The organism is Thermoactinomyces vulgaris, from assembly GCF_005886755.1.
GTDB lineage: Bacteria > Bacillota > Bacilli > Thermoactinomycetales > Thermoactinomycetaceae > Thermoactinomyces > Thermoactinomyces vulgaris.
The window spans coordinates 912,231-969,107 of record NZ_CP039710.1; the positions used below are offsets into that span (position 1 = coordinate 912,231).

Below are 56,877 nucleotides of genomic sequence, written 5' to 3' on the forward strand. Positions count from 1 at the left end.
GAAATGAAGCCATCCTTCCTCACGGGGACACCGTGCTGGAAGTCGGGGATCGCCTCATTATCAGCGGTAGCCCCGATCACATTCACCGGTTGCGGGAAATGCTCCAATAAAAAAAGAGCGGGTATGTTCCCGCTCTTTTTTTTTTTATTGATGATCCCGGAGATAGGTGTCTTCAGGGACTTCTTTTATAAACGGACTCATTTTGCCGAGGCAGTAAAGGTGCAAAGCATGCATGGCGCGGGTGCAGGCGGTGTACAATAATTTCCGCTCGTTTTCCCGGTGATATTGATCCCCGGAAGCGTCATAAAGAATCACGGCATCAAATTCAATGCCTTTGGCGAGATAAACCGGAATGACCAGGATGCCCGGGTGAAATTCGACGGATTCTTTCGTGATCAGTTGAACCGGTTCGGCAGTTGCTTTGTTCAATGCATCAAAAACCTTTTGGCTTTCCGCGGCTGTTTTGCATATGACGGCAATCGTTTCATGCCCGTCTTTTAGCAATGTTTCGATGCGGTGGAGAATCCGGTTGTGAAGTTCCTTTCGGTTTTGCACTTCGGTCACGGTCGGCTTGCTCCCCGGACGTTCAAAGGGCTCGATGGCTTCTTTGTTTTCCGCCAGGTGACGGGTGAATTCGATGATCGGATAGGTGGACCGGTAACTTCGTTTCAATTCAACCAATTCGGTTTGCTCTTTTCCATACAGAGAGGATAACTCAGCCATATTGTGATGAACCGGGGTATGAGAAAAGACGGCCTGGTTGAAATCGCCGAGGATTGTCATCTTGCTGCGCGGAAACAAACGCTTTAAAAAGAAAAACTGAAAAGGCGAGTAATCCTGCGCTTCATCGATAAAAATATGGCGGATGGACCGGTTGGTTTCCAATCCTTCAAGCCGGGTTTTCAAATAGAGCAAAGGAGTGGCGTCTTCGTAAAAAAGCTCCTTTTGCTCCAGTTTGGCAACCGTTTGCCGGCAGATGTCCGGCCAGGTTTCCGGCAGATCCGTGAGCCCGAGGGCATCTTTGGCCAGGGTTGGATCGGCAAACAGTTGCCGGTAGATGGCCGGAATGTCCAGAAATCCGAGTTTTTTGACCATGCGGACAGCCGGTTTGATGTGTTTTTGGACCACTTTTTTGGCCAGCCAGTGCCGTTCCCTTTGTAGATCGTCAAAGGTATCGGAAGTGAAATGTTTGTCTTTTTGCAGCGCTTGGTCAGCGCGGATGTAATTGGCCGGATTCAACCACTGGATTTCTTCATCCACCCAGTCTTTTTTGACTTCTTCCCGGGCCCGCTTTTTCAGTTCTGCCATCAGCCGGTCTTTGACCAGGGAGATCCGGTGGGTGAGCGGAAGGGACGAATCCAGGGAAGCAAAATGGGCTTTGATTTCCCCGGCCGGAATGATCGTGCCGCCACGGAACGGAATGTCCCGGAAGACTAACGCGCCATGTTGCCCGAGATAAGACAGGTAAAGGTCCAGCAACCGGATGTATGCCCGGGAGGCTTTGTAGCGGATGCCGTCAATCCTTGCCTCATACCCGTCTTCCTGATGGTTTGTCAAGGTATATTCAATTTGTGAAAACGGATCTTCCACTTTCAATAGATTTTTCAATTGATGTTCCAACAGCTCCTGAAAAGTGGTTTGTTGCATGTTTTCCTCCCCCAGTTCGGGAAGAACCGTGGAGACATACCGGTTAAACATCGGATTGGGGGAAAACAAAAGGATATTTTCGGCTTTCAATGAATTCCGGTACCGGTAAAGGAGATAGGCGACCCGTTGCAACGCGGCCGAAGTTTTTCCGCTCCCGGCCGCCCCTTGAACGATGACCAGCCGGCTTTTTTCATTACGGATGATGCGGTTTTGTTCTTGTTGAATGGTGACCACGATGCTTTTCATTTGGGAGTCGGATCTTTTTCCGAGCACTTCCTGCAACAGTTGATCGCCAATGGTGATCCCGGTGTCAAACAAGCTTTCAATGATTCCGTTTTTTATCAGGAATTGGCGCTTCAGACCGATGAATCCTTCGACCGTTCCGCCCGGCGTTTCATACCGTGCAGGCCCCGGCGGGTAATCATAATACAGGCTGCAGACGGGGGCGCGCCAGTCATAAATGAGAAACTCATTCGTTTGCTCATCGACCAGCGAGGCGATTCCCAGATAAATCGATTCTTTTTCTTCCCCGTGTTCGGTAAAATCAATCCGTCCGAAGTAGGGGGAGGATTTCATTTTCTTTAAGAGTTGCACTTGTTTTTGCGAGGTTCGGTGGCGGCGCTCTCTTTCCGCCAAAACTTCGGCTTGTTGCTTGATGCTGACCACGGTTTCGGTTGTTTCGATCTCGTCGGCAAAATTGATCCGCACATCTTCCCAAAAGTTTTTGCGTATATCCACAATGTCTGATTTGACTTGGTTTGCTTGCTGTTCGAGCGAAGAAAGGCGTCTGTCGATTTCATCGATCACCCGGTCGACACGTTCTTGCTCTTCCTGCCAGATCCGTTTGGAATTTTCCATGCTTCCGCTCCTTTCAAAAAAAGATTGACAAGGGGGTGGATTATGTTTTATAATTATTATGGAGTAATTATGTTCTTTCGAATATAATGTGCATGAAGGTAACATTCATTTTACCGGGTTCTTTTTTGGATTGCAAATGGAAAATATTGGTGATAACGGCCGGCTGATGGCAAAAAGCCGGCCTTTTGGCATGTTTTTTTAATTTGAACAGAGAAAAAAGATTTATCTTGTGAATTAAACATTTTTGTGACATAATGATGTAAACGGTTACACATCAAAAAAGAAAAATGGTGGGAGTAATGGCGACGATCAAAGATGTGGCGAAAGAAGCGGGGGTGTCGGTGGCGACCGTTTCCCGGGTGATCAACCGGAACGGGTATGTTCAGGAGGAGACCAGAAAATTGGTGGAAGCCGCCATTTCGAAATTGAATTATTTGCCGAATGAAGTGGCCCGTTCTTTATATTTCCAAAAGTCGAAGCTGATCGGGTTGATCATTCCGGATATCACCAACCCCTTTTTTCCGGAAATTGCCCGGGGAGTCGAAGATGTTCTGCAACAAAACGGATACCGCTTGATTATCGGAAACAGTGATGAGGATGCAGAAAAGGAAGTCCGTTACATTGAAACGTTCACCCAACATAATGTGCTTGGCGTGATCAGCACCAGCAGTGAAGAAGTATCGCAATGGGAAAAATTAAATATTCCCGTTGTCTTGCTGGACCGGATTCATCATGACTTTCCGTTTGTATGTTCCGATCAAAAGGAAGGAGGGCGGCTGGCTGCGCAAATCCTGCTGGACCGGGGCAGCCGCAATATCACGTTGCTTCGGGGCCCGAAACATGTGCGGACCGCGTATGAAAGATTTTTTGCGGCGCTGGAAGTTCTCGGGAAATCCCAAGTGCAGTTTCAGGTGTTAAACACTTCTTTTTCTTTTGACGGGGCTTTGGAAACCGCCGGGAAACTGTTTGAATTGTATCCGGACACGGACGGGGTGATCGCCGTCAATGACATTGTGGCCTCGGCCGTGTTGCGGGAGGCGTTGCGACGGGGCAGGAAGATCCCGGAGGAGATGCAAATCATCGGTTTTGACGACATTCCGATGAGCAAATTTCTGTTTCCCGCTTTATCCACCATTCAACAGCCCGCCTATGAAATGGGAAAGGAAGCGGCCAAACTGTTGTTGGAGAGAATCCGTCAAGCGGATATCAAGAAAAAGCAAATCATATTGCCTGTATCTTTTGTGGAAAGAGAGACAACCAGAAAGGCAGGGGATGGAACGTGGCAAAAATAGCAGTGATCGGCAGTTCGTCCATTGACTTGGTGGTGAGTGCGGACAAGCGTCCGCAAGCCGGCGAAACGGTATTGGGAAATTCGTTTGAAACCGTTCCCGGCGGAAAGGGAGCCAACCAGGCGGTGGCCGCGGCACGGCTCGGAGCCGATGTGACCATGATCGGGCGGGTCGGGGACGACGACTTCGGCGAGATCATCTTGGAGAATTTGAAAACCAACGGGGTCAATACGAAATATATGGAACCGGTTACACATACCCGGTCGGGAACCGCACATATCACCTTGGCGGAAGGGGATAACAGCATTGTTGTCGTCAAAGGCGCGAATGACCATACCACACCGGAATATGTGAAAAAAGCCGAATCTGTGATTCGTGAAGCGGATGTCGTGCTGGTTCAGTTGGAAATTCCGATGGAGACGGTGGAATTTGCGGCTGAGCTTTGCGACAAGCTGGGGGTTCCGCTTTTGCTCAATCCCGCACCGGCACGGCCCGTCAGCCGGGAATTGATCGCGAAGGCTTCATTCATCACTCCCAATGAACATGAATTCAAGCTTTTGTTTGACGGGGAAGACCGTTCCGAAGTGCTAAAAAGATATCCGAACAAATTGATCATCACGGAAGGGAAAGAAGGGGCACGCTTTTTTGACGGGGAGAAAGAATGGCTGGTTCCGGGAATCAGCGTGCCGGTGGTGGATACAACCGGTGCCGGGGATACCTTTAATGCCGCATTTGCGGTTCAAATTGCCGGGGGAAAATCCGTTTATGAAGCCCTTGAATTCGCCAACCATGCCGCCGCATTGTCTGTGACGAAATTTGGTGCACAGGGTGGGATGCCAACGGCAGAAGAAGTGAAAAGGAGTCGGGAAGGATGAAGAAAACCGGAATCATCAACAGCGCCATTTCCAAGGTTCTGTCCGATTTGGGGCATACGGACCGGATTGTGATTGCCGATGCGGGACTGCCGGTGCCCGCCGGCGTTCCCAAAATCGATCTGGCCGTCACGGTGGGAAATCCGTCGTTTGAAGCCGTCGTGAAAGCGGTTCACGGGGACATGGTGGTGGAGAAAGTGTTCGCCGCAGAAGAAATCGTGGCCGAAAATGCCAAGCAACATGCGTTTTTGACCAGCGAATTTCCGGATCAAATCAGTTATGTCCCGCATGAAGAATTCAAGCAGATGACAAGGCAGGCCAAAGCCGTCATCCGGACAGGGGAAGCCACGCCTTATTCCAATTGCATTTTGCAGGCAGGGGTCTTTTTCTGACAAGGGGGGATGCATGATGCAAATTGAAATGCTAGATATTTATAAATCCTTTGGCGCGAACAAAGTCCTGGAAGGAGTCCGTTTCACTCTCCTTCCGGGAGAAGTGCATGCCTTGATGGGGGAAAACGGTGCCGGCAAATCGACCCTGATGAATATTTTAACGGGACTTCACAAGCAAGATAGGGGCCGCATTCTGATCAACGGCGAGGAAAAACAGTTCCAAAATCCCAAAGAAGCCGAAGATGACGGGATTGCTTTTATTCATCAGGAATTAAATATCTGGCCGGACATGACCGTTTTGGAAAATTTGTTCATCGGCAGGGAAATCACCAACAAGCTGGGGATTTTGAAAACGGAAGAAATGAAAGCGCTGGCAAAAAAGGTGTTTGACCGTTTGGGAATCTCGCTTCCTTTTCACCAAGAGGCCGGAAAGTGTTCGGTCGGGGAGCAACAAATGATTGAAATCGCCAAAGCTTTGCTGACGGATGCCGAGGTCATCATCATGGATGAGCCGACATCGGCATTGACGGACCGGGAAATCGAGTCCTTGTTTCAGGTGATGCGGTCGTTGAAAGATGACGGAGTTTCCATTGTTTATATCTCTCACCGGATGGAAGAGATTTTCACCATCTGCGACCGGATCACGGTGATGAGGGACGGGAAAACGGTCGATACCAAGCCGGTTCAAGAGACTGACTCGCAGGAAGTCGTGAGAAAAATGGTGGGCCGGGAATTGGATGAATGGTTTCCGGAAAGAAAGGCCCAACCGGGGAAAGTCGTTCTGGAAGTGCGCCATCTCACGCGATCGGACGTGTTCGGGGACATCAGCTTTTCGGTGCGTTCCGGCGAAATCCTGGGGATTGCCGGTTTGATGGGATCGGGAAGGACGGAGATCATGAGAGCGATTTTCGGGATTGACGCGTATGATGAAGGCGAAATTTTGATCGACGGCCAAAAGGTCCGCATCAAGCATCCCGGTGACGCCGTTTCCCATGGCATCGGTTTTATTACGGAAAACCGCAAGGATGAGGGGTTGCTGTTGGACTTTTCGATCAAGGAAAACATGAGCTTGGCCAATCTGAAAAGCTTTGCGCCCCACGGATGGATGAAAACCAAAGATGAAGAGACGTTTGTCCAAATGATGGTGGAGCGATTGAAAGTGAAAACCACGTCGTTGGATGAACTTGCCGGAAACCTGTCCGGGGGAAATCAGCAGAAAGTGGTTCTTGCCAAATGGATCGGGACGGCTCCGAAAGTTCTCATCTTGGATGAACCGACACGCGGAATCGATGTCGGGGCGAAAAAAGAGATTTACCATCTCATGAATGAACTGACGGAAAGAGGAATGGCCATCGTGATGATCTCTTCCGAGTTGCCGGAGGTTTTGGGAATGAGCGACCGGATTCTGGTCATCCACGAGGGCAGACTGGCCGGGGAATTGAAACGGGAAGAAGCCACACAGGAAAAAATCATGGTTTTGGCAACAGGGGGGGATCAACATGGAACAGATCAGTAAAAAAAGTGCCGGCCTCATACAAAAATTGGGACCTTTTTTGGCGTTTGTTTTGTTGTTTGCGGTGGTGGCCGTTTTAAACCCGTCATTTATCGAACCGCTGAACTTATTGAATTTGCTCAGACAAATTTCGATTAATGCACTCATTGCTTTTGGTATGACGTTTGTCATTTTAACCGGCGGCATTGATTTATCGGTCGGTTCCATCCTGGCTTTGTCCAGTGCGTTGATGGCGGGCATGATCGTATCCGGCGTGGATCCGATCCTGTCCATATGCATCACTGCGCTTCTCGGGGCCTTGATGGGGGCGGTCAACGGGCTTTTGATCACCAAAGGAAAAGTGGCGCCTTTTATTGCCACGCTGGCCACCATGACCATTTACCGGGGATTGACGCTGGTTTATACCGACGGAAATCCGATCACCGGTCTGGGGGATCATTACAGTTTTCAATTGTTCGGCCGCGGATATTTCTTCGGTATTCCGGTTCCGGCCGTCACCATGCTGATCACGTTTTTCATTCTGTGGTTTATCCTTCACAAAACGTCATTCGGAAGAAAAACATATGCCATCGGCGGGAATGAAACGGCGGCGTTTGTTTCCGGCATTAAAGTAGACCAGGTGAAATGCTTGATTTACAGCTTGGCCGGAATGATGGCGGCGATATCCGGAGCCATCCTGACTTCCCGCTTGAATTCCGCCCAACCGACGGCCGGTACGGCTTACGAGATGGATGCCATTGCCGCGGTGGTTTTGGGCGGAACCAGTCTGGCCGGCGGGAAAGGAAGAATTTTCGGGACGTTGGTGGGTGCCCTCATTATCGGGACTTTGAACAACGGCCTCAATTTGCTCGGGGTTTCTTCCTTCTACCAACAGGTGGTCAAAGGAATTGTCATCCTGATCGCCGTTTTGATTGACCGGAAAAAATCATGAGGAGGGTGTCGGTGATGAAGAAGCTGGTTCATCTTCTGTTGATGTGTTCTCTCATTTTCATTTTATCGGCTTGTTCCTTGGAACCGCCGGAATGGGCCAAACCTGCCAAAAAGAAAGATCTGGCCGACGTGAAAATCGGCTTGAGCGTTTCCACGTTGGACAACCCGTTTTTTGTTTCGCTGAAAGAGGGGGTCTTAAAGGAAGCGAAAAGCAAAAACATGGAAGTGATCACCGTTGATGCGCAAGATGACACTGCCAAACAAATCAATGACATTGAGGATTTAATCCAACAAGGCGTGGATATTCTCTTGATCAACCCGACGGATTCTTCCGCTGTATCGACGGCGGTGCAAAATGCCAACCACATTGGCATTCCGGTCATCACGCTGGACCGGACGGCTGATCAGGGAGAGGTGGCTTCCTTTATCGCTTCTGACAATATCGAAGGAGGAAAAATGGCGGCGGAATTTATCATTGGTCAATTGGGCAAAGATGCCAAAGTTGTCGAATTGCAAGGAACACCGGGGGCTTCGGCAGCGCGTGAACGGGGACAAGGATTCCGTTCCGTCGCAGACCGGGATTTGAATGTAATCGCCCGGCAAACGGCCAATTTCGACCGGACCCAGGGGTTGAATGTCATGGAAAACCTGCTGCAGGGCCATAAAGAGATTGATGCCGTGTTCGCCCAAAACGACGAAATGGCGCTGGGAGCCATTGAAGCCATCAACAGTTCGGGAAGAGACATTTTGGTGGTTGGTTTTGACGGAAATGATGATGCCATCAAAGCCGTCCAAGATGGAAGGCTCGGCGCCACCATTGCCCAACAGCCTGAATTGATCGGAAAAGAAGCGGTGGTGGCGGCTTCAAAAATATTGAAAGGGGAAAAGGTGGACAAGAAAATTTCCGTTCCTTTGAAATTGGTCCAATAGAAACGTTGGAAAAGCCGCCTCGCCGGATGCGTCCGGAAAGCGGTGAACCGATTGAACCGCCTCGTGGGAGGCGGTTCTTTTTTGTCCGGGACAAAGCGGAAATGTTCTTCATTTTCTCTTTACTTCCGGCGGAGGGTATGCTATATTAAACTTGATTAATCAAATCGGAATTGTGAGTGTATATCAGGGTTTCCATTGCCGATCCAGTCAACTGAAGGCACCTTTGCTTGCGAGGGTACACGCAGGCGGGGTGCCCTTTTTTATTCCATGCCACAGAGAGGAGATGCTTTATGCCCAATGTGTTGATTCTCTCCGGAAGTCCGTCGCGCACGTCAAGGCTGAACGGGATGGTTGATTATGCCCAAACCCATTTGCAGGAAAAAGGACTGAAAGTCGGGGTGATCCGCGTTTCGGATCTGCCGGCGGAGGCACTCATTACGGCTGATTTCGAACATCCCGCCATTCAAGAGGCCAACCGCCGGGTGGAAAACGCGGATGCCGTCATCATTGCGAGTCCGGTTTATAAAGCTTCCTATACCGGTATTCTCAAGACCTATCTTGATTTGTTGCCGCAAAAAGGGCTTGCTGAAAAAGTCATTCTTCCCGTTTTTATCGGCGGAACCATCAATCATTTATTGGCCATCGATTATGCTCTGAAACCGGTGTTGTCCGTATTGGGAGCGCGGCACATTTTGGCCGGCGTTTACGTCATCGATTCCCAAGTGCAACGGGACAGCCAGGGGCAATTGGTGTTGGACGGGGAAGTGAAACGGCGGTTTAATGATGCTCTCCGGGAATTGATCGAAGAGGTTTTGTGGCATTCAGGCAAAAACAAGAAAAACCGCCTTTTGTCCGGAGTGAACAGGGGGGTCGCGGGAAATTGAAAATACAATCTGCCAAAATCCCCCCGGCGCCGGCCAGGACGCATCTCGTGCATCAACCGGATTACCGGTTTGCCGCCTGGTGCCGCCGGCAATACGGCATCAACCGGGGGATTTACAACACGATTGATGATGCGCTGTACCGGTTTGGTTTGAAAGACATCGTGACCCGCCGCAACACCATCGTCTCGTTTTTGGACGAGGTTTATCAGTCCGGAAAATGCCGGGAGAAGGACCGGGTCAAATTCGGAAAAGGCATGCTGATGGCCACACTCCATCAATATCTTCGCGATTCGTTTCCAATTTGTTGAAATGAGGTGAAGAAGCGATGGCATTAAAGTTTGCTTATTGGGTTCCCAATGTAAGCGGCGGATTGGTGATTTCAGACATCCCGCAAAAAACGGATTGGTCTTTTGAAGCCAATTTGCGGTATGCCCGGATTGCCGAACAGGCCGGATTTGATTACGCCTTGTTGCAAACCCGTTTTGTGGGCAGTTATGGTGCGGAGAATCAATTGGAAGCGATCACGTTGGCGGCGGCATTGGCGGCCGTCACCCAAAAGATTCGTCTCATTCCGGCCATTCTGCCGGGCTTGTGGCACCCGGGCGTGGTGGCGAAAATGATCGCCACCTTGGATCAGATCAGCAACGGGCGGGCCGCGGTGAACATTGTAAGCGGTTGGTTTAAAGATGAATTCCACAAATACGGGCAACCCTGGCTGGACCATGATGAGCGGTATCGCCGGTCCGAAGAGTTCATCAGGGTGCTCCGAAGCATGTGGACGCAGGAAGAAACCACCTTCACGGGAGCTTTTTACCGCATCTGGCAAGCGCCGCTCAAACCCAAGCCCGCCACTTTGCCGCCCGTTTTTCAAGGGGGGAATTCCAAAGCGGCCAAGCAAATGGCGGCGCGGGTTTCCGATTGGTATTTCATGAACGGGAACACCTTGGAGGGGATCCGGAAACAGATTGATGAAGTGAAGGAATTAGCCGCCTTGGAAGGGAGGAAGGTTCAATTTGGCGTGAACGGGTTTGTCATCGTCCGGGACACCGAAGAAGAAGCAAAGCAAGTGCTGCGTGAGATCGTGACCCATGCCGATCCGAAGGTGGTGGAAGGGTTCCGGGATCAGGTCCGTTTCGCCGGCAAAGCGTCTCCGGAAAGAGAAGGGATGTGGGCCAATTCCGGTTTTGAGGATCTGGTTCAGTATAATGAAGGGTTTAAGACGGGATTGATCGGAACGCCCGAGCAGGTGGCCGACCGGATCATTGCGTTGAAAAAAGCCGGGGTGGACCTGATCTTGACCGGGTTTCTGCATTATGAGGAAGATTTGGCGTTATTCGGCGAAAAAGTGATTCCGCTGGTGCGCGAAAAAGAACGGCTTTTGGAACAACCGGTGACAGACTGACCACCAAAAGGGGGAGAATGAAACATGAGCAAGGCGGCCGATGAAAAAAGATACCGGGACGAAGTGCGGGAGATCGTGGAAACCGTGGTGAGACCGCGGGCGGAACAAATTGACCGGGAAGGTGTGTTTCCAAGGGAGAATTTGCAAGCGTTGGCCAAACACGGGTGGAACGGAGTGCTCATCCCTGAAAAATGGGGTGGATTGGGCCTGAACCATGTGGCCTTTTCCATCGCCGCCGCGGAAATTGCCAAAGGGTGCGCTTCCACCGCCTTGGTTTACGTGATGCATGTGGGCGCTGCACAAACGATTCATCTGTATGGAAATGACGATCAAAAGCGCCGCTGGCTCGAACCGGTTCAACACGGATTGATCGGAACTTATTCCACGAGCGAAAAAGCCACCGGCGGTCATTGGTGGTTTAACTTGAGCGAGGCCGGACGGGACGGCGACGAATATATTTTGAATGCGGAAAAATCGTTTACGACCAGTGCCGGACAAGCCGATTTTTATGTTTTTCAAACCAGGTCCCCCGGCGCCCGCAAACCGACGGACATCAGTTTTTTCATCATCGACGGGAAAAAGCCGGGGATCCGACCGGGGCATTGGGACGCATTGGGAGTCAGGGGAAACCACAGCGGTCCCATTCGGTATGAAAACGTAAGAGTGCATGCCCGGGACCGCTTGGGGGAAGAAGGCCAAGGAAAAGAAATCGTTGAAAACGGTGTGTCTCCTGTCTACCTGATCGGTTTGGGATCGGCCTGGGTCGGGGTGGCGGAAGCAGCACTCGAAGAAGCCGTTCAGTATGCCAAAGGGACCATCCATCGGGATTTTAATAAGCGGTTGGCCGATTATCAGGTGATCCGGCAGGAATTGGCGAAAGTGAAAATCTTGCTTGAAAGCCTCAAACATTGGCAAAATTATTTGGCCTGTGAGCTGGATGCCCTTCAGGCGGAAGGACGGCCGCAAGCAGAGCTTTTGATCCCGCTGGTGGAGTTTAAAGTCCATGCGGCGGAAGTTGCAAGCAGAGCCACACAAGCGGCGATGAATGTGAGCGGAGGTTACGGGTATAAAAAAGGGGTAATTGAGCGGTTGTTCCGGGACGCCCGCGCTGGCATTGTCATGGGCCCGTCCAATCATATTGCCCGCGAATGGATCGGAAAATCCCTGCTTGGTTTGCCCTTGGAGTTGTGGTATGAAGGAGGAGAATAAAGCCGTGAAACGGTCAGACCATGAAGGTACTTTTTTCGCGACAGCCATTGGGGGAAGCAAATATTATCACGGGGCGAAAAATTGATGCCGACAGCCGGATCTGGCTGTTCAAATCGGCTTGGGACTTGATCGGCAGTCCGTTGGGTTCAAGACAAGAGCTTTATGAACGTTTCCACCGGGGATCCCGTGCGGATGTATGACCGGCGATACTTGGAATAAAATAAAAACGCTTGATCGATCCGGTGTGGCAATTGGCAGCAATCAAAAGGAGTGGCGGGCCGTAAGTCCGGTCAAATCAGGCGGTTTGAAAAAAACAGGGGATTTTTGTCTCCTGTTTTTTTCGGTTTTTTCCTCTTCCTGCTTAACCAAGCCCATGCTGCATATATATAAAAGGGATGGATTGAAAAATAAAATTCACCCCCGGCCCCGGTCGGGCATATGGTGAAGATGAATGGGCTTTTGACCAGTGGGATGGAGGTGTCGCAGATTGCCCGGTATGTTGACGGCGATGGCTTTTATGGTGAAAGAGCTCATTGCGTTTGTCTCGTACATTAAAAACAATGCCTTTCCCCATCCGCTTTCATCGGAAGAAGAGGAAAAAGCATTAAAAGCGATGGCCCGGGGAGACACCAAAGCGCGCAATAAGCTGATTGAGCATAACCTGCGTCTGGTTGCACATATTGTGAAAAAGTTTGAAAATACGGGAGAAGACAATGAAGATTTGATCTCGATCGGCACGATCGGTTTGATTAAAGCGATTGAATCGTACCAGATGGGAAAAGGGACAAAATTGGCGACGTATGCGGCACGGTGTGTGGAAAATGAAATCCTGATGTATTTGCGTTCATTAAAAAAATCCCGGAAAGATGTTTCCCTGCATGACCCCATAGGCACAGACAAAGAAGGAAATGAAATCACCTTGATCGACATTCTCGGAACGAGAGCGGATGACGTGGTCAAACAAGTGGAGATGCAGATTGAGCGGCGCAATATTTATCAGCACATCCATATATTGGATGACCGGGAACAAGAGGTGATCCGGGCGCGATTCGGGCTCGGGGGAGAAAGAGAGAAGACGCAGCGGGAAATTGCAAAGGAGCTGGGGATTTCCCGTTCTTATGTTTCCCGGATTGAAAAAAGGGCGTTGATCAAGCTGTTTCATGAGTTTTACCGCAATGACCGGAAGGTGGAATCAAGATAAAAAGATGGAAGAAAAAGCAGATCTTGCCCGTTGTGGTTTCGGGAAAGATCTGCCGGCAGTTCAAGCCCTTAATTTTTCGGTGGATTGGAGAGTCCGTGAATCAAATAGTTTCCCCATTCACGCATCGCGATGACTTCTCCGGATTCGGCCGCTTTTTGCAGCCAGATTTCTCCTTCTTCGATATTTTGCTCCAGTCCTTGTCCATTCAACAAACGGTAACCCAAAACCCTCATAGCCACGGATTCCCCGGCTTCTGCGGCTCTTCTCAGCCACATTTCCCCTTCCTCGGGGTTTTTCTCCAATCCGTCTCCTTCAAGCAAACGGTAACCCAAGATTCTCATGGCCACCGGATAATTGGCTTCCGCTGACTTTCTGAGCCACATTTCTCCTTCTTCGGCATCTTTGGCCAGCCCTTCACCGACCAACAAACGGTAACCCAATTCCATCATGGCCCACCGGTCGCCGGCATCCGCTGCTTTTCTCAGCCATCTTTCGCCTTCTTCCAAATCTTGTGCCACTTTTGTGCCGGTCAACATAAGATAAGCCAACTCGGTCATCGACCAAATGTCTCCGGAGTGAGCCGCCCGGCGCAACCATTTGATGCCTTCGTCGACGCCGAACTGCTCTCTTTTTTTGCTCAGGTCAATCACTTGCGCGTTTTTTTCGTTGGGTTGTTGATTGTTTTCATGTTCACTCATCGTTTCTCACTCCCCCTGTGATGGATCAAGGATCCGTTTTGAAAAAAGATTTTGCTTTGCCTATGTATTTACAGTGAGTCCCTTGGCTGTTGTGTTTTTGTCCGGGAAAGCAAAATCATAAGAAAAGTATAAACTGAAAAAATGAAATTGAGGAGAGGGCGATTAAAACAGGGGATATTAAAAAGAGTTTTGTGTTTCTTCTATGGACGGCCGGGCCGAAAGAATAAAACCAAAAGAGTGAGGGTTCTGCTATTACATTATCTTTGCATTCACTTGGTAAAAGATTACCAAAAGATTACCAAGTTATATGAGACACCTGTGATGGGATTTGACTGGAGTCTTGCAAGTTGGATTCATGGAGGAATTTTTGAAAGAAGAATGAAAAAAGATTGAGGAAGATTCTCAATCTTTAAAACAATTTAATTCATGTTTTAAAAAAATATTAGTGACAAAACAATCAAAAACAAAATCAAAATGACAGGTATCACAATGATCGAAGCAAATCCTTTCCATGAACCAATGCCGTGAATTTCTCCAATGATTTTTGAGTAAACCATGAAATAATAAATGGTCATTATTAATCCGATCAATACAGCAATAAAAAACAACAGTATCAAGAAAAATGAGGAATCAATATCCGGTGTCTCTGTTGTAAAGTTTTCTTCTCTGAAAATGAGGAGCATGGGAATGAACAAAGCAAGTTTTGTTGAATACGGAACAGTTGCCCAAGCGGTTGCTTTATATGTTTCTTTAAAAGTTGCCGTTCCTTTAAACAAGCGAGTGCCTGCATAAGTCAAAAGACTGTATAAAAACCAGGAGATAATACCGATGATTGGTCCCAAAATTACTGATAAGACCAAAATGGTCGGGACGGCCATCGTATCGCCTGCATTCCGGTTCATTGCTTGTTCCAAAAACAAGGTGATTCCATATAATATAGCCAAAATAAAAAATATTCCACTTGAGCAATTGGCGATGGCTTGGCGAATGACTGACTTAGGCTGCTTGATCATTGGAATCCAAAATTCCTTTAATGTAACCAACATTTTTATCACCTTTCTATTGGATTACGACACCGATGATGTCGTCTTTTTTGATTGCTCCGTAATATCGGCTGTCTTGGCTTGCGGAACGGACATCGCCGAGAACAAAATACTGGCCGGTCGGGACATGTACCGGTTTGAAATGGTCACTTTTGTTTTTATGTAAGAGATAAGGTTCTTCGAATTTTTCGCCGTTGATATAAAGTTGGCCTTCCTTGATTTCCACCATTTCGTTTCCAAAAGCAACCACTCGTTTCGTATGTATCTGATTCAGACCAGGGGCTTTGAAGACGATGATATCTCCTCTTTGTATGTAGTCAGGGTTTTTTTTAACAATATAAACTTCTCCTTCGGCCATGGCGGGCTCCATACTCTTTCCTGTCCCTTGATAAAATCCAAAAAAGGTGTTCCAAATGATAAAAATAATGAGAAGAAGTACGGCGAGAATGACTATAATCCCTTTACGGGTTTTTAACCAAGCCACATAATTTCCTCCTTTCAGACTGTGGCTTCAACAATAATTATATTTTCTATTCAGATTATAACGAATACTTTGCCTTTAATCCATAAAAAAGACCAGTGAAACACTGGTCTTTACATACTGTCAATATTTTCAGCCGGGTGATATAAAGCGTTAATAAACTCTGTAAAGGAAGAGCCGAATATCTGAACACGATTGTTTAATTTATTTTTATCAAAAATAGCTTCCAATGCATCGTTTTTATCTTTCCAAAGAATCAAGGGATTCAGGTTTCCGGGACGGTAGTAAAAACAGTAATGGTTTAATGACCCGTCAAAGGCGAATGGCACGAGAAGCCCGAATTCTTTAAACTCTTCTTCCCCAAAATAGAGGGCTTCAAATTCTTCAATAATGGAATCTGGTGGGTAAAACGCATCAAAATGATAATGTTTCCCATCGACGAGGAGATACGTATTACCATCTTCCGGGGCAGCATATTGTTGCACCCAATGAATATAGTCTTTGGGAAGTTTCACACCAATTTCTTCCTCAATTTCGGCAAATTGCTCGTCGGGGATTTTTTCTTCTTGCTCAGCCCAAGAAATCAATATTTAAATCTCCTTTCTTTAATAAGCAGGCCGATAAAAAATCGATAAATTATTTTTTTCATACTAAATACAACGATGCTACCTCCTTTTTGATATTGAATAATAATGAAATGCTTCATCTATTAAATAAACTCAACTTTCAAATAATAAATAGGATGAAAATTATTTTGAAATGATTGGAGAGAGTTGAATGAAATATAAGGATTTGTTCATTTTGAGAGGTGAGGAGTTATATTGATTAAAAAAATTCTTGAGAAGAACAAAGTCTGTGGCATATCAGATGAGGTTTTAGATAGGCTGACTTGCAAGCCGCAAAAGCCCCGCACTGAAAATCTCTTTTTTATCCAGGTTTGGGGCTTATCGCAGATTGCCTTGCGTCTTGCAAATTTATGGATCCGGATGGTTTCCCGCCATTCGGATCCAATGAACGATTGGCTAGGATGGCACCATGGGATTGGTTTTTGAAAAAATGTTGATCTCTTCCTCAACGGATGCCAGATTCAATTCGTTACTGATCAATTGTGTCAAATGAAAACTGAGTTGATTCAGCCGTTTGAAATATTCCAGATCTGACTGCAGTTTGTATCCGTCCGATTCGGTTAAATGTCCGATGAAATGCAGGATGGAAAGAGCGATCCGGTTTTGTTTCCGGCCAAGGTCCGATTTGAATCGTTTTTGGATCCATTTCTCCGGCAGCTCCTTGATGAGATGGCCAAATGTCAATGGATCCTGCCCGATGTTCTTGATATAATCCGGAGACCAGGATGGATGCGCTTTATGTATTTTTTTGACCGTACGGGGATGGGCCGTAAACTGAACAGCCTGATGATAAACCGCATGGGCTGAATACAAGTGATGGTCATCCTCCGGGGCAAGATTGGCTGCGATGAGATAGTAATAAATCAGGTCACTCATGTCTTTACTGAGAAACAATTTGTTTTGGTCATGGAATTGCTTTAACCATTTGTGCAGTTCATCATATTTTTGGAAACTTTTCTTTTCGTTAAATTTTTCTTCGCTGTAATTGGGAGTGGAGAGAAGATCAAAATAGTATTTTTGGTACTTTTTTATTTTCATGATGAGTTCCTGATACAATCTCATCCGCTTTTCCAAGATTTGATCTTGGACTGAGGACCGTTGCGGCCCGGCGGAAACCGAATCGGCCTTTTGGTTTCCGTGATGCATCCGGACAAGCATGGCCACCAAAGCAAACAGGGTGATGCAAATGTTTAAAAGAGAAACAACAATGGCGGCCTCAGCTTTTGGAATGTGATCTTTGATTAACCATAAGTTGGTTCCCAAAAGAAATCCTGCAACGATGCTGAACAGAAACAACAAAATCGATGTGAATACATACTTTTTCAACGAAAACCTCTCCTTTTATCGCAAAGGGGACCCCCTTCCACCATGATTTCGTGTCACACGGTCATCAAAGGCATGAAACTTGGCATTATACCACTCGCATTTAATTTTTAATCAACAAACCGCCCTTGCGGATTGCTGAGATAGACCTTTTTCTCGAAGGAATTTTTGGATGATAAAAAATTAGTCCCCTCTGTATGAAAAATTCTGTTTCTATAGAATTATATAAAGCATGAATAAAATCTGTAAAGATTAAATAGGGAAAATACCAATAAAAAAGGCCTGAGCTTTTCCTCAGGCCTGAATGATACGAGTCTCTTATTTACGCAGCCTTAAGCGGGTAAGGAGAGAAGGGATATCATTGGCTAAAAACGCAAATGATTTTCGCTCGAAGTCTTCCAACCGGACGGTTCCGTGTTGGTTGTCCACCTCCACGATCCGGCCGTTTCCTTCCATTCCCAACGGGATGTGTTGCAATCGGGGGTGATTTTCTTTGTAACCTTTTACCATATACGCAAAACTGTCCAATTCGATCCGGGGCAACACCGGCTCCAGTGGATGCAGTCATTTTCAATAAATCCGTCGAGTTCGGCAAACCAGTAGCTGTTAAAATATGCTTTGATGGAAGGATGAAAAACAGCCCCGAGTTGATTTTCCAGTTCCGTGGTTGAGATATCATCCTTCATACAACACTTCGACCTCCAACCACGATTGGTTTTGCAGAGTGAAAAAATTATTTGTTCGTATTAATTTTTGAATTTATAATGATAATAATAACTTTAATGAGGGGGGATTATTATGAGTGAGCAAAACAACTCACAATTTCACTTTGACCGTATTACTGGACAAATTAATATTGGACAAGGAAAATCGAAAAATATTAACATGTATAATGCTGTTAGTACGGAACAAATCAATAATGTAAAACAGTTGGTTGAACGACTATTAAGCGAGATTAATGATATAAAGGAATTAAATGATGCGGACAAAGAACAAATTAAATCTTTAGTTAAAATAGTGGAATCCCAAATGGAAACGGGGAAAGTAGATCAGGGGATTGTTGCAATTCTTAATGAGAAGTTGCAAAATATTTCTAATTTATTTGAGGCAGGTTCATTTCTAAACAGTACAATTGATACCTTCATGAACTTATTAAAGTAGTAAGAGAAAGGAGAATTTATGAGTGAATAACGATAGTAAAAGTATTTTTAATATATCAAGTTTTGAGGGACAGCTAAATATTACTCAAGATGATGCGCAAACTTACGGGATTATGGGATATGAAGAAAGAAAAGGAATAAAATGTAAAGGGGTTACAAATCAAATTTTCCAAGGCAGAAGATTATTTTCAGATCATCGGGATTTGTTTTTACAGAAAATACAAGAAAGTATGGTTATAGGGGAATTAAAATTCGATTTGGATAAAAAAATTGATAAACTCTTACTGATTTGTGATCGGTTGGTGGCCGGTTATGGTGAGGATCCTTATTTTCATAAAATAAAACATATTCCAATGTTGTTAGAGCAAAAGGGATCTGATTTGATGTCCTGTTATCAGTGGAGCGATATCATCTTGGAATGGTTGAGGTTAATTTTCTTTGTTATCAATTCCAAAACATCAATTAATAAATCGAAAGTGAAAAAAATGTCTTTTAGTGAATTGTTGGTTAATTTGAAGTTAGAAAGACAATATTGCTTTCAATCATTTCTTCGATCAAAACATATGCATAACATTTCAAATCTAGTTCCTAATGATTGGGAACGAATAGGACTTGTTTCATTATTAACACCTGTATACATCTATAAGAAGAAGCTTACCCAGTACTTACGAGGCTGTATCTTGAATTCTATTGAAAATTCAAATTTAACCCCATTACTTGGATCGATTAGAGATGAGCGAAACCGGCATATAAAACAATTTGCAGCTCGTGAAGAAATTATTGGTAAATTATTTGAGATTATGACAAGCGATAAGACAGGATTTAGTCGTTATTTTATGTTAGTTGGCGATGAGGGGACAGGTAAGACAGCATTGTGTAGCAAATTATCAGAACAATTTGCTTCTATGTATACTAGTTTTGGGCCCAGGGAAATTGAGGTGAAGAAATATGCTCCATGGATACCTGGAGTTATCATGCATTACGGAAAACAATCCAATCAGCCTTATGAAATTGTTCTCTCTCTAATCGAACAAGCTAATACATTATTGCTACATCCTATACAGACTAAAGAAATCAAGGAAGTTGGAGAAATGAAAGAAATCGAGCACAAGCTGATTGAAGAGAAGATTGGACTACAAGATAAAGGATTTGATTTTGAAAAATTAATGACTATCCGACGAAATAATTTGGTTCAAAGCAATGAGAAGTTAAGTCGTTATTTATACCAAGCTTTAGATCAATTGTCTAAAGAACTTGGTCATGTTGTAGTTTTGATAGATGCATTAGATGAAATTAGTCAGGATGGTGAGACGCTTTCGTTTTTACCTAAGTCATTGCCTGATGGGGTAGTTTTATTAATGACTACACGTCCGGGGCAAGTAGAGAAATGGGTATGTTTAAATCGTCCTGTAGAAACATTCACGCTTAATCACTTGACTCGGGAAGAGATACCTTTATTAACTGGTATACCTGATGAGGGAAGTGAAGAACGGTCATTTAATGATAAAGTAATGGAAGCGAGTGATGGATGGCCTTTATTGGTGTCTGCGATTTCTAAAGAAGTGAGAAGATGTAACTTTCAAATAGATAAGGTTGAAATTTATGAAAGTAGAAGTGTTTTTTTAGATCGGATGGCAGAAAATTGGCAATCCTATTCGATTTCAGCTAAAGATAATGAGATCTTAGAAGAACTTTTACCTTTATTGGCTTTGTTTGAACCAGTTGCACCACTTCATTTTAGTGATATCCAGAGCTACTTGCACTATCATGGTTTTTATTTAAATAAACCGCGCTTGATTAGAGTATTAAAATTAGTGGAAGAGCAGATTGAGGGTTTAAAGTCAAAAACTTGGGTTAAATTGAGGTTCAAAGTTTTTGCAGAGTATGTACGAGAGGAATACTATAGCCCAATTGATATGGAAGAAGTATTTATTAATATATTAGATTGGATAGCTTCACTAAAAAATGTTACAGAAAAGAAAATGGAATTAATAGAAAAATTTTTCATCTTTTATACTGACAAAAAAAATTGCGAACAGTTGGGTGTCGAAATAGATTTATTACAACAGTTAAAGGAAAGAGGTTGCTCACAATTATTATTTAATTTATCTGATTGTCTTATTGGAGAAAGCAAAACAGTAGGCAAAAAATGTTTACTATTTGCGATTGATTTAGAAAATGTGGATGCAATGAGGAAGTTAGCGTGGCATGTAATTAATGATGAAGATTTTGGTATTGATAAAACATATGGTGAAAATCTATTGCGTCAGGCGATTGATTTGGGTTGCATTAAATCTATGTATCTATTAGGAGTGTGCTTGATTGATGGAAATCTTGGAAGAATTGATGTCTTGGAAGGGGAACAATGGTTAAGAAAAGCAGCTGAAAATGGTGAGGTTCAAGCGATGTTATCATTAGGGATAAGATTTTTAACAGGGAATGGATTTAAACAAAACTCTAAAGAAGGTGAGATGTGGTTAATTAAAGCGACACAAACAGGAGATTTACAGGCGAAACGAATCTATGGAGGAATTTTGTTTGAAGGGGAGTATTTGAATGATAGAGAAAGAGGAAAAAAATTGTTAAGAGAGGCGGCAAAAGAAGGTGATCAAAGAGCGATGTTAAGATTGGGAGTTAATCTCGTCGATAATTATATTGATAAGGATGAATTGGAAGAGGGAGAAATGTGGTTGAGAAGAGCCGCTCAGCAAGGAATAGGAAATGCAATTTTGGCTTTAGCTGGTAAGTTATACGAAGGAGTAAATTTAAAAACTCAATGGAAAGAACTCGAAGTTTGGTTGAATAAAATAAAAAGAATACCAAATATAAAAGAAATTTTAATGGGGGTTGGGGCCGTTTACTATAAAGCTAATAATTATCTATTGGCATCAAAATATTTTTTGGAATGTGCTGAAAGCCAAAATTATGGTTTAGCATATAACCTTCTGGCATATATGAAACGTAGAGAAGAAATTCCTCAGGAAAATGATAAATACTCATTTGATGAATTGATTAGGTTTTCTTTAGAAAGTGAAGAAGAAAAAGAAGAAGCGTTATTATATGCCACCATAAATAATATTCTTAATCAAGTTGCATCTAACACTGATAAAGAATCTTGGTATCAATGTGATCAAACTATTGCGGAGAAAGGAAATAAACTTTCAATAGTAACTGAATGGTGGTATAACTTGGTTGACGAAGCTGATCCAGAACGTGATCTGGTTATTGGATGGTTGGTTCGTCATAAAATTATCGATGACCCCGATGGAATGTCCATTAAAGAGCGGATGAAGAGAGCACGGGAGGGCGGTTGGAAAGTTCCAGAGTGGATGGATGATATGAGAAAATAATGGAGTAATTAAAGGGGTATCTTGATGAAGCTATGTATTGAAGAGGGAAGCAAAATATGTTTAATGTAGATTTTATTAATTGTAGATGAACTCTCCCTCAGCTAAAATATTTTCAATTTCACATGAGGTTACATACTCTTATTGTATAACTAAAGTTCAATTTGCTAATTATAATGAAATTTGTTGATTCTGAGTCTCTTGATTTGTCAAAAAGGTGACCCCAAATTGCCCGAGGGAATGTTTCATAGAGAAAAAAAGCCAGGCAGTAAGCCCGGCTATTTTGGGTTATACGGGGGTGGTGGCCATTTCGCCCTCAAGGTTTTCGGTTTGGCTGTCAATCCATGCTTTCAATTGATTGAACAGTTTTCCATATGGTTTGAGAAGATCCGGTTCGAGATGGATTGCTTGTTTTGCGAAGGGTTGCGTCAACCGTTTTTCGGTTCCTTCGGTTTCGTAAGGCTGAAGGAAGGCTTGAACATGAACGGAACGGGCATTATCCTGGTCCCGCGAGATGTTCAGGCAAAAATGAAAGCCACGGGTATGGGATGAAAAGAGATATGAGTGCTCAGCATGATTTGCGACCTTTTGCCAAGAGCGGGCGAGTTCATCATGTTGACGCAACGAACCCAGCGAGCTTTTCACAGATTCCATTTCCGATTGGATTTTTTTCATCTCCGCCTTCAGCGTTTCCATCTCCCGATGGATCTTTTTTTGTTCATCGGCCAGCTTCTGGATTTTGGATCGGGTTTCGTAAATTTGGCGCGTCAAGTATTGGAGTTCCGTTTGGACGGCGATGAGTTCCTGTTGCTTTTGTTTCAGTTTGCCGGAGGAAAACAGGCGTTTGAAAAATCCGCTGAGTTGCCGGATTTCTTTTTTCAGCTGGTTTTCAACCGCTTCTTTGGCGCTTTTTTCTTGTGTATATTTCTCTTTCTGTTCCTCATATTCAGATTGTTGTTGCAATAAATCAGTATGTTGATGATGTAAATCTTTGGTTTGCCGCTCAAGTCGGGCATATTCTTCTTCCAGTTGCGCCCGTTGTTCTTCGTGTTGCTGAATCAGTCCGGTTTGAAAACGGAAAGGAAATTCTTTTGGTGCCAGCGGTTGGGCTTGGTAACGGGCCAAAACCTGATGGATGGTGTCGTGCAAGCGTTGATCTTTGACCTTTGGTGGATCAAACGCGGGAAAAGGTTTTTCATCCAGATCCAAAAAAGCCAGTTGTTTCTCTATGGAGATCAGTTCCATCCCGGGAGGCTGATCTTCTGTTTGTGTCACCTTGCCGTAGATCGCGATTTTTCTTCCCAAAAGCGGGGAGAGGAAATCCCGGTCATAAAGGTGTCCCGGGGAAACCGTGATTTTCAATTTCTCATCAGGTCCCAAGGTCAGTTCCACGCCGTGGTACCGGTTCAAAGAGAGATTTTGCACCACACCGGTGATGATGGCATAGGAGCCGGCTGCTTGGTGTGCTGATTCATGAGAGTACAACATTTGCCCCAAATCGGTGGTTTTTCCGTCCACCTGCACCCGTTGGTGAACCCAATCTTCCTGCATTCCGTCAAACAGCTCTTGAAACAGAAAAGATTGTTCCGGGCGTTTCTTGCCGGAAGCCGGTTTGGATTCTTGGGAACGGGTTGGTGCGGCCAAACGCAGGCTTTTTTCCAAGTCCGGCAGACAGAGGACTTGATCATGGAGAACGGTTAATCCGTGCCTTTGGGCCACTTCGCGAATATAGCCGGCGTCCCGGAAAACGCATCCGGGGATGTGTTTTTGATTGGGGCGAAGCCGGAAATGATGTTCTTTGCTTTTTTTAAAGTGATAATGGCTCACTTTGGGAAGCTCAGAACGCGAAGGCGGCGTTTCATGCTCTTGGACGTAGCGCTTCCAGCAACCGAAACAGTAAAAGTCGCCCTTCATTTTGGCAAAGCGGGAAGGGTCCCGTTCCCGGAGCGCGGCGATTTCCTTTGTGTGTTTCCGTTGCCATGTCTCATTCTCCCATAACATCGCATTTCTCATACTGGTTACAGAGGGCATATCAAAGATCACCTCATATGTATAAATATTCTTCCCTCTATTACCATATCAAAGAATTACCGTTCCTTTAACCAAGGAGACCCGTTCCAGTTCTCATGATTGGTCCATCCGGTCAAATTTTCGCCCTTTTTGGCATTTATCCATCCCCGCGGGTTTAAATCCGACCGGGTGAAATAATTCTGTTTGGGCAGTGGTTTTGCTTTGACATTCCAACCAAAATTCTTTTTCATCAGCGTCATCTCCTTTTATATTTAAAAGAGAATGTTGTTTTATTGGAAATAATATTCGTTCCGTCATGTTCTTTTCCTGCTTGCAGCAGAGGGGAACCGGTTGTTGTGAACTTCCCGGGGGAGCATTAGACAAAAAATAAGAGACCATCCTTGAGATCGTCTCGCGATAATTTCATTTGTTAAATTGGCTTGAGAGAAAAAGAACAGGCTTTCTTGCCGTTTATGACAAAAAGGTATGGATTAATTCAATGCAATCATTAACCACGTTTTCGGGTGCCCGGCCTTTGATCGTAAATTGCCGTGCCTGCCAATCTAGGCTTTTGACTTGGTCCGCCAGAATGACGCCTTGAATGGGCAGACCGTCGGGCAATTTCACTTCAAATGGGTAGCCTTTTTCTTTGCGGGTGATGGGGCAGACCACAGCGAATTTGGTCACTGCGTTGAATGATTGGGGGGATAAGACAATGGCGGGGCGTCTTCCGGCCTGTTCATGCCCGGCTTGCGGATGGAAGCTGACATAAACAAGATCCCCGCGATCCGGTACGGCCATTAAATCAGCTCATTCCCTTCGGTTCCAAGCTGAATTTCCTCGTGGCGGTTTTCCGGTGTGACTTTGGCCAGAAGTTCATCCAATGTGGGCTTTTTCTTCTTTGGAACCAATTTGATCTCTTGGTTTTCCACTTTCATTTCCAATTCGGAGCCTTGCTTGATGGACAACATCTCGGCAATATGGCTGGGGATCCGAATGGCCAGGCTGTTTCCCCATTTACGGACTTGTGTCGTCATCTTCATGATTCCTCCTTGATTTTCCTCCTCTTTCATTTTATCACCTCCGGGATGCCTTGTATACACATTGTATCTACAATGCGGTTGGATTATGCATTTATCTTTCAGAATGGCAAACGGGAAAACCGGCTTTAAAATCCATCCAAAATATCCGGGGCAAAAAGGAGGAAATGGGAGGGACGAAATCAAAAAGGGAGGAAGAATTCAGCTGAGGTTTGATCAGCGGGGGAGAGAAAAATGACGGTGTTTATTATTCTTGTCCTGATGTTGTTTGCCACTTGGTTTGTTTTCTACCTGCGGGGAAAACGTTTTGCGTTGAGAGACCGTTTGCAAAAAGCAGATGCCATTGTCGTGCTTGCCGGCACCCGGGGAAACATCCGGTTTTTGGACGGCAAAATTGCGACGGCCGTGCGGTTATATCGTGAAGGATGGGCTCCCCGGATCATTTGCAGCGGAAAGTTCAGTGCCAAGGTGAATGGAACGGGGAAACCCCGGTTGATCTCTCTGGAAACATTGCGGGAGGCTGCACGGTGCGGACGGATTGAAGAAAAAGACGTTAAAAGAGCCGCCGCCACTTGGGATACCCGTCTCGGAGCCGGATATATGCGACGAAAAGCTTTGTCCATGGGGGTTCCTTCCCGTGCGGTTCTCGTCGAAGATGAGTCCCTCCATACGCGTGAAAATGCGGAGTATGTGCTGGATCTGCTTAAAGAGCATGGTTTATCCCATATCATTCTGGTGACGTCGCCCTTTCATCAATTGCGCGCTTATTTGACGTTTGCCAAAGCCTTTCAACCGCACGGGATAAAAATCACCAATTATTATGCGGATACAGGGGAATGGCGGCCTTTCACCTGGTTCCTGTCAAAAGAACATCGAAAACTGGTGAGGGGAGAAGTGCAAAGAATCAAATTGTATAAAGAAAAAGGAGATCTAATGTAAAGACGGCTTTGTTCGCACACCAAAGAAAATGAGAATCAAGCCGATTAATCCTGTAGCATAAGGATAAAGGATTGGAAAAATGAAAGATGGCCATGCAAATAACAAATCGGTATACCGGCCGACCGGATACCCTGCATATTGAACCAGAAAAGTTTGAAGATCGGTCCTCCCACCTTTATATCCGAACTCTTCTTTTGTACAGGTACCGTCTTCACGAACCTTCCATAAACGAAACGTTAACATTTCCTTCATCCCGTCACGGTAATATTTGTAATGCAATTCATTTTCATTCCTTATTTCATAGTCAGAGATCTCTGCCAAAATGAAGACATGACTTTCCTTTGTTTTGGAATCGGTGACGGCGAAGACAGAAACGTCGTCAGCTGAGGGGGGGAGGAATTCGGGAGGTTCATTTTCATGATTGGTGACGCTCTCCAGCATTCGATTTTTAAATGTATCTAACCGTTTTCCATTCAAGTAAACCTCGACATCGCCTGTGAACACGGATTTTTTGATCTCTTTTTGCGGCTTGATTTTCAATTCCACTTGGTTTCTGCCATATTTAAAATGAGGCGTGCCGGGGTGCCAGGGATCGTCAAAAGGATTAAGGGTCAGTTGTAAATGATAATCAGCGACGATTTTGTAGCGTTGGTTCATTTTTGAATTCCAAGTTTTTTCCATCGTCATTAAGGTGATTAAGGGGAAGGAAAAAAGAGAAAGGACCAAACAACCGGTTCAGCTCTATTATTATATTTTAAATATAAATAATTTTTCGAATTAATAGAATGAAAATAACACCAGCGGTTGTTTCGCTTTCCCGATATTTCATTTTGTTAATGAATGATCATTCTTATGCGTTTTCTTCCGGAAAAGGATTATGGGGGATGTATGATTTCAAATCAGGATATTCACTTGAATTCCGGGGTGGAAAAAGGGATTTATTCTTTGGGTGATTATGTGATTTTTTTCACAAAAAAGCCATACTCGCCCGCAAAAATTGGCAGCGCTTCATGCCATAATAAAGGTGAGAAGGATTAAAGCCAACGTGATTGGCAAATTGGCGGGAAAGGTGGAGAGAAGCAAATGGATTTGCTCACTTTGTCACGAATTCAATTTGCCGTGACGACGATTTATCACTTTATCTTTGTGCCTTTGTCCATTGGCTTGGTGTTTTTGATTGCTGTGATGGAGACGATGTACGTTGTCAAAGGCAAAGAAGAGTACAAAAACATGGCAAAGTTTTGGGGAAAGCTGTTTTTGATCAACTTTGCCGTCGGTGTGGTGACCGGGATCATCCAAGAGTTTCAGTTTGGGATGAACTGGTCGGATTACTCCCGGTTTGTCGGGGATGTGTTTGGTGCGCCACTTGCCATTGAAGCGTTGTTGGCTTTCTTTATGGAGTCGACGTTTATCGGGCTTTGGATTTTTGGTTGGGACCGGTTGTCCAAAAAATTGCATTTGGCTTGCATCTGGCTGGTGTTTATCGGGACGACACTGTCGGCGTTTTGGATTTTGGCGGCCAATTCGTTCATGCAACATCCGGTCGGATTTACCATCAATCAAGGCCGCGCGGAAATGAACGATTTTCTCGCCCTCATTACAAACGGGCAATTGTGGGTGGAGTTCCCGCACACGGTGCTCGGGGCGTTGGCGACCGGGGCGTTTTTGGTGACCGGGGTCAGTGCTTACAAGCTGCTTAAAAAACAAGATGTCCCATTCTTTAAAAAATCTTTCCACATCGGAATTGTCGTTGCACTCATCTCATCTTTCCTGGTGGCAATATTCGGACATCAGCAAGCGCAGTACCTGATGCATACCCAGCCCATGAAAATGGCGGCCAGTGAAGGGTTATGGGAGACCAGTGAGGATCCTGCGCCGTGGACGGTTTTTGCCGTCATCAATCCGGAAACGATGGAGAATAAATATGAAATTAAAATTCCGTACATGCTCAGCTATTTGACCTACAGCAAGTTTTCCGGATCGGTGGAGGGCATGAAGGAACTGCAACAAAAATATGAGCAGACATATGGAGCGGGAGATTATATTCCGCCGGTAAGAACCACGTTCTGGAGCTTCCGGATCATGGTTGGGGCCGGCGTGGCGATGATCCTGTTGGGAATGTACGGAACTTACCAGGCCTTGCGCAAAAAACTGCCGGATGTGAAACCGTGGTTTTACCGCATCATGGTCTTCGCCATTTCTCTTCCGCATATCGCCAATGCTTCGGGATGGATCATGACCGAGATCGGCCGCCAGCCGTGGACGGTTTTCGGGCACATGACTACCGCAGACAGTGTTTCGCCGGGTGTGACGGCAGGGGAAGTGCTGTTTTCGCTCATCGCTTTCACGGCGATTTACACGATCCTGGCGATTGTGATGGCTTACTTGTTTGTCCGGGTCATTAAAAAAGGGCCGCATGTAGCCGTTGAAGAGGAAGCCCAGTCGGAAGACCCGTTTGAAATGGGGGGACAACGCCATGCTGTATCTCAATGAATTGTGGTTTGTGTTGGTGGCCGTGCTCTTTGTCGGGTTCTTCTTTTTGGAGGGATTTGACTTTGGGATCGGGATGTCGACGAAGTTTCTGGCCAGAACGGACGGGGAGCGGAGGGTTTTGATCAATGCCATCGGCCCGTTCTGGGATGCGAATGAGGTGTGGCTCCTGACTGCCGGCGGTGCGATGTTTGCCGCATTTCCGCACTGGTATGCCACGCTGTTCAGCGGATATTATTTGCCGCTGGTGATCGTCCTGCTGGCTTTGATCGGCCGGGGCGTTTCCTTTGAATTCCGCGGGAAAGTGAACAGCGAAAAGTGGAAAAAAACCTGGGATGAAGTGATTTTTTGGGGAAGTTTGTTGCCTCCGTTTTTGTTCGGGGTTTTGTTTGCTGGTTTGATCCAAGGGTTGCCCGTGGATCATCAGATGGAACTGAATGCCGGGCTGTTTGACATGGTTAACTTGTACACCGTGACCGGCGGCGTGACGGTTACCGTTTTATGCCTTGTGCACGGTCTCCTGTTCGCCACGCTGAAGACGACGGGGGATTTGCGGGACCGGGCGCGGAAACTGGCCAAACGCCTGTTGGTTCCGCTGGCCATGTTGCTGGTGGCGTTTGGGGGCATGACCTGCTTAAAAACCGATTTGTTTAACGTGCGCGGGGACATTCTGACCGTGACGTTCCTGTTAGGGACGGCGGCTTTCCTGGTGGCCGGAGCGATGATTTCAAAGAAAAAAGACGGCTGGGCTTTCGGCATGATGGGCACGGTGATCACCCTCGCGATTGCCTCGGTCTTTACGGGCATGTTCCCCCGCGTGATGATCAGTTCCATTGACAGTGCCTATAACCTGACGGTTTATAATGCGGCTTCCGGACCGTATTCGCTGAAAGTGATGACGATCGTGGCTTTGACGCTGTTGCCTTTTGTGTTGGGATACCAAATTTGGAACTACTACATTTTCCGCAAAAGATTGTCTGAAAAGGAGCACTTGGAATATTGATGAACCGCAATTGGTTGAAGCTTCAAGGGGTGAAGGGCTTCCTCTTGAAGCTTTTCATCATGACAGTCATTCAAAGTGTCGCGATCATCATGGCGGCGAAGTGGCTCTCCGGTGTGGTTTCGGCTTTGTTTGCCGGGGAGCCGCCGGCTGAGCAAGCTGTTTTAATGGGACTGTTTTTGGTGTTTTTCCTTCTGCGCCACGGGATGCAGTTTCTGATGGATCAATCGGCCTCCCGTTTTGCGGAGCGGACGGGAGCCGGGGTGAGAAAACAACTCCTGAAAAAGCTGGTGCAAAACGGGCCGCGCTTTGCCAAACGGGAAGGGACGGGTAACTTGGTGACGCTGGTGTTGGAAGGTGTCACGCAATTTCGCACGTATTTGGAACTGTTTTTCCCCCGCATGATTTCCGTCGCCGTGACACCGGCCCTCCTGTTGGTTTATGTGTATACGCTGGATGTGACCTCCGGTCTGATTTTAACGGTGACCCTGCCCGTTTTAATCGTGTTTTTGATTCTTGTCGGTATGGCGGCGCAAAAGCATACGGAAAAACAGATGGCCTCGTTTCGGGTTTTATCCAATCATTTTGTCGATTCGCTGCGCGGACTGGAAACGTTGAAATTCCTCGGGCGGAGCCGGGCACACGGCCACACGATGGAAAGGGTGAGCAACCGGTACCGGGAAGCGACCATGCGCACCTTGCGCGTTGCTTTTTTGTCCTCGTTTGCGTTGGAGTTTTTCACCATGCTTTCCGTGGCCTCGGTGGCGGTGCATCTGGGACTTGAACTGATCAAAGGACACATGTCGCTGGCGACGGCACTGGCCATTCTGATGTTGGCGCCGGAGTATTTCTTGCCGGTCCGGATGGTGGGAGCGGATTACCACGCCACATTGGACGGAAAAGAAGCAGGGGAAGCGATTTTCGGGATCATCGGACAAAAAGAAGAACCCGTCACTGCCAAGCTTCCCGCTTCGTTTGTCTGGGACAAAGACAGCTTCTTGTCGCTCACTTCGCTTGTGGTTCGCCATGAAGAAAAAGGATCGGCTTCTTTGGAAAAGGTGTCGTTTGAGATCCGAGGATTTCAAAAGGTGGGGATCGTCGGGGAGAGCGGAGCCGGCAAATCGACATTGATCGATGTGCTGGCCGGCTTTAAGCGGCCGGAGTCCGGTTCGGTTTGCATCAACGGAATAAAGCTCTCGTCTTTGATGGAAGAAAGATGGCGCGGGCAAACGACGTACATCCCGCAACATCCGTATTTGTTCAGTGCCTCTTTGGAAGACAACATCCGGTTTTACAAGCCGGACGCCACCCGGGAAGAAGTGGAAAAAGCGGCAGCGTCCGCCGGCCTCACGAAACTGATTCAAACATTGCCCGGCGGATTGGATCAAATCGTCGGAAACGGCGGCAGATCGTTAAGCGGCGGCCAGGAACAGCGGGTGGCATTGGCCCGGGCTTTTTTAAACGACCGCCCCGTTGTGCTGTTGGATGAACCGACGGCACATTTGGACGTGGAGACCGAGTATGAACTGAAAGAAACGATGCTTCGTTTGTTTGAAAACAAACTCGTCTTCCTGGCCACGCACCGGCTGCACTGGATGCCGCACATGGATGTGGTGTTGGTGCTGGACAAGGGGAAAGTGGTTGAAACCGGAACCCATGAGGAGCTGCTGGCGCAAAAAAGCTTGTATTATCAGTTGTTTCAAGCGCAAAGGGAAGGGTTGGCATGAAAAAGGAACAATGGATTTTCGCTTATCTCCGGTCTCACCGTCTGCGGTTTTTGCTGGTCATTGGATTGGGGATTTTGACGGCCGGTTGTGCGGCGGCCCTGATGTTTACTTCCGGTTTTTTGATTTCCAAATCGGCGCTTCGTCCGGAAAACATTCTCATGGTTTATGTGCCGATCGTTCTGGTTCGGACGTTTGGGATCGGGCGTGCGGTGCTCCATTATGCGGAGCGGTTGATCAGCCATGATATGGTGTTGCGCATTCTGGCCAAGATGCGTGTCCGTCTGTACTGGATCTTGGAACCGCAGGCACTTTTCCTTCACTCCCGTTACCGGACAGGGGATATGTTGGGGACGCTTGCCGATGACATCGAACAATTGCAGGATGTGTATGTGAGGACGATTTTCCCGGCGGTGACCGCGCTGGTGATTTACGGGTTGGCCGTTGCGGCTTTGGGAACGTTTGACCTTTCGTTTGCCCTTTGGATGGCTTTGTATCTGTTTTTCCTGGTGGTTCTTTTGCCGCTTGTCTCGCTTTGGGTGACACAGGTGAGGCAGCGCCGCATGAGGAAAAACCGGAACCGTTTGTACCGGGAGTGGACGGATGCGGTCATGGGGCTTTCGGATTGGGTGATCAGCGGGCGGTCGGCAGAATTGATTGCGTCGCATGAGGCGGATGAAGACCGGTTGGCTGTTGAGGAGAGAAGGTTAAAGCGCTGGAAGCAGTGGAGAACGCTGGTCGGACAAATCATGCTCGGAGTCCTGGTGATCTTCATGGTTTCCTGGGCCGGTGGCCACGCACAAAACGGCCAACTTGCCGCCCCCATGATTGCCGCGTTTACGTTGATTGTCTTTCCGTTGACGGATGTGTTTCTTCCGGTGTCCGAAGCCGTGGAAAAAATTCCGCAATACCGCCATTCGCTGAACAGGATACATCGTTTCGGCAGATCGGGTTTCGTTCCGCCATCCGAACCGGAAGTTGCGGAAGAAGAGTTGCAAAAGGCGAAACAAAAAGCGGATATCCGGTTGAAAAAGGTGTCCCATCGGTATGAAGGTGCTGATGAATGGAGCATGGACAACATTTCCCTGGATATTCCCCACGGGAAGAAAGTGGCATTGATCGGACGGAGCGGAGCCGGAAAGTCGACCCTCATCAAACTGATCCGGGGCATGTTGGCTCCCGAACGCGGACAGGTGACCATCAACGGGGTGGATGCCGTCCGGTTCGGCGGGGAAATTTCAAAAGTGATTTCCGTGTTAAACCAGCGGCCGCATTTGTTTGACACCACCGTAGCCAATAATATCCGGCTGGGCAAACCGGATGCGACCGATGAAGAAGTCCGCCGGGTGGCCCGGCAAGTCCGACTGGATGCACTGATCGAATCCCTGCCCCTGGGGTATGACACCCCGATGATGGAAACGGGAGAGCGATTTTCTGGCGGGGAACGGCAACGGATTGCATTGGCCCGGATATTGCTGCAAAACACGCCCGTGATGGTTTTGGATGAGCCGACGGTGGGACTGGATCCCCGGACGGAACGGGATTTGCTTGCGACGATTTTTCAGGTTGCCGCCGGAAAAACCCTGATCTGGATTACACACCATTTGACGGGAGTGGAAAAAATGGATGAGGTGGTCTTTATTGAAAACGGAAGGATTGAAATGATCGGTCCGCATGAAGAACTGCTTGCCTGTTTGCCACGTTACCGCCGTTTATATCACTTGGATCGTCCGGTGATGCCGGAAGAAGCCAGTGGATCCGGACGATGAAGAAAGCCTCCTTTGTCCCGGGTTTAAGCCCGGAGCAAAGGAGGCTGTTTTCTTACCAACCATATGGGAATTTCATCAACACAAGGATCAGATACATGCAAATCGAGGTCAGGATGGCATGAAAGCGCACTTTTTTCAGCCAGCCGGTCCGGTCCTCTTCAAAGGACGGGGGAGCTTTCCGGCAATAATATCCGAACATCCCGCCAAATGCGCCCACACCGGTAAATACAACCGCCACAAGGATGATCCACAATACCGGATAATTTCCTTGAAGATACATGATGAGGCCCGTGACGAATTGAGCGACCAAAATCCATTGGACGGTGAAGTTCATCCAGTAATAAACTTGCAGAACCTCCCGGTTTTGTAACCACGTTTTGCGCAAGAAGAAGGGCAATAACAAATAGAAGCCCATGCCGACGGCTCCCAAGAGATGAAGAAACAGCATGATCCGGTTCAAGAATGCTTCTCCTTTCTTTGAGTGATGGTGAACATTTTATTCTATCATGGAAAGGCCGATGGGTTTGTGAGATTTATCGCAAGACCAAAAAGATTTTGATGCAGCCGATCAACCGTCCGGTCGGGCGCGGCGGTCCGCACAACATGATGCTTTGGCTCCAAATCAGTTTCCTGTCTTTTTATATCAACTTATAATATACTAATAAATAAAACTTTTGTTGAATCAGCTTGAAAGGATTGGACAAGCAGATGATCAATCAGCAGGGGCATGAAGCATGGCGGGGGATTAAACAGGGTTTTGCGGAGGGAGTCTTAAAGTCCGTTCCCATCGTCATCGGTTATCTCCCGGTGGCGGTTGCTTTCGGCCTGATTTCCACCCAATCCGGTCTTTCTCTTTATCACACGGTGCTGATGAGTGTCATGGTTTATGCCGGAGCCAGCCAATTCATGGCCGTGTCGATGTTGGCAGGCGGAGTGGGGGCAATGGAGATTATCTTGGCGACCTTTATTTTAAATTTCAGGCATTTTATCATGAGTTTATCTCTGATGAACGGAATAAAATCCGTCCCGAATCAATGGAAGTGGGTTTTGTCTTCGTGGATCACGGATGAAACGTTCAGTGTGGCTTCTTTTCATAAAGAAAAAGCCGGTCCCGGGTTTTTGGCGGGTTTGATGCTCACCGCTTACGGATCGTGGATTTTTGGCACCTTGTCGGGCGCGCTCCTCGGGGATTTTATTCCGCCGGTCATCGGGGAAAGCATGTCCATTGCTTTGTATGCCATGTTCATCGGGCTGTTGGTGCCATCCGTGCGGAAGAACTGGAGAATCGGGTTGATCAGCGTTCTTTCCATGCTTCTTTGTTACCTTTTCAGCCAATTTACAAGCAGCGGCTGGTCGATTGTGCTGGCAACCGTATTGGGAAGCCTGGCAGGTTTGGTTCTGAAACGGAGGGAGACTGATGAATGAATTCTTGATCATCCTCGGCATGGCAGTGGTGACTTTGATCCCGAGATGGTTGCCGGTCCTCATTATCGGGCGCTTCACTTTTCCCAAACGGGTGAATGACTGGTTGGGCTTCATTCCTTATGCTGCACTGGGCGCTTTGATTTTTCCCGGGATCTTAAGCGTGGATGCCGAAAATCCTTCCACCGGACTGATCGGCGGTCTGGTCGCCGCCCTGTTGGCGGTTTTTCGCGCCCCGGTTCTGTTGGTGATTGCCGGTTCGATTTTAACGGTCATGATTTTAAAAGGCGGATAAAAAGGGAGGGAACCTGGTTCCCTCCCTTTTTTCCGGTCAGTCCATCATCCGCACCAGGATGCGGTTGATGGAAATCAACAAGAGGCCGAAGAAGATGGCCAGTCCTCCAATGATGGCGAAAATCTCCATGAAGCCGAACGATGTGGTCAGTGCAGCGATTTGGCCGCCCAAGATATTGGCCACCCCGGTGCTGGCCAACCAGACTCCCATGAGAAGCGAAGCCAGTTTGACCGGCGCAATGCGGCTGACCAAGGAAAGCCCGATCGGAGACAAGAAAAGTTCTCCCAAGGTATGGAACAAATAAGTGAACACAATAAACAGCAGGTTGGCTTTGACCGTGATATGTTCCGCATCACTGCCGGTTTGAAGCACGGCAGCCATCAGAATCAAAAAGCCTGTGCCCAAAAGAACCATTCCCAGCCCCATTTTGATGGGAACGGGCAAATCTCCCCGCTTGGAGTTGGCCAGTTTGGTCCACAGCATGGAAACCAAGGGTGCCAGCAGAATGATAAACAACGGGTTGACCGATTGGAACCAGGAAATGGGGATTTCCCATCCGAAGAGGGTCCGGTCGATAAAGTCCCGGGTGTAAAGCGTCATGGAGCTTCCTGCTTGTTCAAAACCGGCCCAGAAAAAGACGACAAAACAAGTGATGAGGATGATGGCCAGCGTCCGTTGTTTTTCCTTTTTGGTCAACGGCTCGTTGGCTTTGGGATTGGCGGCCGTTTTCTTGCCGGCCGGTTTCATCCCGATGTCCCCCAAATAGCGTTTTCCCAACAGGTTAAAAGCCAGTTGTCCCGCGATCATTCCGATGGCAGCGGCAAGAAAAGCGTATTTAAAGCCGTATTGCACCACTCCGTTGACGGTGGTTTTAAAGAAATCTTCGGCCAAAAAACCGCAAATGAGCGGGGCAAACAAGGCGCCCAGGTTGATGCCCATGTAAAAAATCGTAAACGCTGCATCGCGCCGTTTGTCTTGTTCGCTGTAAAGTTCGCCCAAGAGGGTGGAGATATTGGGTTTAAAGAAACCGTTCCCCAGGATGATCAGCGCCAGTCCGATATATAACGCCGCCTGACTCTGGTTAATGAACAGCACCAGGTTTCCGAGCGCCATGGTGACACCCCCGATGGTGATGGCCAGGCGTTTTCCGATGAAATGGTCGGTCAGCCAGCCGCCGGCAAGCGGTGTGAAATAACAAGCGCCGGTGTAAAAGCCGTAAATCATCGATGCGGTCGCAGGATCAAATCCCAAACCGCCGCTGGCCAGACTGGCGGTTAAATACAAGATCAACAAACTCCGCAATCCATAGTAACTGAATCGTTCCCACATCTCCGTGAAAAAAAGCAGTTTGAGTCCGGGAGGATGTTTTTTCGTGGATGCCGATTCCGCTATGTTTTCTTCGATTTCCACTGCTGCTTCCATGTGATGATCCCTCCTTGAATGTTGCCTGATTGCCTGGCTGGTTGATTGATTAAGTGAAATACTTTGGAAAAAAATAAAAATCCAGCAGAAAAAAAGGCTTGCCGTTAAAATTTTGGAACAATTATAGAAAAAACATCGAATATTATCTTTGAAAATTTTAAAGGAAATATTTCTGTTCGTCAAAGGTTAATGATTGGGAAAAAGATTGCCAAGCGAGGAAGAGATCTTGGATGAATATTTAAAACTTATGGACAAATTTTTCTGACTATTAATTGTTGCGGGCAAATATGTTATGCTGGAGATGAAGATGAAATGATCCCTTTTAGGGATCATTTTTTTGTTTATCAGTGCATTGGCTGTGTCTTAAGGATTGGGGAAATGTTTTGCAGCAAGAGGAGGATCGGGATGAAAAAAAGAATTGAAGAAGCGGATTACATGAAAGGCGTCGCCATTTTGGCCGTGATTTTGATTCATGTAACCGCTTTTAGCATGCGTTCATTTCATCAATTGACAGACGGGGGCGTGTTTTTTGCGATCAATCAGTTGGGCAGGTTTTGTGTTCCGGTTTTCTTTATGATCTCCGGCTTGTTTTTGTTCTACCGGTACTATGACAATGAACCGTTTCCGGTCAAAAGCTTCTTTAAAAAGCGCACCATGTATATCCTGATTCCCTATCTGATCTGGTCGGTCATCTATCTGATTTACGGAAAAATGGTTCATCCGGAAACCGTTCCCGGGCCGGGAATCAAAAGCATTGAGGCGATTTTTACGGGAGGCGCCTATTATCACTTGTATTTCTTGGTGGTCATGGTTCAATTTTATGTGTTGCTTCCCGTTTTGATCTGGGCATTCCGCAAGTTTGGAGGCATCACGGTGGTTGCCTTCTCACTGCTCGTGAATGTGATCGCCGGAAGCATGACTTGGTGGGAAGTGGTGGACAAGTTGCCGTGGCTTGCGTCCTATAACCAAAATGCCATGTATTACTTTCCGGTTTGGTTATTCTACTTTTGTCTGGGCGGTTGGATCGGCCAACATGCCGACCAAGTATACCAATATGTCAAAAAAATCCCTTTTTCGGCGACGGTCCTCTTTTATCTGGCCTCGGCCGTTGCGATGATGATCGAGGGATTCGTCCGCAAACACACCGGCTTCTTTAATTATTCGGTTTTTGCTTATTCGATTTGCACGCTGATGCTGCTGTATCAGATGTTTTGCAAATGGAAGTTTTCCTGGATGTATACGTTGGGGAAATATTCGTTTGGCCTGTATTTGATTCATCCGATGTTGTTAAACTTATGGAGCCAAGTCAGTTCCAAGCTGTTCCCCGCTGCCTCCTGGACGGAGTTTTTCATCATGTTGTTCGTCGTGACGCTTTTTTCCTTGGGATTGGCCAAGCTGATGAAGCGTCTTCCCTACCATTATCTGATCACGGGAAAATAATACGGGAAATGAAAAGGGAATCCTGAACGGACTCCCTTTGCCGGAGCGAAACGACGGGACGGATGTTTTGAATCAGGCGGTGCCGGTAACACATCGCCTTGAACCGGTTATTTGCGAGGGGTGGAAGGGATGCTGGGCAATGCTTGATTCCACTGTTCGATCACTTGATTCGCCAAATCTTCCAAAATTTTCGCTTCATCAAAATAAAGGGAAGGGCAGCTGTTGTCCGGGTTTCGCTTCAATTCCACCTTTCGCAAAGTCTTATGTTTCTTTAAAGCGTGCAACAAAATCTGTTTGGCGTTGTTATCCAACTTCAAAACAATTTTACGCTTCACCTTGATCTTCCTCCGATCTTCTGAATACGAACCCGTTGATCCGTCGGGGGCGGTTGGTGAACGATGATTCACAGGTATCTAGTACAAGTATAAGAAATAGAAGCCGTTTGATGCAATGAATTATGGGAATTAGATAAAAATATTTGCTAATCTTAATTTTTTATCTTCTTATTTGTATATTTCGGTTTTGAGGCCGAATGAAAAAGCGGAATCTCCCAACCGCGGAGATCCCGCTTTTTATGTGTTTTACGGTTCAATCAGCCTGGAAAGTTGTTGATCCAACACGGCTGGGGTGAGTTCGCCGATTTGGTGGTGGATGATGCGCCCGTTTTTGTCGATGAAAAACGTTTGGGGCAAGGCCGACACGCGATAAAGATCGGAAACCCGGCCATCCGTGTCCAGACCCGCCGGGAAGGTGTAGCCATGCTGTTTTATGTATTGTTGTGCCGCCTCTTTCCGGTCCAGATGCGTGGTGTGAACCATGATGATTTGGACTTGATCCTGTTTGGATTGGTAAACCTTCTCCAACAGCGGCATCTCCCGTTTGCAGTTTTCGCACCAAGTCGCCCAAAAATTAATGATCGCGGGTTTACCGGAGTCCGCGGAAAACCGGACCGTCTCTTGAAAAATGCCGGGCAGCTCAAATCCCGGCGCTTGGGACTGTTTGGGAAGCGCATGGGACGCAATATATTCTTCGGCGGTCATGTTTTGCGGGTTTTGGGATTTGGAGGGGGAACTCCTGAAAGACCAGATCGCATAAACGGTCAGGACGGCCAGGATGAGCAGAAGGGAGATCTGAAGCAGCGGCTTTTTCTTGTCCATCCTCGTGTCAGCTCCTTCCGTCAATTTATCCCTATTGTAGCGGTCGGCACGGAAAAAGGAAAGGAGAACGAAGATGGGAAGTTTTTATAAAAATATAAACAACAACCGGCGGAATCGGGCCGAAAAACAAAAAATTTTATGAGTAACCATCATTTTCCTGGCATTTTCAAGAAAAGATTTACGGAAATGTCATATTTCATGTGATCAATTGCACATTTTTTTCTATACAATGTCTCTAGTAAAAACCGTAAGCAATTATTGTGAGAGTTTACTATTTTTATCCATTGTTTGTAAAAATATTCTTTCTATTGTATTCAGGCGATGATGTTTATTTACGCAAGGAAGGATGGGGTATCAGCAATGAATAAAAAGCGCCTGCTGCGATGGATGCCGCTGACGGGATTGTTCCTGTTTCTGTTGACGGGCTGTTCGATGAAAACAGGCATTTTGAATCCGCAAGGTCCCGTGGCACAAAAACAGTATGACTTGATCTTGTGGTCTGTGATTTTGATGATGATTATTTTCGTCGCGGTTTCCGTCTTGTTTGTTTACATGATTGTGAAATACAGAGCAAAGCCGGAAAACGAAGGTTACGAGCCGCCGGATATTGAGGGAAGCCGCAAGCTTGAAGTGGTATGGACCTTGATCCCGGTGGTGATTGTCGCCTTGTTGGCCGTCCCCACGGTGAAGGCCACGTTTGACTTGGAAACATCCCCGAGTCCTCACAAGGAACCGATGGTGATCGAGGTGACATCGGCTGACTGGAAATGGATTTTCAAATATCCGGAACAAGGGATTGCCACTGTCAACCACTTGAAGATTCCGGCCGGGGTGCCGGTCAAATTCGAATTGAATGCGGTCGGGCCCATGAACTCTTTCTGGATCCCTGAATTGGGCGGACAAGAGTACACGATGCCGGATATGGAGATGGTTTTGTGGCTGGAGGCGGACCGGCCGGGCGTGTATCAGGGCAGAAGCGCCAATTTTTCCGGTGAAGGATTTACGCATATGACCTTTGATGTGGAATCCGTTCAGGCTCCGGACTTTGATCAATGGGTGCAAAGCGTGAAAAAATCTGCACCGGCCATGACGGAGACGGAGTATCAGCAGTTGCTCGAACCGGGACTGGTGGAGGAGAAAACTTACTCTTCTTTCCCGGAAGAAAAAGAAAAAACAAATGCCCATGGATCGGATCATCAGGGCTCCGCAGGCACTGATCATCACGGTAGCCATGGAAGCCACCATTAGAGCAAAGGAGGGCTAACGAAGTGGATCTGTTCAAGTTTAAGATACCGGACCCGTTTTTGATTACCAATGAACCGATGATTGTCATTGCGGAGATATCCATTGTTCTTGTCACATTGGGAATTCTGTTTGTGCTGACCTACTTTAAAAAGTGGCGTTGGCTGTGGGAAGAATGGTTAACCACGGTGGATCATAAAAGAATCGGGATTATGTATTTGATTTGTGCGTTGTTGATGTTTTTCCGGGGCGGGGTGGACGCACTGTTGATGCGGACCCAATTGGCCCTGCCCGATATGAATTTTCTCAATGCCCAGCATTATAACGAGATTTTTACGACGCACGGAACCATCATGATCATCTTTATGGCCATGCCGTTTCTGATCGGTTTGATGAATATCATCGTTCCGCTTCAGATCGGTGCGCGGGACGTTGCGTTCCCCGTGTTGAATGCGGTCAGCTTCTGGCTGTTTTTTGCCGGAGCCATGCTCTTCAACCTGTCCTTTGTCATCGGGGGGTCTCCGGATGCCGGATGGACCAACTACACTCCGCTGGCAGGCAATGATTTAAGCGCAGGCCCCGGAATCAACTACTATCTGTGGGGACTTCAAATATCCGGGATCGGCACCTTGATGACCGGGATCAACTTTATCGTCACGATCATCAAGATGCGTGCACCGGGAATGAAACTGATGAAAATGCCGATGTTTACTTGGTCGACGATGATTGCATCTGTCATCATTGTCTTTGCGTTTCCCGTTTTAACCGTTGCTTTGGCGATGCTCAGCATGGACAGGCTGTTCGGCACCCATTTCTTCACCATTGACGGCGGCGGTATGCCGATGATGTGGGCCAACCTGTTCTGGATTTGGGGACATCCCGAAGTGTATCTGGTGATTTTGCCCGCATTCGGGATTTTCTCGGATGTGATTACGACTTTTGCCAGAAAACGGCTCTTCGGATATGGCGCCATGGTTTGGTCGATGATTTTGATCACGGGATTGAGTTTTCTCGTGTGGGTTCACCACTTTTTCACCATGGGTTCCGGACCTTGGATCAACTCGGTCTTTTCCGTCACCACCATGCTGATTGCCATTCCGACCGGTGTGAAAATCTTTAACTGGCTGTTTACCATGCACAAAGGACGGATTGAATTCACCACGCCGATGATGTGGGCAACCGGATTTATTCCCACCTTCCTGATCGCCGGGATCACCGGTGTGATGCTGGCGGCAGCAGCGGCGGATTACCAATTCCACAACACGTACTTTTTGATCAGCCACTTCCACTATGCATTAATCGGCGGAACGGTCTTCGGATGTATGGCGGGACTCACTTACTGGTGGCCGAAGATGTTCGGGCATATGCTGGACGAGCGGCTGGGGAAATGGTCGTTTTGGACCTTCTTCATCGGGTTTCATCTTTGCTTTTTCCCGCAATATATCCTGGGCTTCCAGGCGATGCCGCGGCGCATTTACACGTATCCGGCCGAAGCGGGTTGGACGGCGGGCAACTTTATCAGCACCGTGGGCGCTTTCGTGATGGGAATCGGTTTTCTCATCCTGGCTTACAACATCTATTACAGTGCGCGTTACGGCGAGCGGGATACGACCGGGGATCCGTGGAACGGACGCACGTTGGAATGGTCCATTCCGTCACCGGCTCCGCATTACAACTTTGCCCGCATTCCTGTGGTGAAGAAGCAGGATGACTTCTGGTACCGGAAAAAAGAAAACCGCAAAGACAGCGACGAGCCGCTTCAACCGATTCATATGCCGAATAACACCGGAATGCCGGTCATCTTTGCGGCGTTCATGTTTGTTGCCGGATTCGGGTTTGTTTTTGAATGGTATCTCTTGGTGGTCATCGGCTTGTTGGGAATCTTCGGATCGATGCTGTGGCGCACGTTCAACGATTATGACGCCGATCATTATATCCAGGTGGAAGAAATTGAAAAAGATTTAAGGGCCGGTTGATCAAAGGAAGAAGGAGGGAATGAAGATGCCTTTGGAATATTCAACGAAGGAAGGCCGGATGAAAATTTTCGGCTTCTGGATCTTCCTGGGGGCGGAAGTTGTTTTGTTTGCCACGTTGTTTGCCGCGTATTTGGTTTATCATCATCAGACGGCGGGCGGCCCGTCCTCGCGGGAGCTTTTTGAAGTCAAAGAATTTATGATGGAAACGCTCCTTCTTTTGACCAGCAGCTTTACGTGCGGGCTTGCCATGTTGGAAATGAGAAAGGATCGGCAGAAGGGATTTATGGCATGGATGGGTGTCACGCTTTTGCTGGGTCTCGGCTTTCTCTACATGGAGATTCATGAGTTTATCGCGTATGTGAATGAAGGGGCAACCATCGGAACCAGTGCATTTTTGTCTGCCTTTTTCACCTTGCTCGGGACGCACGGTTTGCATGTATCCTTGGGGATTGTATGGGTGTTGGCGGTCATGCTGCAGATTTCCCGCCGCGGTTTTACGCCCATGACGGCGAGAAAAGCGTTTATCACCGGTCTTTACTGGCATTTCCTTGATGTTGTGTGGATCTTTATCTTTACGGCGGTTTATTTGATGGGAGTGATGTGACAATGAAACAACATGATCTTTCGCCCAAACAGCATATTATCGGTTTCCTGTTGTCACTCCTTTTGACCTTTGCCGCACTCGGTGTGACGCTCAAAGCGCCGTTTTCCGAGTCTGTCAAAATCACGGTGATTTTTGCTCTGGCCTTCGTGCAATTCATCATTCAGCTCATTTTCTTCATGCACCTCACCGAAGGAAGAGTGAAATTCTTTCAGGTTATCAACATGTGGTTTGCCGTTTTCATTGCGGTGGTTGTGGTGGCAGGTTCCGTTTGGATCATGCTTTATAATACAATGCATTTGTAAAAATGAGGGATGACTCACCGGCTGGTGGGTCTTTTTTTCGCTTTAAACGTTCATATGATCGTTTGCATGATCATTTTGCATTGACTAAAATGAGAAGGCATCGAAAAAAAGATGGAGGGATATTATGGCAAACCCCAAAAAGCTTTCAGACACAGTCAAACTGGCAAACGGTGTGGAAATGCCCCGGTTGGGACTGGGGGTTTGGAAAGCCAAAGACGGTGAAGAAGTGCAAAACGCAGTCAAAGCGGCAATTCAAACCGGATATCGGTTGATTGACACGGCAGCGGTTTACAAAAATGAGGAAGGTGTCGGAAAAGCCATCAAAGAATCCGGGGTATCAAGAGAAGACCTGTTCATCACCACCAAAGTTTGGAATGATGACCAAGGTTATGAGTCGACGCTTCAAGCTTTTGAAGAAAGCCGCAAGAAACTGGGGTTGGAATATATTGATCTTTATTTGATCCATTGGCCGGTGAAAGGGAAATATAAAGAAACCTGGAAAGCCTTGGAGAAACTTTACGAAGACGGATTGGTCAAAGCGATCGGGGTCAGCAATTTCCAAGTTCACCACTTGAAAGATTTACTGTCGGATGCCAAAGTCAAACCCATGGTGAACCAAGTGGAGTTTCATCCCTATTTGACCCAGAAAGAACTGCTTTCCTATTGCAATGAGGAAAACATTCAATTGGAAGCATGGAGTCCTCTGATGCAAGGCGAAGTGGTCCGGGTGGATGTGATCAAGGAGTTGGCGGAAAAATACGGAAAAACCCCGGCCCAAATCGTATTGCGCTGGGATTTGCAGCACGGGGTCGTGACCATTCCCAAATCAGTCAAAGAGCATCGGATCCAAGAAAACGCAGATGTGTTTGACTTTGAGTTGAGCCGGGAAGATATGGACAAGTTGGATGCACTGAACAAGAATCACCGGTATGGTCCGGATCCGGACAACTTTGATTTTTAATCCGGCCGCCGCGGGAGGGGAAAAACGTTTGGCCAACAGGCGGATCAAAAAACGGATCCGCCTGTTTCTTTTTTTATGTTTACGGAGGAATCAAAAGTGTATTGGGATGCGCATATTCATTTGGAGAAATACGAGGATTCGGAAATAGAGCGGTTTTTATCCGACGCACGGTTGGAAGGGGTGATCGCGGTGTCGATGGATCTTCCGTCCAGCCGGCGCACGTTGCAACTGAAGAAAAGATTTCCGGGCAAGGTTTTTGCCGCTTGCGGTTTTCATCCGGAACAGCCGCCTTGTTTTGACCGTGACAAGTGGTTTTCATTTCTGAATGCCCACCGGGAGGAGATCGATGCCATCGGTGAAGCGGGGCTTCCCTATTATCTGGAGCGTGAGCGGAAAAAAGAAGGAAAGCCATTTGACAAGCCGGCATATCTCCACATCTTGCAAACCCTGTTGAAATGGGCGGATGAGTGGGACAAGCCGGTGATTTTGCACGGGGTGCATGAAGACGTGCCGCTGATTTGCGACTTGCTGGAGGAAACTTCCATCCGCCGTGTTCATTTTCATTGGCTGAAAACCGATCCGGAGACGTTAAAACGGATGGAGAAGTCCGGATATTATGTTTCTTTTACGCCAGACCTCCTTTACAATGAAAAAACGCGTCAAGTGGCCCGGAGTTATCCGCTGGAGCGGATCATGGCCGAAACCGACGGTCCCTGGCCTTTTGAACATCCATTTGCAGGCAAGCGAACCGAACCCCCGATGGTTTGGGCGGTTTTGAAAGAGCTGGCCCGGTTGAAAGGATTGCCGTTTGAAAAAGTTGCCGGGCAAGTGCGGGAAAACACCCGGCGCTTTTTGCGGATTTCATGAAAAGAGTCCCTTTTTTTGAAAAAGAGACTCGCGGAGCAGCGGATATTATTTATTCATAGAGTTCCGGCCGGCGGTCCGTGAAGACCGGAATGGTGGAACGGACTTTTTGCACCAAGGACAAATCCAGATCAGCAAAAAGAATTTCTTCGTCTTCTCCGGCTTCTGCAATCACTTCTCCCCACGGATCCACCACCATGGAATGGCCGGCGAATGTATTGTTCGGATCTTTTCCCGTCCGGTTGCAAGCGACGACATAACATTGGTTTTCAATCGCGCGGCTGATTAAAAGGTGACGCCAGTGAGAAAGCCGCGGCCCGGGCCATTCGGCCGGCACAAACAACACATGGGCGCCGCGGAGCACCATTTTCCGGATCCATTCCGGAAAGCGGATATCATAGCAAATGGCTGCCGCACACAACAGGTCGCCCCATGGGAAGACCCCTTCCTGATCGCCGGCTTTCAGATATTTTTCTTCTTCCATCAGACGGAATAAATGCACTTTCTTGTATTCCCCCGTCTGCTTGCCGGCAGGATCGAAGGCATACAATGTATTATACGTACCGGTTTCCTCCCGGTTGGAAACGGAGCCGCCGATGATGGCCACTTGATGTTTTCGGGCGAGATCCCGCAAGAAGGCTTTGTTGGTTTGACCGTGGTCATCCGCGATTTCATCCAGCCTTGTCAAATCGTATCCGGTGTCCCAAAGTTCCGGAAGCATGATCAAATCCGGTTGTTGTTCCATCGCCTGCGCGACTTTTTCCTCCACTTTTTTCCGGTTGGCTTCCGGCCGTCCGTAGGCAATGTCCATTTGAATCAAGGCAACGGTTTTTTGCATGGTTTTCCTCCAGATCCTTTGACAGATTTTCTTTTAACATATAACATAATTCAATATATTTTCAAGAATATTTGGATAGACGGGATGTGGTCAGGATGGAGAGATTTGAACAAGCTGATGCCTTAAAACGATTGCCGGAGCAATTTTTTGCCAAACTGGTCCGAAAAGTGGGGAGGGCGGTTGAAGCGGGTCATGATGTGATCAATCTGGGACAGGGAAGCCCGGATCAACCCACACCTCCCCATATTGTCAAGGAACTGCAAGAAGCGGCTTCAAATCCCAAGTACCATAAATACCCGCCGTTTCACGGCTTTTCTTTTTTAAAAGAAGCCGTCAGCCAATTTTATGATCGCGAGTACGGGGTACGGCTGGATCCGGAGAAAGAAGTGGCGGTGTTGTTCGGGGGAAAAACCGGATTGGTTGAAATTTCGCAGTGTTATTTAAATCCGGGGGATGTGGCATTGGTTCCCGATCCGGGGTATCCGGATTATTGGTCGGGAATTGCCTTGGCCGGCGGCCGGATGTACATGATGCCCCTTTTGAAAGAAAACGGGTTTTTGCCGGATTACGGGCAAATCGACCGCGAAAGTGCGGACCGGGCAAAATTGATGTTTCTCAATTATCCCAATAATCCGACGGGTGCTTTGGCCCATGCGGCGTTTTTTGAAGAGACCGTGCGTTTTGCCAAACGGCATCATGTTTTGGTGGTTCATGATTTTGCTTATTCCGCCATCGGTTTTGACGGGCAGAAACCCCGCAGTTTTTTGCAAACGCCGGGGGCCAAAGACGTTGGCGTTGAAATTTACACCATGAGCAAAACTTACAACATGGCCGGCTGGAGAATCGCTTTTGCTGTCGGGCATGAAGAAGTGATCCGGTCCATCAACCTGATCCAGGATCACTTTTATTGCAGCTTGTTTGGCGGCATTCAACAAGCAGCGGCCAAAGCGCTTTTGGGGCCGCAAGACTGTGTGCGTGAATTGGTCGGGATGTATGAAAGAAGGCGGGATCTCTTTATCCGTCATTTGAGGGAAATCGGCTGGAAGGTGGAAGCACCGCAAGGCTCCTTCTTTTGCTGGTTTCCGGTCCCCGAAGGATATGATTCGGAGACGTTTTCCGATCTGTTAATCGAAAAAGCGCACGTGGTCGTCGCTCCGGGCGTGGGCTTTGGACAGCAGGGAGACCGGTATGTCCGGGTCGGATTGTTGACCTCGGAAGAACGTCTGCAAGAGGCGGCTCACCGGATCGGCCGGTTGGGGATTTTTTAAAAAGGGCCAATGGAAAAAGGGCGTTTTCCCCGGGAAGCCCCTTTTTATTCTGCGGGGATTAAGCCCTTTTTTGCGTTTTCCAATCCCAACCGGCTTCGGTGTGAAATACCGGCGGGCAATGTGATGAATCAAAGTGTTTCAAACAACGTTCGCAAAGCAAAATGTTTTTTCCCTCCAAAACAAAACGCGCTTCATATTTGGCTTCCTCTTTCCCGCAATGTTCACACAAGTATCCGTTATGATTCATGGCAGGTGTCCTCCTTCACAGCAAGATAAATCATAATATTTTATAAATACTATATATTCCCTTATTTTTTCAATCGAAACCATTAATTTTTTGACAAATGACGGGCTTGACCGGTTAATTTGTTGGAAAAGGTTCGGTTGTGGTATGATTTGATTAAAAAAGAGGGAGAAAAAATGATCCAACAACAACGACTCGACCGGTTGACGGACTGGCTGAAAGCCGGAGGAATCGATGCGGCTTTTGTCCATTCGCCGGAGAATGTATATTATTTCACCAACTTTATGTGCCACCCCCATGAACGATTGTTGGGGTTATTTGTGTTTCCAGAAGCGGAATCTTTTTTGGTTTGTCCGAAAATGGAAGAACAAGCCGCGAGGGAAGCCGGTTGGACCGGTCACGTGATCGGCTATGATGATGCGGAGGACCCGTGGGCATTGATCCGTGAGGAGTGGAGCCGCCGTTCTTTCAAAAACCGTCTAAATATCGCGATCGAAGAACATGTGGTTTCCTACGCAAGGTCCCAAGAACTTCAAACCCTGGCGGAAGAAGTCCGGTTTTGCTCCTTGGACGAAACGCTGAACCAATTGCGTTTGGTCAAAGATGAGCGGGAACGGCAGATTTTGAAGGAAGCGGCCCGCTTGGCGGATGAAGCGGTGCAAGTCGGGATTGAGCATTTAAAAGAGGGTTGTACGGAGATGGACATCGTGGCACAAATTGAACTTGCCATGAAGAAAAAAGGCGTCGCCGCCATGTCCTTTCCCACCATGGTGTTATTTGGCGAGAAAACCGCATTGCCGCACGGAAATCCGGGGCTGAACCGCCTGAAAATAGGGGATTTGGTATTGTTTGACCTGGGGGTCGTCTGGAACGGATATTGTTCGGACATCACCCGGACGGTGGCGTTTGGATCGGCCGGTTCCAAACAACGGGAAATTTATTTGCTTGTCCAGGAAGCGCAACAAGCCGCCATCGATGCGGCACGGCCCGGTGTGCGCATGGGTGATCTGGATCAAATCGCCAGGAAAAAGATTTCCGATGCCGGCTATGGGGCTTATTTCACGCACCGGTTGGGGCACGGGCTCGGAATCAGTGTTCATGAATATCCTTCCCTTCACGGGAAAAATGACCATCCTCTGAAAGAAGGAATGGTGTTTACCGTTGAACCGGGGGTTTATGTTCCCGGAGTCGGCGGGGTCCGGATTGAAGACGATGTTTATATTGCCAAAGACGGCGCGGAACTGTTGACTTCCTTCCCCAAAGACCTGATCTTTGTGTGAGACTTTCAAGGGTTGTTCACTGGTATTGGTTCCGATTCTTGTTAAAATGGATTTATTAACAAACGAAGGTGGAAGCTGAAAGTAACGAACCATTGATGCAGATGATTTCATATAAAAAAGACAGGTGATGAAAAATGGCACGACATCATTTTCATTTGAAGGCAAGCTGGGATGGAGGCAGAAACGGGCAAGGCACGATTGAAGCGGGAAACTTGAAACAGACGATTTCCATTCCAAAAGAGATGGACGGCCCCGGTGTCGGAACCAATCCGGATGAAATGTTGATCGGTGCGGCCGCCACGTGTTATCTCATCACGTTGGCGGCGATGATTGAAAGAGGAAACATGCCGGTTCGTGAATTGTCGCTGGAAACCGAAGGCATTGTCCATGTGGATAAAAAATTCACCTTTGAAGCGATCATTCATCGCCCGAAATTGATTTTGGAAGAAGGAACGACGGACGAAGAGCTGAAAAAAATCGAGCGGGCGGTGGAGTTGGCCGAGAAGAATTGCATGATTTCCAATGCGCTTCGGGGGAATGTACGGTTGGAAGTGGAAGCGGAGGTCGTCAAGCATTAGATAAGCCGGTTTCATTCATGTTTATTTCTTCTATTTGTAGTATGTTATAATGAAATCGAATTGTTGATAAGGTTCGGTTTTTTATTTCGAGAAAAAATCAGAGCGGCTGGCTTTGAAACATATAGTCAATGAGGAGTGGAGATATGCTGCAAACGGCATTGGACTTTCTGGAGAAATGTGGCGTATGGGGGCTTTTTGCAGCAACGGCGATTGAAGCTTCATCACTTCCGTTTCCCGGGGCGACTTTTGTTTTGATTTACGGGTATTTGATGGATGTGAGTACGTGGCAATTAGTGGCGATCAGTGCGCTGAACAGTCTGGTTTACGTCGTGTTCAGTTTGATTCCTTATTATATCGGGAAATATTTGGGAAATTTAACCCAGAAGAAATTTGATGAGAAAAAAGTGAAAAAAGCCCAGGAATGGTTCCAAAAGTACGGAGAGTGGAGCATCACCCTGTCACGTCCCACCGGATTTGGGAATTATATCTCTTATATATCCGGCATCAGCGATATTTCCATCTGGCGGTTCGGGCTTTTGAGTTATCTGGGTGTGTTCCCGTGGAATACGCTTTTGTTGTTTATCGGAAATTACGGGAGTTTGGAAACGGTTGAACATTTTCTTGCCATGACCCGAAAAGTCGGAGTGATGATCACCATTATCCTGGTGTTCGCTGCAGCCTTTATTTTGTGGTATTACTTAAAAAAAAACAAAGAACAGAAACAACACATCTGAAAAAGAATGCAGAAAATGAATGACGGATTCGGCGGTGACGATGACGGATGCACCCTGTCAGATGGAAAAAATTGAAAGGATTTGAGAATAAAAAGGAGCGGGAATATCCCGCTCCTTTTTCCTCAGGGCATCGATTGGGAACGGACCGGAATGGTTCGTGCCTCGAACTTTTTCAGCGGATAAGAGACAAAGGTGGCAACGGTGCTGGCGACTGCGGCGATGATATAAACCCATTGCACGGAAAAGTGGTCGGCAACCCAGCCCATCAAAAAGCAGGAAGTGCCGTATGCAACACAACATAACGCATATTGCGCCGAAAATACTTTCGGCATGGTGTCCAGCGTGGTGTGGAGTTGATACAGTGTCTTTTTGGCCACGCCTTTTGCCTGATAGGGAAAACCGAGCAAAAAGATGGTGATGAGCGAAATGACAGGGAACGTGACGAAACCGAAAATGAGTTTGAACAAGATGGAAGCAAAACCTGAAAATATTAATATTTTGTATAATCTTTTTTCAATGGAGTGGCTGTAACGAATCACCAACATTCCGCCGATCATCGTGCCCAAAAAGTAACTGCTGTTGATAAACCCCCACCAGGTATGCTGCTCGTGCAACACTTTGTCGACAAAAGTCAGGGTGATGGCGCCGATCCATACCGATGAAGCGGTGTAATCGAGAAAATCGATCGCTGCAAGCCTTTTCAGAACCGGATGATTGAATAACAGCAGCCAACCCTCTTTCATCGCTTTCCGGTGAGATGTTTTTTCAGGCGAAACCCTTTCTTTGTGATGGGGATCATGAATGAAAAACAAAGAAAGGGTGGAAATGAGAAAACAAACGGCAGTCAGCCAAAGCACCTGATGGGCCCCAAGCAATTCAACCAACAACCCTCCGGCTCCCCAGCCGACCAGCAAGACGGTTTGGTCCGAAGTGGATAAAAGGCCGTTGGCTTTCACCAGTTGCTCTTTGGTGACCAGACGCGGAACCAGTGAATTTCTTGCCGGGTTGGTCCATCCGTCAAAAAAAGCAAGGAGAATGATAAACAGCCAAATGACGAGCGTCAATGACGCGGAGTCCTTCCACCAATCGATGCTCAAGATCAAAAGTCCCAACAAAAGGGTCTGGCTCCCTTGGGAAGTGATGAGCAAAGGGAGCAGCCGGTAACGTTCCAGTAACAGAGGCGAGATGATGCCGCTGATAAACTTGGCGATGATGCGAATGACCGGGATGAAAGCTGATATCGCGGCAGATCCCGTCTTTCCGTAAATCAGGGTGACAATGGCCAGCATGTAAAATGAATCCGCCAAATTAGCCAAAGATTGTCCCAACCAAAAAAATTTGAATGAGTATGAATAATTCATCGCCTGAACCTCATGGAATATATTTTTTGTAAAAAGATTTGCTATACAAATAAAATTATAACATTAGCAAGGGCGGTGTACCAGCGATTTATCCGATGATTTGGTTGAATGTGCTTGGGACTCGAAGTAAAATCGAAATGGAAAATCGCAAAAAAATTAGGAGGATCGGTATGCGTTCCAGATATGTGATTGAACGGGTCGGTGAACTTTTGGAGGATAAAGGGTATAATGTGATAGATCAAGATGCGGATGAAGTGATTGCATGGTTTCAATATTTATCCGATGCCGATTTGTTCCTAGCCGTTTTGGAGGAACAAGAGAAAATCGGGAAAGAGCAAGAAGCGAATTTGGACCGGTGAGGAGTTTTTGAAAACAGTTTTATGCCTGTGATATATTATTTGCCGATAAGCTTTGAATGGACGGTGTAGCCTTTGTTGAAACAAATGATACCTGATTTGTATGTTCAATCGATCTATGAGATTGATTTTGCCGCACTGAAAAAGCGCAATATCAAGGCAGTCATTGTGGATTTGGATAACACCTTGGTGGAATCGACACGCCCCGATGCCACCCCGGAGTTGGTGGAGTGGCTGAAAGAAGTGCAACAAATGGGATTAAAAGTGATGATCGTATCCAATAATACCAAAACCCGGGTTTCCCAATTTGCTGATCCGCTTGGAATCCCTTATATTCATGCGGCCAAAAAACCGTTTTCTGCTGCGTTTCGCCGCGCGCTCAAAGAGTTGGGGGTTTCCAAACAGGAAACGGTTGTGATCGGGGATCAGTTGTTGACGGATGTGCTGGGCGGAAACCGGATGGGCTTTTTCACCATCTTGGTGGTGCCGGTTTCCGAAGTCGACGGGTTTTTCACGCGAATAAACCGGAGGGTCGAACGGTTTGTCTTTCATTTGTTGGAAAAGAAGGGGTTGATTCCCTGGGATATTCATAAAAGTTGAAAAGAAACGGACAAGAAAGGAGTCAGATGATTGGATTCAGAAACGAAACATTGTGAAGGATGCGGAATTGCCCTGCAAACCGAAGATCCGGATCAAGCGGGATATATCCCTGAACAAGCGTTGACGCGGGAAGTGGTTTTGTGCAAACGTTGTTTCCGGATTCGCCATTACGGGGAAATGGCCAAAGTGGAACAAGATCCGGATGCGTATCTTCATCGCCTGGACGAAATTGCCCGCAGTGAGGGCTTTGTGGTATGGGTGGTGGATCTGTTTGATTTCGCCGGAAGTTGGATTCCGGGATTGGCTCGCCGGATCGGAAATCTTCCGGTTTTGATTGCGGCCAATAAAGTGGATTTATTCCCGCCCAGCGTGAAACGGGAACGGCTTAGGGGATGGATTTTTCAGTCGGCAAAAAAGTTGGGGATTCGTCCGGTGGATGTGGTGTTGATCAGTGCAGAAGTTGGGATTGGCATCCGGCAGGTGATGGAAGCGATTGAATTTTACAGAGATCACCGGGATGTCTACATGATCGGAACGACCAACGTGGGAAAATCGACCCTGATCAATCAAATTCTGAAAAAAGCCAAGCTCACGGAAAAAGAGATCATCACCACTTCTCCTTACCCGGGAACGACTTTGGACGCCATCCGGATCCCGTTGGAAGACAGGAAATTTTTGGTCGACACACCGGGGATTGTCCGGGAGGACCGGGTGAGCGAATGGGTGGAGCCCGGGGAATTGAAATCGGTGATTCCCCACAAAACGATCAAGCCGCGGGTGTATCAGTTGAATGATCAACAAACGTTGTTTTTCGGAGGATTGGTCCGCTTTGACTTTGTCCGGGGAAACAGACAGTCGTTTGTTTGTTATTTATCCAATCAGTTATACATTCACCGGACGAAATTGGAAAAAGCGGATGAAGTGTGGGACAAACACCGCGGAAAATTGTTGTCCCCGCCCAAACGTCCGGACAATTTGCCGCCTTTGAAAAAGCACGTGATCCATTTAAAAGGGGAGAAGAAGACGGACATTGTCATTCCCGGCTTGGGATGGGTGGCGTGTGGTAAGAATGCGGTGTGGGTTGAAGTTTATGCTCCGGAGGGGACCGGAGTGAGCACCCGTCCGTCCATTATATAAATAAAGAAAAAAGAGGGGGGAGCCCAAGTGGACAGTCAAACAGGACTTCTGGCGCTGATCGGGGATCCGGTCGGCCACTCCAAGTCACCGGAGATGATGAACCGGGCGTTAGAGAGCCATGGATTGCCTTATGTATACCTGGCTTTTCAAGTGGCACCGGAACGGTTGAAGGAAGCGGTGGATGGATTTCGGGCCCTCGGGGTGAAAGGATGGAATGTGACCATCCCTCACAAAGTGGCGATCATGAAACATTTGGACGCGATCGATGAATCGGCCCGGGCGATCGGCGCGGTCAACACCGTCGTGTGTGAAGAAGGAAAATGGGTGGGATATAATACCGACGGGCCCGGTTATTTAAGGTCGCTGAAAGAAGAGTGGGATCTTCCCTTTTCCGGGCTGAAAGCCGTGATATTGGGAGCCGGCGGGGCCGCCCGGGCGGTCGGGTATGCTTTGGCAACCGCAGGTGTTCCTGAAATTTCCATCGCAAACCGGACGGTGGAAAAAGCAGAAGCCCTGGCAAACCACTTGTCTTCGTTTACCCAAACCCGGGCTGTTTCTTTAAAAGAAGGAAAAGATGTGATTGAAAAAGCCGATTTGGTGATCAATACCACATCGGTGGGCATGCACCCCGACCGGGATGCAACACCGGTACCGGCAGAATGGTTCCACGAAGGCCAATATGTGAGCGATTTGATTTATCATCCGCGGGAGACCGCGCTGTTAAAAGGGGCCAAACAACAGGGAGCCAAGGTGCATGAAGGATTGGGCATGCTGGTTTATCAGGCGGCGATCGCCTTTGAAAAATGGACGGGCGTCCCCGCACCCGTTTCCTTGATGAAGCAAGCATTGGCCAATTCCTTAAAAGATGATTAAAGGATGAATGATGGTATGAAGGTAGGGATTTTTGGAGGCACTTTTGATCCCATCCATTTCGGGCACTTGTTGCTCGCCGAACAAGCACGGGAAGCAGCATCCCTCCATGAGATTTGGTTTATCCCTGCGGGCGAGCCCCCGCACAAGCAAGGAAAACCGGTCACCCCGGCCATGGAGCGAAAAAAAATGGTGGAGCTGGCAATCGAGGGGCATCCGCAATTTAAAGTCAATCCGATCGAGTTGATGCGCTCCGGCCCCTCCTATACGGTGGACACGATCATGGAGCTGAAAAAACAAAATCCTCATGTTGAGTTTTTTCTGCTAGTGGGGGCGGACATGGTGAAAAATTTACCAAAATGGTATAAAATAAAGGAAATCATACAAAATGTTCAAGTGATCGGTCTTGGACGCCCCGGGTTTGATCACGATGCGTTGCCGGAATATATTGAAGAACGTTTGATGTGGATTCCGGACGCCGTGGAAACCAATATTTCCTCAAGCATCATACGCGAGCGCCTCATGCTGAACCGGTCGGTTCGTTATCTTGTCCCCGATTCCGTATACAAATATATAAAGGAGCAAGGGTTGTATGGATCTTGAGTATTTAAAGCAAGCTACAAAGAAAGAGTTGCCTCAAAAAAGATGGGAGCATACCCTTCGTGTTGCAGAAACGGCCGTTCAACTGGCCAGGCGGGAGGGAGTGGATCCGCACAAAACGGAAGTGGCTGCCATTTTGCATGATTTTTGCAAGTTTTGGCCCGGGGAAGTACTGACCGAGTGGATTTTACAAGAAAACGAGCGGCAGGACTTGCTCCTGTACAACAAAGAATTGTGGCATGGCCCCGTTGGCGCGGCCGTGGCCCGGAAACGGTTCGGGATTGAGGATGAGACGGTCTTGAATGCGATCCGGTACCATACCTCCGGCCGCCCTGACATGTCGAAAATGGAAAAGATCATTTTTCTGGCCGATTATATTGAGCCGGGCCGACAATTTCCCGGGGTGGAGGAAGTCCGGAGGATTGCGGAAAAAAGCCTGAATCTGGCCGTGCTTCAATCATTGGACAACACCATTGTCTTTTTGATCGAAAAAGGCCGGAAGGTTTATCCGCTTACACTCGATGCACGCAATCACATGCTGGATCAGATTGCCCAAAAGGATTCAAGGGAGGAATCTGTTTGAAAGTCGTGGAAATCGCTCAGTTAGCAGCCACCGCTGCCGAGGAGAAAAAAGCACAAGATGTCACGGTTCTGGATATTCGCGGATTATCCGTCTTTGCGGATTATTTTGTGATCTGTCACGGAAATTCGCAAACACAAGTTCAAGCAATCGCCACCGCAATCAAAGAAAAATTATTGGAAAACAACGTGGAACTCAAAGGGATGGAAGGTTATCAGGATGCCCGTTGGGTTCTGATGGATCTCGGTGATGTGGTTGTCCATGTTTTCCACAAAGATGATCGTGAATTTTACGGCTTGGAGCGCTTGTGGGGCGACGCCAGGCAGGTCCATGTCCAATAGGTCGGGTTTGTATGAAAAACAGGCGGTCCGTCCGCGTTGAAATTGGAGAAAAATGTTGACACGGATCTGTTTGTTTTCATATAATCTTAAAAAACAACTTTTGAATGCGACAGCGATGATGAGGAGTAGTAATTTGCCCTCTCCCGGCTCAGAGAATTGACGGATGGTGCGAGTCAATCCGGGAAGCAAATGAACTCGCCTCATTGCTCCAAAGAGGAACGCGGTCACGTCAGTACTTTTTGGCGGTTCATCCCCGTTACCGGATCCATGAGGGAGTGTTTTTTGAAACACTAATTAGGGTGGTACCGCGGGAATTTGGAAACAACCTCTCGTCCCTAGCCGAAGATGCTGGGGGTGGGAGGTTTTTTAATTGATCGCATGAAATCAGATTGATGGAGGTTTACAGGCATGAAGGAGTACTCTCCAAGGGAAATTGAAGCCAAATGGCAAGAACATTGGAGAAAAACAGAGCTTTATCAAACGGGTGAGGATACAAACAAACCGAAATATTATGTGCTGGAACAGTTCCCTTATCCTTCCGGGGAAGGGTTGCACATGGGACACACACGGGTCTATTCGATTGGCGATGTGGTGGCACGGTTCAGGCGGATGAACGGTTATAACGTGTTGCACCCAATGGGGGCGGATGCCTTCGGATTGCCGGCTGAAAACGCAGCGATCCAGCGTGGCGTGAATCCGCGGGAATGGACACTGAACAACATGGAACGCATTCGCCGCGAACAATCGCTTTTGGGTGCTTCTTACGATTGGGACCGTTATGTGGGAACTTGTCTCCCGGATTATTACAAGTTCAACCAATGGTTGTTTTTGCTTTTCTATGAGCGTGGACTGGCTTACCGGAAAAAAGCGATGGTCAACTGGTGCCCGTCCTGCGGTACGGTTTTGGCCAATGAACAAGTGGAAGAAGGAAAATGCTGGCGCTGTGATTCGGAAGTGATCAAAAAAGAGCTGGAACAATGGTTTTTCAAGATTACCGATTATGCAGACCGTTTGCTGGAGGGACTGGACCGTTTGCCGAAATGGCCGGAACGGGTCAAAGCCATGCAACGCAACTGGATAGGCCGCAGCGAAGGGGCGCACGTCACGTTTACGGTGCCGGAGCTGTCCGATGAAAAAATCACGGTCTTCACCACCCGTCCGGATACGTTGTACGGTGTCAGTTACTTGGTGTTGGCTCCGGAGCATCCGCTGGTTCCCCGGCTGATCAAAGGAAAAGAAAACGAAGCCGGGATTCTTGAGTTTATCAACCAAACCCAAAAACAATCCGAAATTGAACGGACCAGCAACGATGCCGAAAAAGTGGGCCATCCGACAGGAGCGTATGCCCAACATCCATTGACGGGAGAGGCCATCCCGATCTGGGTGGGCAACTATGTGTTGATGGATTACGGAACGGGCGCTGTCATGGGGGTACCGGCTCATGACGAGCGGGATTTCGCGTTTGCGTCCAAATACCAATTGCCGGTGAAACCGGTCATCCGTCCGGAAAATGAGAGACTCAGCGAACCGTTGCGTGAAGCATACACCGGAGACGGCGTGTTGGTTTCTTCGGGCCAATTTGACGGCATGAAAAACCGGGAAGCCATCCATGCGATTGCGAAGTTCCT

The 56,877-nt window shown here is 47.3% G+C and carries 60 protein-coding genes, 1 pseudogene and 1 other annotated feature (2 of these 62 running past the window's edge); of the genes and pseudogenes, 41 read left to right on the top strand and 20 right to left on the bottom strand.

The features are described 5' to 3' along the window. Positions 1-110: the 3' portion of a monovalent cation:proton antiporter family protein gene (locus FA954_RS04735; RefSeq protein ID WP_037993240.1), read on the top strand. 1,726 nt of this gene lie to the left of the window's left edge; only the last 110 of its 1,836 coding nucleotides appear in the window; its start codon lies off the left edge, out of view; it ends in the stop codon at positions 108-110. A gap of 34 nt (positions 111-144) precedes the next feature. On the opposite strand, the gene helD is transcribed toward FA954_RS04735, so the two are convergent. Next, positions 145-2,505: an RNA polymerase recycling motor HelD gene (gene helD, locus FA954_RS04740; protein WP_138614896.1), complete on the bottom strand. Its 2,361-nt coding sequence runs from the start codon at positions 2,503-2,505 to the stop codon at positions 145-147. A 299-nt stretch (positions 2,506-2,804) separates the two neighbouring features. Between helD and FA954_RS04745 the strand changes: the two genes are divergently transcribed. The 12 genes and pseudogenes from FA954_RS04745 to sigK all read left to right on the top strand — a co-directional run bounded on the left by FA954_RS04745 (position 2,805) and on the right by sigK (position 13,127). After that, positions 2,805-3,797, top strand: coding sequence for a LacI family DNA-binding transcriptional regulator (locus tag FA954_RS04745; protein WP_037994678.1), 993 nt, complete (start codon positions 2,805-2,807; stop codon positions 3,795-3,797). Next, positions 3,785-4,669 (top strand): ribokinase, encoded by an 885-nt coding sequence (gene rbsK / locus FA954_RS04750; protein ID WP_037994676.1) that lies wholly within the window; start codon positions 3,785-3,787, stop codon positions 4,667-4,669. The genes FA954_RS04745 and rbsK overlap by 13 nt, the downstream gene beginning before the upstream one ends. Further along, positions 4,666-5,058, top strand: coding sequence for a D-ribose pyranase (gene rbsD / locus FA954_RS04755; RefSeq protein ID WP_037994675.1), 393 nt, complete (start codon positions 4,666-4,668; stop codon positions 5,056-5,058). The genes rbsK and rbsD overlap by 4 nt, the downstream gene beginning before the upstream one ends. A 16-nt stretch (positions 5,059-5,074) precedes the next feature. Then, the gene (locus FA954_RS04760; protein ID WP_049720387.1) at positions 5,075-6,574 is read left to right on the top strand and encodes a sugar ABC transporter ATP-binding protein; all 1,500 of its coding nucleotides are present in this window, start codon (positions 5,075-5,077) and stop codon (positions 6,572-6,574) included. Further along, the gene (locus FA954_RS04765; RefSeq protein ID WP_037994670.1) at positions 6,558-7,502 is read left to right on the top strand and encodes an ABC transporter permease subunit; all 945 of its coding nucleotides are present in this window, start codon (positions 6,558-6,560) and stop codon (positions 7,500-7,502) included. Before FA954_RS04760 ends, FA954_RS04765 begins: the two co-directional genes overlap by 17 nt. Positions 7,503-7,516: 14 nt before the next feature. Further along, positions 7,517-8,431 carry a ribose ABC transporter substrate-binding protein RbsB gene (rbsB, locus tag FA954_RS04770; protein ID WP_037994667.1) on the top strand — a complete coding sequence of 305 codons (915 nt, stop codon included), beginning with the start codon at positions 7,517-7,519 and terminating at the stop codon, positions 8,429-8,431. Positions 8,432-8,721: 290 nt separating this feature from the next. After that, positions 8,722-9,315, top strand: a complete 594-nt coding sequence (gene ssuE / locus FA954_RS04775; RefSeq protein WP_052186671.1) for an NADPH-dependent FMN reductase — start codon at positions 8,722-8,724, stop codon at positions 9,313-9,315. After that, positions 9,312-9,623: a hypothetical protein gene (locus FA954_RS04780; RefSeq protein ID WP_138614897.1), complete on the top strand. Its 312-nt coding sequence runs from the start codon at positions 9,312-9,314 to the stop codon at positions 9,621-9,623. Before ssuE ends, FA954_RS04780 begins: the two co-directional genes overlap by 4 nt. A 17-nt stretch (positions 9,624-9,640) precedes the next feature. Beyond that, on the top strand, positions 9,641-10,717 hold the full coding sequence (gene sfnG, locus FA954_RS04785) for a dimethylsulfone monooxygenase SfnG (RefSeq protein ID WP_138614898.1): 1,077 nt from the start codon (positions 9,641-9,643) through the stop codon (positions 10,715-10,717). A gap of 24 nt (positions 10,718-10,741) precedes the next feature. Then, a complete protein-coding gene (locus FA954_RS04790) occupies positions 10,742-11,926 on the top strand; it encodes an acyl-CoA dehydrogenase family protein (protein ID WP_138614899.1) in 1,185 nt (394 codons plus the stop codon). 71 nt (positions 11,927-11,997) lie between these two features. Further along, positions 11,998-12,145: pseudogene (locus FA954_RS04795) on the top strand (4-hydroxyphenylacetate 3-hydroxylase C-terminal domain-containing protein); the annotation flags it as partial. Positions 12,146-12,413: 268 nt separating this feature from the next. Further along, complete coding sequence (gene sigK / locus FA954_RS04800; protein WP_049720382.1) at positions 12,414-13,127, top strand: RNA polymerase sporulation sigma factor SigK; 714 nt, start codon at positions 12,414-12,416, stop codon at positions 13,125-13,127. Between the two features lie 68 nt (positions 13,128-13,195). Here the strand turns inward: sigK and FA954_RS04805 are convergent, their stop codons facing one another. The 7 genes from FA954_RS04805 to FA954_RS04830 form a co-directional block, all read right to left on the bottom strand. Continuing rightward, positions 13,196-13,825 (bottom strand): tetratricopeptide repeat protein, encoded by a 630-nt coding sequence (locus FA954_RS04805; RefSeq protein ID WP_049720381.1) that lies wholly within the window; start codon positions 13,823-13,825, stop codon positions 13,196-13,198. 431 nt (positions 13,826-14,256) lie between these two features. Beyond that, on the bottom strand, positions 14,257-14,868 hold the full coding sequence (locus FA954_RS04810; RefSeq protein ID WP_175413171.1) for a YIP1 family protein: 612 nt from the start codon (positions 14,866-14,868) through the stop codon (positions 14,257-14,259). Between the two features lie 16 nt (positions 14,869-14,884). Next, a complete protein-coding gene (lepB, locus tag FA954_RS04815; protein WP_049720379.1) occupies positions 14,885-15,352 on the bottom strand; it encodes a signal peptidase I in 468 nt (155 codons plus the stop codon). Positions 15,353-15,462: 110 nt separating this feature from the next. Continuing rightward, complete coding sequence (locus FA954_RS04820) at positions 15,463-15,936, bottom strand: SMI1/KNR4 family protein (protein WP_037994658.1); 474 nt, start codon at positions 15,934-15,936, stop codon at positions 15,463-15,465. A 435-nt stretch (positions 15,937-16,371) separates the two neighbouring features. After that, a complete protein-coding gene (locus tag FA954_RS04825; protein ID WP_037994656.1) occupies positions 16,372-17,301 on the bottom strand; it encodes a hypothetical protein in 930 nt (309 codons plus the stop codon). A gap of 315 nt (positions 17,302-17,616) precedes the next feature. Next, positions 17,617-17,841 carry a hypothetical protein gene (locus FA954_RS13640; RefSeq protein WP_049720376.1) on the bottom strand — a complete coding sequence of 75 codons (225 nt, stop codon included), beginning with the start codon at positions 17,839-17,841 and terminating at the stop codon, positions 17,617-17,619. After that, positions 17,802-17,984 carry a hypothetical protein gene (locus tag FA954_RS04830; protein ID WP_121874189.1) on the bottom strand — a complete coding sequence of 61 codons (183 nt, stop codon included), beginning with the start codon at positions 17,982-17,984 and terminating at the stop codon, positions 17,802-17,804. The genes FA954_RS13640 and FA954_RS04830 overlap by 40 nt, the downstream gene beginning before the upstream one ends. 112 nt (positions 17,985-18,096) lie before the next feature. On the opposite strand from FA954_RS04830, the gene FA954_RS04835 reads away from it, so the two are divergent. Together FA954_RS04835 and FA954_RS04840 are read left to right on the top strand one after the other, a co-directional pair. Next, complete coding sequence (locus FA954_RS04835) at positions 18,097-18,459, top strand: hypothetical protein (protein ID WP_037994654.1); 363 nt, start codon at positions 18,097-18,099, stop codon at positions 18,457-18,459. Positions 18,460-18,481: 22 nt separating this feature from the next. After that, positions 18,482-21,808 (top strand): AAA family ATPase, encoded by a 3,327-nt coding sequence (locus tag FA954_RS04840; protein WP_049720375.1) that lies wholly within the window; start codon positions 18,482-18,484, stop codon positions 21,806-21,808. Between the two features lie 285 nt (positions 21,809-22,093). Here the strand turns inward: FA954_RS04840 and FA954_RS04845 are convergent, their stop codons facing one another. The 4 genes from FA954_RS04845 to FA954_RS04855 all read right to left on the bottom strand — a co-directional run bounded on the left by FA954_RS04845 (position 22,094) and on the right by FA954_RS04855 (position 24,888). Beyond that, a complete protein-coding gene (locus tag FA954_RS04845) occupies positions 22,094-23,806 on the bottom strand; it encodes a hypothetical protein (RefSeq protein WP_138614901.1) in 1,713 nt (570 codons plus the stop codon). 86 nt (positions 23,807-23,892) lie between these two features. Beyond that, positions 23,893-24,066 (bottom strand): hypothetical protein, encoded by a 174-nt coding sequence (locus tag FA954_RS13645; protein WP_156473333.1) that lies wholly within the window; start codon positions 24,064-24,066, stop codon positions 23,893-23,895. 220 nt (positions 24,067-24,286) lie between these two features. Further along, positions 24,287-24,616 (bottom strand): type II toxin-antitoxin system PemK/MazF family toxin, encoded by a 330-nt coding sequence (locus FA954_RS04850; RefSeq protein ID WP_121874194.1) that lies wholly within the window; start codon positions 24,614-24,616, stop codon positions 24,287-24,289. After that, on the bottom strand, positions 24,616-24,888 hold the full coding sequence (locus FA954_RS04855) for an AbrB/MazE/SpoVT family DNA-binding domain-containing protein (protein WP_037994644.1): 273 nt from the start codon (positions 24,886-24,888) through the stop codon (positions 24,616-24,618). The genes FA954_RS04850 and FA954_RS04855 overlap by 1 nt, the downstream gene beginning before the upstream one ends. A gap of 201 nt (positions 24,889-25,089) precedes the next feature. Here FA954_RS04855 and FA954_RS04860 point away from each other — a divergent pair, with 201 nt between their 5' ends. Then, on the top strand, positions 25,090-25,794 hold the full coding sequence (locus FA954_RS04860; protein ID WP_138614902.1) for a YdcF family protein: 705 nt from the start codon (positions 25,090-25,092) through the stop codon (positions 25,792-25,794). On the opposite strand, the gene FA954_RS04865 is transcribed toward FA954_RS04860, so the two are convergent. Further along, positions 25,786-26,451, bottom strand: a complete 666-nt coding sequence (locus tag FA954_RS04865) for a hypothetical protein (protein WP_138614903.1) — start codon at positions 26,449-26,451, stop codon at positions 25,786-25,788. The two genes, FA954_RS04860 and FA954_RS04865, sit on opposite strands and share 9 nt — an antisense overlap. Positions 26,452-26,877: 426 nt before the next feature. Between FA954_RS04865 and FA954_RS04870 the strand changes: the two genes are divergently transcribed. The 4 genes from FA954_RS04870 to cydC are packed head-to-tail and all read left to right on the top strand — an operon-like array spanning position 26,878 to position 32,777. Next, complete coding sequence (locus FA954_RS04870) at positions 26,878-28,287, top strand: cytochrome ubiquinol oxidase subunit I (RefSeq protein WP_138614904.1); 1,410 nt, start codon at positions 26,878-26,880, stop codon at positions 28,285-28,287. Then, the gene (gene cydB / locus FA954_RS04875) at positions 28,271-29,287 is read left to right on the top strand and encodes a cytochrome d ubiquinol oxidase subunit II (protein ID WP_037994635.1); all 1,017 of its coding nucleotides are present in this window, start codon (positions 28,271-28,273) and stop codon (positions 29,285-29,287) included. The genes FA954_RS04870 and cydB overlap by 17 nt, the downstream gene beginning before the upstream one ends. Further along, positions 29,287-31,011, top strand: coding sequence for a thiol reductant ABC exporter subunit CydD (gene cydD / locus FA954_RS04880; RefSeq protein WP_037994730.1), 1,725 nt, complete (start codon positions 29,287-29,289; stop codon positions 31,009-31,011). Before cydB ends, cydD begins: the two co-directional genes overlap by 1 nt. Further along, positions 31,008-32,777: a thiol reductant ABC exporter subunit CydC gene (gene cydC / locus FA954_RS04885; RefSeq protein WP_138614905.1), complete on the top strand. Its 1,770-nt coding sequence runs from the start codon at positions 31,008-31,010 to the stop codon at positions 32,775-32,777. Before cydD ends, cydC begins: the two co-directional genes overlap by 4 nt. A gap of 52 nt (positions 32,778-32,829) precedes the next feature. Here the strand turns inward: cydC and FA954_RS04890 are convergent, their stop codons facing one another. Then, complete coding sequence (locus FA954_RS04890; RefSeq protein WP_138614906.1) at positions 32,830-33,237, bottom strand: hypothetical protein; 408 nt, start codon at positions 33,235-33,237, stop codon at positions 32,830-32,832. 248 nt (positions 33,238-33,485) lie between these two features. Here FA954_RS04890 and FA954_RS04895 point away from each other — a divergent pair, with 248 nt between their 5' ends. Both FA954_RS04895 and FA954_RS04900 read left to right on the top strand, forming a co-directional pair. Further along, the gene (locus FA954_RS04895) at positions 33,486-34,202 is read left to right on the top strand and encodes an AzlC family ABC transporter permease (RefSeq protein ID WP_049720369.1); all 717 of its coding nucleotides are present in this window, start codon (positions 33,486-33,488) and stop codon (positions 34,200-34,202) included. Continuing rightward, positions 34,195-34,494, top strand: coding sequence for an AzlD domain-containing protein (locus FA954_RS04900; protein ID WP_037994628.1), 300 nt, complete (start codon positions 34,195-34,197; stop codon positions 34,492-34,494). Before FA954_RS04895 ends, FA954_RS04900 begins: the two co-directional genes overlap by 8 nt. Positions 34,495-34,530: 36 nt before the next feature. On the opposite strand, the gene FA954_RS04905 is transcribed toward FA954_RS04900, so the two are convergent. Beyond that, positions 34,531-35,916, bottom strand: a complete 1,386-nt coding sequence (locus FA954_RS04905; RefSeq protein ID WP_138614907.1) for a peptide MFS transporter — start codon at positions 35,914-35,916, stop codon at positions 34,531-34,533. A 405-nt stretch (positions 35,917-36,321) separates the two neighbouring features. Between FA954_RS04905 and FA954_RS04910 the strand changes: the two genes are divergently transcribed. Continuing rightward, positions 36,322-37,356, top strand: coding sequence for an acyltransferase (locus tag FA954_RS04910; protein ID WP_062843138.1), 1,035 nt, complete (start codon positions 36,322-36,324; stop codon positions 37,354-37,356). A gap of 107 nt (positions 37,357-37,463) precedes the next feature. Here FA954_RS04910 and FA954_RS04915 read toward each other — a convergent pair whose 3' ends face one another. Together FA954_RS04915 and FA954_RS04920 are read right to left on the bottom strand one after the other, a co-directional pair. Next, positions 37,464-37,691: a hypothetical protein gene (locus tag FA954_RS04915; protein WP_037994623.1), complete on the bottom strand. Its 228-nt coding sequence runs from the start codon at positions 37,689-37,691 to the stop codon at positions 37,464-37,466. 246 nt (positions 37,692-37,937) lie between these two features. After that, positions 37,938-38,513, bottom strand: a complete 576-nt coding sequence (locus FA954_RS04920) for a TlpA family protein disulfide reductase (protein ID WP_052186670.1) — start codon at positions 38,511-38,513, stop codon at positions 37,938-37,940. 360 nt (positions 38,514-38,873) lie between these two features. Between FA954_RS04920 and qoxA the strand changes: the two genes are divergently transcribed. From qoxA to FA954_RS04950, 6 genes are all read left to right on the top strand, one after another. After that, positions 38,874-39,761, top strand: coding sequence for a cytochrome aa3 quinol oxidase subunit II (gene qoxA, locus FA954_RS04925; protein ID WP_049720367.1), 888 nt, complete (start codon positions 38,874-38,876; stop codon positions 39,759-39,761). Positions 39,762-39,835: 74 nt separating this feature from the next. Beyond that, positions 39,836-41,731: a cytochrome aa3 quinol oxidase subunit I gene (gene qoxB, locus FA954_RS04930; protein WP_049720411.1), complete on the top strand. Its 1,896-nt coding sequence runs from the start codon at positions 39,836-39,838 to the stop codon at positions 41,729-41,731. 19 nt (positions 41,732-41,750) lie between these two features. Then, positions 41,751-42,335 carry a cytochrome aa3 quinol oxidase subunit III gene (qoxC, locus tag FA954_RS04935; RefSeq protein ID WP_037994620.1) on the top strand — a complete coding sequence of 195 codons (585 nt, stop codon included), beginning with the start codon at positions 41,751-41,753 and terminating at the stop codon, positions 42,333-42,335. A gap of 2 nt (positions 42,336-42,337) precedes the next feature. Then, positions 42,338-42,637, top strand: coding sequence for a cytochrome aa3 quinol oxidase subunit IV (qoxD, locus tag FA954_RS04940; protein WP_049720366.1), 300 nt, complete (start codon positions 42,338-42,340; stop codon positions 42,635-42,637). A 124-nt stretch (positions 42,638-42,761) separates the two neighbouring features. Beyond that, positions 42,762-43,598 (top strand): aldo/keto reductase, encoded by an 837-nt coding sequence (locus FA954_RS04945; RefSeq protein ID WP_037994617.1) that lies wholly within the window; start codon positions 42,762-42,764, stop codon positions 43,596-43,598. A 96-nt stretch (positions 43,599-43,694) separates the two neighbouring features. Next, the gene (locus FA954_RS04950) at positions 43,695-44,465 is read left to right on the top strand and encodes a TatD family hydrolase (RefSeq protein WP_049720365.1); all 771 of its coding nucleotides are present in this window, start codon (positions 43,695-43,697) and stop codon (positions 44,463-44,465) included. A 49-nt stretch (positions 44,466-44,514) separates the two neighbouring features. Here the strand turns inward: FA954_RS04950 and FA954_RS04955 are convergent, their stop codons facing one another. After that, a complete protein-coding gene (locus tag FA954_RS04955; RefSeq protein ID WP_121874196.1) occupies positions 44,515-45,300 on the bottom strand; it encodes a carbon-nitrogen family hydrolase in 786 nt (261 codons plus the stop codon). Positions 45,301-45,395: 95 nt separating this feature from the next. On the opposite strand from FA954_RS04955, the gene FA954_RS04960 reads away from it, so the two are divergent. After that, positions 45,396-46,568: a pyridoxal phosphate-dependent aminotransferase gene (locus FA954_RS04960; protein WP_037994612.1), complete on the top strand. Its 1,173-nt coding sequence runs from the start codon at positions 45,396-45,398 to the stop codon at positions 46,566-46,568. A gap of 58 nt (positions 46,569-46,626) precedes the next feature. Here the strand turns inward: FA954_RS04960 and FA954_RS04965 are convergent, their stop codons facing one another. Continuing rightward, positions 46,627-46,815: a hypothetical protein gene (locus FA954_RS04965; RefSeq protein WP_037994609.1), complete on the bottom strand. Its 189-nt coding sequence runs from the start codon at positions 46,813-46,815 to the stop codon at positions 46,627-46,629. 173 nt (positions 46,816-46,988) lie between these two features. Here FA954_RS04965 and FA954_RS04970 point away from each other — a divergent pair, with 173 nt between their 5' ends. From FA954_RS04970 to FA954_RS04980, 3 genes are all read left to right on the top strand, one after another. After that, positions 46,989-48,092: a M24 family metallopeptidase gene (locus tag FA954_RS04970; RefSeq protein ID WP_037994721.1), complete on the top strand. Its 1,104-nt coding sequence runs from the start codon at positions 46,989-46,991 to the stop codon at positions 48,090-48,092. A 134-nt stretch (positions 48,093-48,226) separates the two neighbouring features. After that, positions 48,227-48,670 (top strand): SACOL1771 family peroxiredoxin, encoded by a 444-nt coding sequence (locus FA954_RS04975; protein WP_037994607.1) that lies wholly within the window; start codon positions 48,227-48,229, stop codon positions 48,668-48,670. 143 nt (positions 48,671-48,813) lie between these two features. Next, positions 48,814-49,404 (top strand): DedA family protein, encoded by a 591-nt coding sequence (locus tag FA954_RS04980; RefSeq protein WP_037994606.1) that lies wholly within the window; start codon positions 48,814-48,816, stop codon positions 49,402-49,404. Between the two features lie 122 nt (positions 49,405-49,526). On the opposite strand, the gene FA954_RS04985 is transcribed toward FA954_RS04980, so the two are convergent. Next, positions 49,527-50,765: an MFS transporter gene (locus tag FA954_RS04985; protein ID WP_138614908.1), complete on the bottom strand. Its 1,239-nt coding sequence runs from the start codon at positions 50,763-50,765 to the stop codon at positions 49,527-49,529. Positions 50,766-50,935: 170 nt separating this feature from the next. Here FA954_RS04985 and FA954_RS04990 point away from each other — a divergent pair, with 170 nt between their 5' ends. The 8 genes from FA954_RS04990 to leuS all read left to right on the top strand — a co-directional run. Continuing rightward, complete coding sequence (locus FA954_RS04990; RefSeq protein WP_037994601.1) at positions 50,936-51,124, top strand: hypothetical protein; 189 nt, start codon at positions 50,936-50,938, stop codon at positions 51,122-51,124. Positions 51,125-51,199: 75 nt separating this feature from the next. Further along, the gene (locus FA954_RS04995) at positions 51,200-51,721 is read left to right on the top strand and encodes a YqeG family HAD IIIA-type phosphatase (protein WP_037994600.1); all 522 of its coding nucleotides are present in this window, start codon (positions 51,200-51,202) and stop codon (positions 51,719-51,721) included. Positions 51,722-51,751: 30 nt separating this feature from the next. Further along, complete coding sequence (gene yqeH, locus FA954_RS05000) at positions 51,752-52,858, top strand: ribosome biogenesis GTPase YqeH (RefSeq protein WP_037994599.1); 1,107 nt, start codon at positions 51,752-51,754, stop codon at positions 52,856-52,858. 27 nt (positions 52,859-52,885) lie between these two features. After that, the gene (gene aroE / locus FA954_RS05005) at positions 52,886-53,731 is read left to right on the top strand and encodes a shikimate dehydrogenase (RefSeq protein ID WP_037994597.1); all 846 of its coding nucleotides are present in this window, start codon (positions 52,886-52,888) and stop codon (positions 53,729-53,731) included. A gap of 15 nt (positions 53,732-53,746) precedes the next feature. Continuing rightward, complete coding sequence (locus FA954_RS05010; RefSeq protein WP_037994596.1) at positions 53,747-54,331, top strand: nicotinate-nucleotide adenylyltransferase; 585 nt, start codon at positions 53,747-53,749, stop codon at positions 54,329-54,331. Next, positions 54,321-54,911, top strand: a complete 591-nt coding sequence (yqeK, locus tag FA954_RS05015) for a bis(5'-nucleosyl)-tetraphosphatase (symmetrical) YqeK (RefSeq protein WP_037994595.1) — start codon at positions 54,321-54,323, stop codon at positions 54,909-54,911. Before FA954_RS05010 ends, yqeK begins: the two co-directional genes overlap by 11 nt. Continuing rightward, positions 54,908-55,249: a ribosome silencing factor gene (gene rsfS, locus FA954_RS05020; protein ID WP_206759997.1), complete on the top strand. Its 342-nt coding sequence runs from the start codon at positions 54,908-54,910 to the stop codon at positions 55,247-55,249. Before yqeK ends, rsfS begins: the two co-directional genes overlap by 4 nt. 106 nt (positions 55,250-55,355) lie before the next feature. Continuing rightward, positions 55,356-55,589, top strand: a binding site (T-box leader). Positions 55,590-55,657: 68 nt separating this feature from the next. After that, a protein-coding gene (gene leuS / locus FA954_RS05025) for a leucine--tRNA ligase (protein WP_138614909.1) crosses the window boundary here: on the top strand, positions 55,658-56,877 show its start. It continues 1,243 nt past the right edge of the window; only the first 1,220 of its 2,463 coding nucleotides appear in the window; the start codon lies at positions 55,658-55,660; its stop codon lies beyond the right edge, outside the window.

Bases quoted from the DNA above. Each gene is read 5' to 3' on its own strand.
- FA954_RS04805 (WP_049720381.1), bottom strand. From the start codon at position 13,825: ATGAGTGAACATGAAAACAATCAACAACCCAACGAAAAAAACGCGCAA.
- qoxB (WP_049720411.1), top strand. From the start codon at position 39,836: ATGATTGTCATTGCGGAGATATCCATTGTTCTTGTCACATTGGGAATT.
- sfnG (WP_138614898.1), top strand. From the start codon at position 9,641: ATGGCATTAAAGTTTGCTTATTGGGTTCCCAATGTAAGCGGCGGATTG.
- FA954_RS04910 (WP_062843138.1), top strand. From the start codon at position 36,322: ATGAAAAAAAGAATTGAAGAAGCGGATTACATGAAAGGCGTCGCCATT.
- FA954_RS04945 (WP_037994617.1), top strand. From the start codon at position 42,762: ATGGCAAACCCCAAAAAGCTTTCAGACACAGTCAAACTGGCAAACGGT.
- FA954_RS04975 (WP_037994607.1), top strand. From the start codon at position 48,227: ATGGCACGACATCATTTTCATTTGAAGGCAAGCTGGGATGGAGGCAGA.
- FA954_RS04965 (WP_037994609.1), bottom strand. From the start codon at position 46,815: ATGAATCATAACGGATACTTGTGTGAACATTGCGGGAAAGAGGAAGCC.
- FA954_RS04745 (WP_037994678.1), top strand. From the start codon at position 2,805: ATGGCGACGATCAAAGATGTGGCGAAAGAAGCGGGGGTGTCGGTGGCG.
- FA954_RS04865 (WP_138614903.1), bottom strand. From the start codon at position 26,451: ATGAACCAACGCTACAAAATCGTCGCTGATTATCATTTACAACTGACC.
- FA954_RS04835 (WP_037994654.1), top strand. From the start codon at position 18,097: ATGAGTGAGCAAAACAACTCACAATTTCACTTTGACCGTATTACTGGA.
- FA954_RS05010 (WP_037994596.1), top strand. From the start codon at position 53,747: ATGAAGGTAGGGATTTTTGGAGGCACTTTTGATCCCATCCATTTCGGG.
- ssuE (WP_052186671.1), top strand. From the start codon at position 8,722: ATGCCCAATGTGTTGATTCTCTCCGGAAGTCCGTCGCGCACGTCAAGG.
- FA954_RS04860 (WP_138614902.1), top strand. From the start codon at position 25,090: ATGACGGTGTTTATTATTCTTGTCCTGATGTTGTTTGCCACTTGGTTT.
- FA954_RS04905 (WP_138614907.1), bottom strand. From the start codon at position 35,916: ATGGAAGCAGCAGTGGAAATCGAAGAAAACATAGCGGAATCGGCATCC.
- cydD (WP_037994730.1), top strand. From the start codon at position 29,287: ATGAACCGCAATTGGTTGAAGCTTCAAGGGGTGAAGGGCTTCCTCTTG.
- FA954_RS04920 (WP_052186670.1), bottom strand. From the start codon at position 38,513: ATGGACAAGAAAAAGCCGCTGCTTCAGATCTCCCTTCTGCTCATCCTG.
- FA954_RS04855 (WP_037994644.1), bottom strand. From the start codon at position 24,888: ATGAAAGAGGAGGAAAATCAAGGAGGAATCATGAAGATGACGACACAA.
- rbsB (WP_037994667.1), top strand. From the start codon at position 7,517: ATGAAGAAGCTGGTTCATCTTCTGTTGATGTGTTCTCTCATTTTCATT.
- FA954_RS04845 (WP_138614901.1), bottom strand. From the start codon at position 23,806: ATGTTATGGGAGAATGAGACATGGCAACGGAAACACACAAAGGAAATC.
- FA954_RS04985 (WP_138614908.1), bottom strand. From the start codon at position 50,765: ATGAATTATTCATACTCATTCAAATTTTTTTGGTTGGGACAATCTTTG.
- FA954_RS04980 (WP_037994606.1), top strand. From the start codon at position 48,814: ATGCTGCAAACGGCATTGGACTTTCTGGAGAAATGTGGCGTATGGGGG.
- FA954_RS04990 (WP_037994601.1), top strand. From the start codon at position 50,936: ATGCGTTCCAGATATGTGATTGAACGGGTCGGTGAACTTTTGGAGGAT.
- FA954_RS04765 (WP_037994670.1), top strand. From the start codon at position 6,558: ATGGAACAGATCAGTAAAAAAAGTGCCGGCCTCATACAAAAATTGGGA.
- FA954_RS04760 (WP_049720387.1), top strand. From the start codon at position 5,075: ATGCAAATTGAAATGCTAGATATTTATAAATCCTTTGGCGCGAACAAA.
- helD (WP_138614896.1), bottom strand. From the start codon at position 2,505: ATGGAAAATTCCAAACGGATCTGGCAGGAAGAGCAAGAACGTGTCGAC.
- FA954_RS04870 (WP_138614904.1), top strand. From the start codon at position 26,878: ATGGATTTGCTCACTTTGTCACGAATTCAATTTGCCGTGACGACGATT.
- FA954_RS04955 (WP_121874196.1), bottom strand. From the start codon at position 45,300: ATGCAAAAAACCGTTGCCTTGATTCAAATGGACATTGCCTACGGACGG.
- qoxC (WP_037994620.1), top strand. From the start codon at position 41,751: ATGAAGATGCCTTTGGAATATTCAACGAAGGAAGGCCGGATGAAAATT.
- cydB (WP_037994635.1), top strand. From the start codon at position 28,271: ATGCTGTATCTCAATGAATTGTGGTTTGTGTTGGTGGCCGTGCTCTTT.
- FA954_RS04900 (WP_037994628.1), top strand. From the start codon at position 34,195: ATGAATGAATTCTTGATCATCCTCGGCATGGCAGTGGTGACTTTGATC.
- FA954_RS13645 (WP_156473333.1), bottom strand. From the start codon at position 24,066: ATGAAAAAGAATTTTGGTTGGAATGTCAAAGCAAAACCACTGCCCAAA.
- FA954_RS04830 (WP_121874189.1), bottom strand. From the start codon at position 17,984: ATGAAGGATGATATCTCAACCACGGAACTGGAAAATCAACTCGGGGCT.
- FA954_RS04790 (WP_138614899.1), top strand. From the start codon at position 10,742: ATGAGCAAGGCGGCCGATGAAAAAAGATACCGGGACGAAGTGCGGGAG.
- FA954_RS04895 (WP_049720369.1), top strand. From the start codon at position 33,486: ATGATCAATCAGCAGGGGCATGAAGCATGGCGGGGGATTAAACAGGGT.
- FA954_RS04850 (WP_121874194.1), bottom strand. From the start codon at position 24,616: ATGGCCGTACCGGATCGCGGGGATCTTGTTTATGTCAGCTTCCATCCG.
- cydC (WP_138614905.1), top strand. From the start codon at position 31,008: ATGAAAAAGGAACAATGGATTTTCGCTTATCTCCGGTCTCACCGTCTG.
- FA954_RS04960 (WP_037994612.1), top strand. From the start codon at position 45,396: ATGGAGAGATTTGAACAAGCTGATGCCTTAAAACGATTGCCGGAGCAA.
- FA954_RS04970 (WP_037994721.1), top strand. From the start codon at position 46,989: ATGATCCAACAACAACGACTCGACCGGTTGACGGACTGGCTGAAAGCC.
- rbsD (WP_037994675.1), top strand. From the start codon at position 4,666: ATGAAGAAAACCGGAATCATCAACAGCGCCATTTCCAAGGTTCTGTCC.
- yqeK (WP_037994595.1), top strand. From the start codon at position 54,321: ATGGATCTTGAGTATTTAAAGCAAGCTACAAAGAAAGAGTTGCCTCAA.
- qoxD (WP_049720366.1), top strand. From the start codon at position 42,338: ATGAAACAACATGATCTTTCGCCCAAACAGCATATTATCGGTTTCCTG.
- qoxA (WP_049720367.1), top strand. From the start codon at position 38,874: ATGAATAAAAAGCGCCTGCTGCGATGGATGCCGCTGACGGGATTGTTC.